Origin of the sequence: Anabaena sp. UHCC 0187 (assembly GCF_009712035.1) — a bacterium.
In the GTDB taxonomy this organism is placed as follows: Bacteria; Cyanobacteriota; Cyanobacteriia; order Cyanobacteriales; family Nostocaceae; genus Dolichospermum.
Genome location: NZ_VILB01000034.1, coordinates 1 through 45,627 on the forward strand (window position 1 = coordinate 1; position 45,627 = coordinate 45,627).

The following is a 45,627-nucleotide window of genomic DNA, read 5'->3' on the forward strand; positions in this document are numbered from 1 at the left end:
GGTTCTAAAGATGTAAATTCTGCCTGTGTAGAATTACTAGCTTTTGCTGCTACTGTAATTAAATCATTATCAACCTTAAAAAACTCAACAAAACTTTGCAGCGAGTCCGACAACTTTTGTAAATTGGCAGGTACAGGTGGTTCTAGTACATCTGACTCATCTTCAGATAGCTCATAATCATCGCATACTCTAGTTTTCGCTTTTAACCAAGCCAAATATAAAACCCGGCAATCACCTTGTAGTAATTCATCTCTCAGTGATGCTAAATTAGACAGCCAACCCTCACCTTCTATCCAATCTTGATATTCTTCATCATTGATATTGATATCAAGAATTAGATAATTTGAAGTATTAGAAACAGAAATACAATCATCTACACAATATTGCTTAATCAAAGTAGCATCTACCAGTTTTTTCGGCAACCGAAATAAAAGCTGTCGAGTTCCCCAGTTAGCCATGTACAACATGACATCAAAACACTTTTCTAACAAATCTTGGGGATTGCCCCGAAAGTCACCGTAACTATAAGTGAAAGCTGCTTTTGTTGGTGATAATTCCACTCGACTAGAAAGACTTTCAATGTAACTTTGTTCAGTTTTTGTTAATATTCTATCTAAAGCTTGAAATTCATAATACTGGTATTCACTCATAATTATCCTCTTTTATTAAGTGGGCATGGGGCATTGGGCATTGGGCATTGGGCATTGGGCATTGGGTATATCTTAATTGTTCATGTCCTATTCTCGATATTAACAAATAATCTATTCATAAATAAATCCAAAAATTAAATCGAATTGCTATATAGGGCTTGCTGAAAAAGTCTCTCCGTTAGGGCTAGGAGTCAGGAGTCAGGAGTCAGGAGGAAGAATTAGAAGAAGAGAAGAATAGTCTTGAATCAGATCCAGTGATAGGTTTTTGGTTGTTTCAACGCTTATTCCTTGCACCTGATTCACCTCTTTAACCTTCCAACTCTTGATATATCTAAGTTTTAGCTTTATTCAGCAAGCCCTATATAGCCATCCTAGAAAAAAGTGAACAAAAATCATTCCATAAAACCCATAGTTAGCCTTCATGAATTATTTTATAAATCAAATCAGAACGCTATATGTTAACTTTAATTTTATATTAACTTTGATTTTAGAGAAAATTGTCCCTTGGGATTTGACATATAAATCATTTCTTCCAAACAGTCGAGGAGATAATTTTAGCATCTGCATCATCTAAATAAAAATCATAAACAGGTTCACCAGAAACTTCACAACGCAATGGTTCAATAATTTTAGTAAAAGGATTCCAAACTGCTGTGACAATCCGTTTCGCTTTCTTTCTTTGTAAAGAGAATTGAATATGTACCGTAGGTAAATGGATAATCATGGAACTGTGTAACCAAGCCTCTACACTCATTGTATAACGCTCCTTTACATCCAATAATTTTCTCTCTAACTCTTTATTTGTTGCTTCAATTCTTGCTAATTCCTTATCTTTATCGGCATCTATCAAACCTTTAGATTCTATCTTTCTAAGAATTTCGGCACTGATTGTGTTGTAATAATCCTTGAGTCGCTCTTCATCCCTAGTTCTTGCTCTAATTAATTTAGCTTGCCAATTTTCCAAGGTTTGACTAACTAGTATTTCGCTGCGGGTTTCAATTAAATTTAACAAATCAGCAATTGGTAGTGATAATTCTAAATCTTGTTCATCTACTGCAATTCTATCATCTTCCCAGAATAAAGCATTACCAATTTCTACTGGTGTTACTCCCGTTAATTCATTGATAATAAAGGAAACTAAACCAATTCTTTTCTCTTCGGCATTCGCTGTGTAAGCTACATTACATAAAATATAACGGGTGATTTCTGGTTTAGCATCAACAAATTTAATTAAGCCATTTTGGGCCACAAATCTTTCCGTAAGCAGCTTATCAAAATTCGTATTTTTGAGGTATCCATCATATTTAATACCTAATGCACTAACTTGTCCTGTAGTAGATAATAAATCAGATAATTTATTTAATACTTCGGAATGATAAGTAACAAAAACACTTTGAGATACATCAGCTTTTGTTGTAAACGTAACATCTTCTGGTAGGGATAGCAGTGACGCTAAATTTTCAGTTAGCAAAACATTCAAAGTGTGTTCACTAGCTGGTTCTGCGATACCATCATGTAACGCAATAATTTTTTCTAACGTGGAAATAATTGGATCTGATAACATCTGGGGATTGGGGATTGGGGATTTGAGAATAACTTAGTATAAAAGTGGTGGTAAAATACTAATTTCTAATCTTTAGTTACTGGTTCTCGAATATATTGTTTTCCATACTCTTCTCCACCTTGTTTTTGAGAACGAATAAAGCGACAGTACCCATTAAGACCTTTTTCAATCTGTGCTTCAATTTGATTTACCCAAGCTAATTGTTCTGTTGTGCAGAATCCAATCTTTTCAGCGATGATGAAAGCACTTTTAGTTTCTGCTAAAGATCCACGAGCAATATACATAAAACGTAAGCGGTCTAGATAGTGATAACGCCCATAGCCTTCAGCTATATTCAGTAATACACTACAGGATGCTCGGCGCAATTGATCAAATCTGAAAGACGATGTTCTAATTTTAAAGCTTCGTTTTTCCGGTTTTTAATTTCGGGAACATAATCATTATTCCTATATTTTTTGATTTTTCCCACAGAGAAAATAAGTTGTTATCTTCCCAACACCTTTGACAGTAATTTCCCCTCGTTCCTCAAATACAAACTCATCCTGTAAAAGTTCATAACTTGTCTTTGTCACCTGGATTTTACCTGGTATACCATGTGATTCCATTCTACTAGCAATATTCACACTATCACCCCAAATATCATAGACAAACTTTTTCGTACCTACAGCACTTCCCTCTGTTATGAGGTACAGTAACAGCAATTAGTAAACCAGTTTTTTAAATTGCGGCTTCCCTCGCTGCTTAGGTTGTAAATTCCCATCAGTTTCTTGTTGCAAAACCCAGTTTTTGGACTAGACTTTTACTAACAGAAAATATGGTTGCTACTTTCCGAATTGATATTTTCTGCTGAATATGTGCTGCAACTATTTTTTCTCGAAGATCGATTGAATATGCTTTCATAAGAAAATTATCTTTTTATTATTACTAACTGTACCTCATAACAGAGGAAAGTGCTGTATAATTTACATTCCCTTAAAGCCAACTTCCATGTCTTTTTCAATTATAATTTCTTCCGAAGTTATACTTTTTGGCAGTTGATTATAAATACCTATTTGATTGAGGATAATACCAAAAATAATGACACTACCTCCTATATACTGTGCTGTTGTGGGGACTGCTCCCAAAATCCAATAAGCAGATAAAATACCTGCAATTGGACTAAAAGAACTAGCTAAAGAAACATCAGAAGCAGTAGTCTTTTTCAGACCTTGAAACCATAATAGCTGACCACCGACAATAATAACTGCCCCATAAAATAACATCCATTGCCAAATAAAGGGGGATAAAACATCCATAAAGTGACTTATACCATATAATTTCATCACCACTATAAAGAAAATTAATGTACCTGCAAATGTACGAAAAATTGTAAATATTCCTAATGGAATTTGACGCAATTTAACTTTACTAATAATTGTAGAAATTGCCAAAGAAATTGCTCCTGCTGCTACCATAATTTCACCTTGTCCAATCATTAAGTTGGCACTCATATTAATTGTATTCGGTTGTGGAGGTTGAAGAATAATTGTCAAGATGACACCAATAAAAGAGATAACAGAGCCAGCCATAACCCAACTATTAACTTTTTCTTTGAGGAATATAATTGATAAAGCCAAAGCTAAAGGTGGTTCTATTCTTCCCACCAAGACAACATTATTAACAGTAGTTTTTTCCAATGCCATGAAAATTAGAGAAGGTGCTAATGCGCCTGAAAGAATTGCTACTCCTAGTAAACCTAGCCAGTCAGTAGCAGATAATTTATTGATAGTCCTAAAATTCCACTGCCGACCATAAATAACTATTAAAGTTAGTAAAGCACAAAGATTACCAACAAACAAAACGTTACAAAAAGAAATGGGATTTCTACCATCAATTAAATTCTGTGCGCCAATTTCTGTAAGTTTGCGTGTAATGGAGTTAGCAGCAGCAAAAATTAGGATAGCCAGAAGTAAATAGGTTCGTCCAGGATTGAATAACCTAGTGATATTGTTCACAAATTTTGACATTCTGGTTTTGGGTATAACAAAGGTAACATATCAGATAAAAGAATTTGCGAATCAGGAAACTCTAAAGGTGAAACCATTCGTAACCTTAACAATATTCGTTTTATAGATGTTATTCATAAGCACAATTTTTCTCAAGCAGATAAATAATGTTGCAGAACACTAACAGCAGCAGGTACACCATTTTCTGTCCTAACTTTCTCCCCTAATAATGCTGCTTGGGTTTGCATTTTTTCACTTTGTACTTCTACAAACGCACCTGTCAAACTTTCCACAGTTAGTTTTTGGTGAGGTAGAGGTTTTGTTCCCACTCTCAATTTCATCACAATATCAGCCCAAGAAGGTTGATCTCCAGCAAAAGGAATGGGAATATGGGGAATACCAGCACGAATCACAGCCGCAGTTGTTCCTGCACCGCAATGATGCACCGCAGCAGCTACGCGAGATAATAACCAAGCATGGGGAATGGAATTAATTTTAAAGATTGTATCTGGTAAATTACTATTACTAATCCCACTCCATCCTGTAACTAAAATCCCTCTTTCTCCTGTTCTTTGTAGTGCCTCTAAAACAATCTCTAGAGTTTTCGCTGCTGTTTCTCCTCCCATACTACCAAAACCAACATAAATAGGCGGTTTCCCCTTGGCTAAAAAATCAACTAAATCAGCAGGAGGAACAAAATTTGTCGGTGCATCTAAAAACCAATAACCTGTAGAATGAATTTCTGAAGGTAGATTTTTTGGTGTGGGAACAATAGCAGAACTAAAACCTCTTAACCAGGGAGTTTTCTGTTTTCTCATCCTTTGGAAATAAGACTTCCAAAAGGGTACAGGTTTAAAATTTAATACTTTTACTCGCCAATTATTGATAGGTTGACGGTAAATCTGCCAAAATAAAAACCAGATCAAATGATAACTGAAACGATTATACCAGCCACCCAAACGCTCTAAAACTGGCATTATTTTCAGCATCGGATATAAATTGGTGGGATAAGAGGGAAAAAGTTCTCCCCAAAAAAATGGCACGCCTAATTTTTGGGAAATATCTAAACCCCAATAAGCAATAGGTGAACCAATAATAGCATCCGCATCTTGACAAGCTACCCAGGCATCTCGTAAATTTGCATCCATGCAGGGATTAAATAATTCAGAGACGGTTTTGTATATTTTAAATAAGTTCTTCCCTGTATTTAATGCTGCTTGACCTGCTTCACTTTCTAACATTTCTTGTGGGTTCATACTCAATAGGGCAAACTCAAAGCCTAATTCTTTTACCCACGCTTCAAAATTGGCATGAGTGGCAATTTTGACTGTATATCCTACTTTTTTTAGTCCCAAACCCAAAGCTAGAAAAGGTTGGACATCACCACGAGAACCAAAGGCTAAAATTGTAATTCGCATTGTTGCTAAATCTGGCAATCGTAAAAAATTTTACATAACGCCATTGATTATATCTTTTTTGGTGAACTCAAGGCACAATAGTTACCCCAAGTCCCCAGTCCCCAATCCCTAAGCCTCAAAATCTTCACCGAAAATCTGTTCATCTAGTTCCTGAACTTGCTGATACTGGTCTTTAGCTTTCAACAAATTATCTGCCAATTGGTCAAAAGCTGTATCTAATTCAGGTTTTTTCTGATTTTTCAACCAAATCTCCATAACAATTTCACTAAAATCAAATTCATCATCTACATTCCCTAGAATTGTCTCAATCTCACCTACCACCAATTCAAACATATTGATTTTGTCATGTAATATTCGCAGAATATATTCTTCAATGCTGCCTTTTAAACAAAAGTTAAAAATAAATACATCCTGGGTTTGGCCAATGCGGTGAATACGACCAATGCGCTGTTCTATTTTCATAGGATTCCAAGGCAGATCATAATTTACGATCGCATTCGCAAACTGAATATTCCGCCCTTCTCCACCTGTTTCCGACGCTAACAGTACAGAAACAGTATCCCGAAAAGCTGCGATCGCTTCATCTTTGGCTTTTAAGGACATCCCTCCTTGAAATTCTGCAAAGGGAATATTGGCTGCTGACAGAGTTTTAGCTAAATATTCACTGGTGGCTTTGTGAGTAGTGAAAACCAATGTTTTCTGACTAGATTTGGACAGCATTTCTACCAATACTCGCGCTTTCTCCACCTGCTTCATCTGTGCTGCACGTTTAGCTAAAGACTTCAATTCTTCATCATCAGGTATGCGTTTAGTCAATTGTTTGAGAGAGTCAGCCAAAGCACCAGGGGAAGAACCAGCCCGCATTAACAAATTAGTTCGAGAAAGTCTGTCTAACTTATCTTCAGAAGAACGCAGATAATCACTCAAATCTTGGTAAAGTTTCTGTTCACCCGCCGCAGGTGCCACCGTAATTGTAGTAGCAAATCGTTTTGGTAACTTCACATCTACCAAAGCGCGGGTATTGCGTACCATCACTTCCCGCATCAAGGAACGCAGTTTTTCTGGATTTTTGGGAATACGTCCATTTCTGGAATCAACGTATTCTTTTTTAAACGCAGCTTCTGTTTGCAATAAACCTGGTTTCAGTAGAGTCAGGAGATTGAATAGTTCAATCAGCGAATTCTGGACTGGGGTTGCAGTCAGCATGAGGATAAACCGCTTGTTAAGGGCGTTTACCAACTTCCAGTTAAGAGTCGTGCGATTTTTGAGGTGGTGTGCTTCATCAACAACTACCAAGTCCCAGGTGCGACCGGTGACATGAGAAAAATGCTTGGCAGATTTAGCCGTGTTGAGTGAAGCAATAATGCGGGGATTTTGCGTCCAAAAATCTTCTAGGGGTTGTTGGGGGTCACGGTTATCTGTGGTAATAGTGGCAATGTTAAATTTTTCACTTAATTCTAATTGCCACTGAGAAACCAGGGATGCGGGAGTGAGTACGAGTAGGGACTGTACCATGCCTCTAGCTAAATACTCAGCACAGATAATTCCGGCTTCAACGGTTTTGCCCAAACCCACTTCATCTGCTAATAATGCCCGTCCACCCAGTTGTCTCAGAACCTTGCGGGCTGTTTCAATTTGATACCAATATTTGTCAATAGCAGTGAGGGTGGGAAGGCACACTAACTGGTCATAGTCTGCCATGACCGATAGTTTAAATAGGTCTAGACGTGCTTCGTAAAAGTCCAGGCGATCGTATTTACCTGCTTTGAGTGCTTCTAAGGCTGTGGAGGAGTTAAATTTAAATGTATAATTTTGATTCATGATGCACCCAGTGTGAATACTTTTGATCGGAAGAGACAGGGCGGAAGGGAGCTTTTTAGTAGGGGGAACAAACCCTTTCCCCCAACGCGCTTTTCGGTGCGGAACATGGGTACAAGCCCCGTTCTTCTAAGACACTTATACGGTGCGGAGTCCAAACCTGTCCCGGTCTTCCCCCTGCCCCTTTTCCTTTTAGCTTAAACAGTAGAAGCCTCTCACCTACCCGATGGGGAGGTGATGAGATGAATATGCGTGAGTGACGAATTGACCAACTGTTATAATCGATTTTCAATCAATCACCATAAAAACAACGCAAGAGCCAATATTTTTAAATCTAGAAGTATCCTGGAATTATAACTCATTCTATCTTATCGCGAGGTCTTATGACTCTAACTAAAACCCGACTCACCTTTGATCAATTCCTCAACTACGACTTCCCCGAAGAAGGTCGCTATGAACTTGTAAATGGAGAAATCATGCGGATACAAGCAACCAGAAAACATGATAATTTAGCAGATTTTCTCACTAGAAAATTAGACCAGGAAGTTGAACGTCTGAATCTCAATTACAGAGTCTCTGGAAGAATTTCCATTAGAACTGTAACAACCAGCGGTAAAGAACAAGGTCGTGTTCCTGATGTTAGCGTAGTAGATAAAAACCTCTGGGATGCTAACTTATCCGCTTATACTGCCTTTATTGAACCATTACAATTAGCGGTAGAAATAGTTTCCACAAATTGGGAAGATGACTATATAGATAAACTAGAAGAATATCAACGTTTAGGGATTTCTGAATATTGGATAGTTGATTATTTAGCTATTGGTAGTCGTAATTATTTAGGTAATCCTAAAGAACCAACAATTTTTGTATATATTCTCAATGAACAAGGTATTTATCAACCAAACGCTTATCGAGATACAGATATAATTATATCTCCAACTTTTCCAGAATTAAATATTACAGTTGATCAAGTTTTTGCAGCATAGATACAATTTCACGACTGAACTAACATTAGAACCAATTCGCGCTGATTCTGTGAGTTTTTTTTGCGGACAGATAACCTAATTCTGCATATAGAATTTCAGACTTTACCAAAGTCTAGAACACCTTTAGATTTCCGAATGCTAGATTATTCTGTCAGGTTAAAACGTTAATATAAATGTCCTGTCATTCAGGTATTAATATTTTTACAACAAACTGATAACGAAGTAGCTTTTACAGAGAAATTTAGAGATGAAACAACCAGACATCGCTATCGTGTAATCAGGATGTGGGAGCAAGATTGGTGCATTATTTCTAAATAGGGCTTGCTGAATAAGTCTAGAAATTGAATCTGGGTGTCACAGGGATTGAAAAATTAAGAGTTGGGGAATTAGTTTTCAAATGTACGCGGTTATTTTTGGTGAAAATGCAAGGGTTTTCAATATCTTTGCTCAATAATCTTGCACTTGTTTGGTCAGAAAAAACTGTAACCCTTTATCTGGCAACGCTTTTACATTCTTTCAGCAAGCCCTAAATAATCCGGCATTATTACCACTTGCATCACTGACACGCACCAATTTACCATTTATATTATTAGGGCAAGTTGCTGAAAAAATTGCTAAAATTCCTAATAGGGAAGAAAGACAAAATATAGCAGGGTGTACAGAGATTTTAGCGGGATTGAAATTTGAAAAAGATGTTATTCGCCAATTTTTACGCGAGGATATTATGCAAGAGTCAGTAATTTATCAGGACATTTTACAAAAGGGTAAAAAAAAAGAAGCTGTCAAATGGATTACCAGTTTTCTCAATTATCGCTTTGGTGACGTTAATTCATCACTAATAGCCGAAATTCAGGTATTATCTTTACCAAAATTAGAAGCCATGAGAAACGTTTTATTTAATTTTGCAACATTAGCAGATTTGGAAGTTTGGTTAAAACAACAATAATCGTCAGTTTTAAATCTTGCTAACAATTCCTCGCGGGATTGAAGTAATCGCGGCAGTCCCTACCCTCAATGTACTCATAGGGTAGGGGTTAGATCGGGTTATTGCAGCAAAAGACATGAAAAAATTAATGTTGTTTATCAAAAAATTGCTTAACGCCATATGTGAAGTATTGTATCCCCTACAGTTACCAAAACTGTAACGCTGATCAAATTTCCCCCTGCTCAGGACTATTCTAGGTAAGTACAACAGGGCAAACATCTGTGAGGATTTAGTAATGTCTTACCCGATTCCGTCCAAAACGTGGCAGCGAGTCAGTATTTTAACACTCCTATTATTAATACCAACAGTAGGAATTGCCGTTTTAAATCAGTCTCTGACAAAAGCAATTCCCACCAATTCAACCATCTCAGCCAACTCCATTTTACCCAATCACCCTAACTACCAAGCACTTCAGGCATTAGTTAATAATTATAGTTGTGTCGCTTCCGTCCCCAACTTTGGCACTCTTCCCCTCACCCGCACAGAATTTGCTACAGTCTTGAATACTTGTTCACAGCGCATCAATGAACTCATAGCAAATAACCCCACCACAGTTGCCCAAACAGATATACAAACCCTACAACGCTTACAAAAAGAATTTGCCCCAGAATTAGCAATTCTCAACAATCCCCAAGATGCAGATAAATTAGAAGCTCGTAGTAATATCGCTCCCATTCAACCTAGCAGAGAACGCATTCAAGACCAATCTATCCGTAAGACTAAACCATCCGGCGTAGTTATTGCACCTCCTCTGAATTTCCCAGCGAGTTCACCTGTTATTAATCAGTCCCTTGATCGTCGCAGTAGCCCTAAACTCACAGTTGGGGGTGGTGTTCGTGGTATGGTTGCCCCCGAACCCCAAACAGGTGGCAAATTCAACACCGAAAACTATAACCGCATTGACGATAATCCCTTTCATCGTGTTGGTAACGAACCTCTTTCTACCTTTTCCATAGATGTAGATACAGCAGCTTACAGTAATATGCGCCGGTTTATTACTCAAGGACAATTACCACCCAAAGATGCCGTGCGGATAGAGGAATTAATCAACTACTTCCCCTATAATTATCCTCAACCTACAGGAAATAGACCCTTTTCCGTCACCACTGAAGTTACTGCTGCTCCCTGGAATCCCCAACACAAATTAGTACAGGTAGGTTTGCAAGGTAAACGCTTAGAGAGTGAAACCTTACCACCTAGCAACTTGGTATTTCTGATTGATGTCTCCGGTTCTATGGGTGAACCCGATAAATTACCCTTGGTGCAACAGTCTTTAAAATTGCTAGTCAATAAACTACGTCCTGAAGACAGGGTAAGTTTAGTAGTTTATGCAGGAAATGCGGGTGTCGTCTTACCTGCTACCCCTGGAAATCAAAAAACGAAAATTCTAGCAGCCATTGACCGCTTACAGGCTGGAGGCTCTACTGCTGGTGGTCAGGGGATTGAATTAGCTTACAAAATCGCCAAACAAAACTTCCTCAAATCTGGTAATAACAGAGTAATTTTAGCTACCGATGGAGATTTTAATGTCGGGGTTTCTAGTGATGCTGAATTGACTAGATTAATTGAACAGAAGCGAGACCAGGGAATTTTCCTGACAGTGCTGGGATTTGGTACTGGCAACTATAAAGATGGCAAAATGGAACAACTAGCTGATAAGGGTAATGGTAACTACGCCTATATTGATACCTTATTGGAAGCTAAAAAAGTCCTAGTTAATGACATTCGGGGAACTCTATTTACCATTGCCAAGGATGTGAAAATTCAGGTGGAATTTAATCCGGCTAAAGTCCAAGCATACCGCTTAATTGGCTATGAAAATCGCCTGTTGCAAAACCAAGATTTCAATGATGATAAAAAAGATGCAGGGGAAATTGGCGCTGGTCATTCGGTGACTGCACTGTATGAAATTATTCCTACTGGTACGAAGAGTGATGTGAAATTACCAGAGGTAGATCCTTTGCGGTATCAGCGTTCTGGTATAACTGCGACCAATACTGCCGATAATGAGATGATGTTAGTGAAACTCCGTTATAAATCACCCCAAGATAGTACCAGTCAATTGATTACTCAGACTATCAAAGATAGTGAATTCAACCCTAATCAAACACCATCGACTAATTTGAGATTTGCTGCGGCGATCGCCACTTTTGGCATGATCCTCCGTGATTCTGAGTACAAGGGGAATGCTAACTATGATTTGGTGATCAAATTGGCAACTCAAGGTCAGGGGGAAGATCAGGAAGGTTATCGGGGTGAGTTTATTCGCTTAGTGGAGCAATCTAGGGAGTTGATGACCAGGAAGTGATGCAATACTGCTCGGTTAAGGAAATAAAGGAGGCTGAATCCCTTAGAATATCGTTGTCTATAAAGCCCTAACCGAATAGTAAGTAGTGGTGCCAAATAAATTGTATATTTTGAACAATTCTCTCTCAAATATCAATTTAAAGTATTCGCTCAATAAATGGGGGCGGACTACCTATTCAGGAACGATTTTATGCCATTTTAGGCTTGTCATTAAACAATTTACCCCGGATTATTGAGCGGTTACAATTTAAAAATATGCTGAGAAACCTAACTATTCATAACTTTAAATCTTGGCAAAATACTGGACAAATGCCATTAGCATCCTTAACAGGATTATTTGGGAATAATAGTTCAGGAAAAACTGGAATTATTCAACTATTATTAATGCTGAAACAAACTGTTGAATCAGCGGACTGTCAACGAGTATTGCATACAGGAGATGAGCAAACTTATATTGATTTAGGGACAATTTATGATGTCATATATCAGCATCAAATCCCCGGAGAACTAGCTTTTTCCTTAACTTGGGACTTACCAGAATATCTGAATATTATTAATCCCGAAGGAGAATTAGATGATATTATATTTTCCATTCCATCTTTATCATTTAATGCCAACATTGCAGTTACAGCAGAAAATCTGGCTGTAAAAAGCATGACTTATAGTTTTGATTATGAAAATAAAAATTATCTGTTTGGAATCGAGCAACAAGATAATCAGAATCAAAGTGAATATAAATTATTATCTCAAGGTTACACTGTAAAGCACATTAAAGGTAAAGCATGGCCACTACCAAAACCCATTAAAAGTTATGGGTTTCCAAATCAGATAAATTCCTATTATCAAAATACCGCTTTTTTGGCAGATTTTGTATTAGCCTTTGAAGGACTTTTTCAAAATATTTATTATCTTGGACCCTTGCGAGATTATCCACGTCGTAGCTACGCATGGGCTGGATATCAACCACAGGATGTAGGCAAAAAAGGAGAACAAGTTATTGCGGCTTTATTAGCTTCCAGAACCAGAGATAAAGAGGAAAAAATAGAACAGTGTGTAGCAGAATGGTTACGTCAATTAGGATTAATTTATGATTTTCAATTAAAACCAATTGCCGAAAATCGTCAAGAATATGAATTACGTGTGCGTCGCACTCCTACTTCTTCTGAAGTGTTAATTACAGATGTAGGTTTTGGTGTTTTTCAAATCTTACCAGTTTTAGTGCTTTGCTATTATGCCCCCAAAGGTTCAACATTGATTTTTGAACAGCCAGAAATTCATTTACATCCATCAGTACAAGTCGGTTTGGCAGACGTATTTATTGATATCATTAAAACTAGAAATATGCAAATAATTATCGAAACTCATAGTGAACATTTACTGCGGAGGTTACAAAGACGTATGGCTGAAGCTGAACTCCAAGAAAAAGACGCTGCATTGTACTTTTGTCAATTAAATGAACAAGGAAACTCCCAATTAATTCCTTTAGAATTAGATGCTTATGGCAATATTAATAATTGGCCTATAGGATTTTTTGGTGATGAAATGGGTGAATTACTAGCAATGACAGAAGCAGCTATCAAACGCCAAAAGGGGAGTCAGTCACAATAATCTAGTTAACAGGTAACACAAAAATCACTTGTGTAATAAATTTTGTCGCATTACTTATTGCATCAAGTTATTCATAGCAATTTATCAGCATATTTTCCTAACCACACCTGCAAAGCATTTTCGTCAATTTCTCCAGATGCTAAACCCTCCATCACTAATACTATCTCCGGCTCTGGTGCGTTAAAACCATGACCATTCAACCCCAAAAAAACATACATTGCCATAAAAGCTGTTCGCTTATTCCCATCCATAAAGGGATGATTTTTACACAAAGCAAAACCATAAGCCGCCGCCAATCGAGAGAGCGAAACCTCCGACTGATAAGAAAACTTATGCCGGGGACGGGCTAAACTCGCTGCTAATAACGGGCTATCTCTCACCCCAGATAACCCACCATACTGAGAAATCAAATCTTCATGGATAGCAAGCACCATCTGTTCCGTTAGCCAAGTTGGTTCATTCACTTGGCCAGTTCCTTCAATGCCTGACGAAACTTCTGGCTACCTTGCCGATAGATGGCCATTGCTTTCTCAAACTCAGGATCATAAGGACTAAGTTGGAGTCCATGTTCAGTTTCCGTCACAAATACGGTATCTCCTTCCGAAAGATTGAGTTTTTCTAACAACTCCTTAGAAAAAGTCACCCCTACTGAATTACCAATTTTGCGTAACTTTAAGGTTTGGATCATTAAACTTTCGCCAATGTAATTACGAGTGTAACTACTATCTTAGCCTTAAATTCCCAATTCTGCAACTCCCTATGGCTTAGTCCACGCTCCGTAGGAATCGCTATTCCTGTGAGTCCTAATTTTTAGGTGATCGCACTTAACCTACAAGATCAGCGATCGCAGAAATTTTATCAAATAAAATATTGAGTTTCTTTCGGTAAACTAATCTACAACAGCGGTGATCACCCTTACGAGATCAGTGAACTGCTTGCAGCAGCGCTAGTTCCCTCCGGGACGCTTCGCGAACGCTATCGCACTAACCACTAACTTTTTTAGCTTCTTGATTTTTTTTATACATTTCAAGAAAAAGGTATTTCCAAAAAGAATCTTCTAAATTTTGTATTTCAAAGTATCGTAATGGAGTATTTTTAAGATATTCTAAAGTTTCGTGATGTCTAGCAGCAACACGGCAACCATTATAACCTCCACCATTAATGAATTGTAGTTCATTAAGAAACCTAGAATCCAGTGGAGATAAACTACTGTCAATAGAATGAAATCTTAAGCAATTAGTTGGACTTATAGGAAAATAGAATTCAGGTTCCCAAGTATTATATAAAACTGGGGAACCACTAATAACATATTCGTATTCTTTATCTAATGATTTTGGACTAACACTACTTAATGTTAAATTATTAAGTTTTCGGATTAAAAATTGAATACCTGTAAACAGATTAGCATGAATATGTTTAATAGAATCCTCTCCTAACATTTTATCTAAATATTTAAAATACGACCAACACGGGTCATTTTTGAGGTCATGTAAAGAGATTTTTTTTTGCTTATCAAAATCATGGATTTCTTGTTTAAATTCTAAATACTCTTTTTTGTAAGCTTCAAAGATTTCAGAATACGAAATTGATTGATTTCTGATTCCGATACATCTAAGCCACTGAAATGCCATGAATTCATTAATTTTTTCTCGTTCCTGAAAGTTCAAGTTTTCTACACCATTTTTAATAATTGAGGCTATTATAAATGGAGATTGGTCATCGATCTTTTTAAACCATGAATCATAATTTTCTTCATTAGTTGTGAAATATTTATTTTGTTCAAATGTTCTATTTATGGGATTTGATTTTATTGTAAGTTGATTATTGATGTGAAGAATGACAAATATTTTATTTTTCTTTTTTGATGAAGAAAAGTTTCTGAGTAATGCCTGGGTTACAAAATGTTGATGATCTGTCATACATTAAAACACGATGTTTAGTTCAATTAAATTATAACTTAAAAAAAATTGGTGGTGAGTGCGATTGCTGATCTTGTAGGGTGCATTAATGAAATGTAATGCACCTTTTGATTATTTGTAAGAGAATTAAATTTTGTTCGCTACGCTACACTAACATACGCTAAGTAATACCAGATAATCCCATTAAAGATGCTTCCATAAATTTATATGAAGAAGATGTCAGGCTAGATTTGGAATCATAAAATATGTCATAGTTTTTGTAGAGTTAATTGTGACATTTGTAAAACACGGTCATTCCAATTACCAAGTTCTTGATTTACCTGATTTCTAGCTTCTTTATCGTTCCAGATTTGCTCCCATTTAAACAACCAACGGGTCAAAAACCGTCCTAAATTCGCTAATTCAAAAGCATAATCAAATTCTACATCTGGGGCTATCCATTCAATAAAATACATTGTCTCTCTAATCAAATTTTTGACGACATCATTATTACCGTCTTGTAATAACCCCTGAATTTGTTTTAAGTGGTTGGTTAAATTGTTTAACCTGAGACAAACATCATCTTTAATAAAGGTTTCTTGTTTATAAATTAAGTTAATCATGCTAAAAACTTCATAATAATTGCAGCAACTTGTTCTCTAATTTTAGCGTCCAGAATATTCCTATGTCTGGCTGAACGCGATTCCTAGGTCGCGCTAGTTCCCTCCGGGACGCAATGCGTTCGCTATCGCCTCCATTCCCAAACGTTTTAATACCTGTAATACACTATAAAGCTCATTATCAGGATTTACCAAAGAAAACAGCCGTGAATTAGCATATTTATGTTCCAATACCTTTAAAAATAAAAACTCATTACCATTGGTAATCATGCCAAAGGTTGGTAGCACAGTTTCCTCATTACTCAACATATAAGCCAAAGCTTGAGGAATTGCGCGTGTCACCGCAAAATCACTCCGTTTTGATTCAATTACCAACAACCAAAGCCGATTTTTTAACACCAAAACATCAATCCGCCCCCGAATAATCGTTCCTTCATCCTCCATTTCTAAAGCCACACCCGTTTCTGTTTCAATCCTAAACGGTTTATGATAAAAACCAGCTAAATCTAACAAGGGCGCAAGTATCACCATCTTCACCGTATTTTCTAGCATTGGAGGATCATCCATCAATTCTAAAAAATTAGCCTTCACCCGCTCTAATAAATGTTGCTCTTCTTTGTTCAAAGCCTCAAGCCCATCCAACCACTCAGGAAAAAAAGTAGCATCTTGAACGATTTGAATGCCAAAATTTTGCTTTAATTCCCGTAGCGTCACATCCTGGTCTGCAATAGACTGAACCATCTTGATATTTCTCCTGACGAAATTTTAAGCTCAAGTGTACAGAAAAAGCTATTAAGCCTGAAACCTTTACTTCCGTATTTCTCACGAATAATGTAATCGTAATTTGTATAACCCGGATAGAGAATCGGTTTCAGGCATTTTTTACGGGGTTGACTTTTGATATAGTGTGAAACTCCAGAATCCAGATTTTATAAGGGTTTGAGAATTTTGGTGAGAAATCCGGGTAGTCTAACTAAATTTTAGTTTAAACTAGTATCGCCGCGCATCAACAACCTACAAAACTAATTAGTAAATCATAGTATAAATCAAATCAACTGTTTTCAGTTAAGATTATAGATAGGGTAAATTGGGAAGTTTGATATGACAGTACATCAAAAGTTTAGTCAACTTACTAAAGATTTACCCCTTAGACAGAACAGCAAAGTTTGCCAATCAATTGCTAATCAAATAGCTAAAAGAAAAGAAGAAATGAACTAGCTGAATTACGTCAAGCTTTTAAAATATCTCAATCTCAATTAATGGATTTATAGGAGAAAAAATGTCTAATCATTCTGGTAGTTATATGCTAAATGAAATCTTGGAGTTAATGGAACAAGAACAGATTTTTGGTTGGTTAGGCAAAGAGAAAACCCAATCTCTTGTTAGAAATATTACTAACACTGCGTGTCGAAAATATGACTGTAATAGTGGAGAAATTTTAGAGAATTTTACAGATCGCTTTGAGTTATGCTATGGCTGTCTTGCAGATAGCAAAGACCTTGAAAACGGACTTTGTGAAGTGTGTCGAAATGATATGGGATAGATTTAAAAAGAGGCAAGGGAGCCGGCGGATGTTCAGACGGGTATGTCAACAATAAAGCTCATGTGTTGACATTGTGTATACGATTATCTATAATAGGCGTAATGGTAGGGTGTTGATTTTGATGAAATTTCCCCGTTTTTAGTTCATGCAAATTTTGTGTCCATGTGAACGCAAAGTCCATTTAACATAGGCTTTTGCTCCAATAGATACCAGAGATTTTGCATGAATTTTTACCCCCTCAAACAGAATCAACACCCTAGCGTAATGGAGTAATTAAAATTCAGAAAACTAAAATGGTAGCTTTCTTTGAAATGGATAATCCTGGACGAAATCAGGTTATAAATATTAGAGTTCAAGAAAAACAGCGTAATTTAATTGATTATGCTGCATCAATTCTTGGTAAAACTCGTTCTGATTTCATGCTAGATGTCGCTTGTAGAGAAGCAGAAAAAGTAATTTGCGCTCAAACTTTTTTTGCTTTAGATGAAAAAAAATATCAAGAATTTCTTGATATTTTAGACGCACCACCTAAAGTAGATGAGGAACTACGTAACTTTTTAGCTGCTAAATCACCTTGGGATAAAGAATGGCAGAAATAAAAATTATAGAAGCTCCTCAGCCAATTAATTCTAGCCATGATATATCACAATTCAAATCAAGGTCAGAAACTTTAAATAATTGGTTGAAGGAAAAAGCTTTTAAAAATGAGGGGGATACTGCCAGAACTTATGTAGTAACTTGTGAAAACAAAGTAATCGGTTATTACTGTTTGGCGAGTTCTGGTGTATATCACTCAGTGGCTATTAGAAAAGTCAAGCAAAATGCGCCAGATCCAGTGCCTTGTATGCTTGTTGGTAGGTTAGCGGTTGATGAACTATGGCTTGGGAAAGGTATAGGATCTGGTTTATTAAGAGATGCAATTTTTCGGATTTTACAAGCATCCAAAATTGTTGGAATACGATGTATTTTAGTTCACGCTAAAGATGAAGAAGCTAAACAATTTTATTTAAAACATAAATTTAAACCCTCACCAATAGAACCTTTAACATTAATGTTGCCTTTACAAGATATTGTTGCAAACCTTTAATAACAGAATATATTTTTAGTTGTCGGAGTTTTTTGCTAGTTATACCCAAGAGCGAATGATTTCTCTTCATAAAAAAAGAATTAACAAAGCCATGCCCAAAGAAATATTTCCATCAACCTATGAGTGCGACTGTGGGTATCTGTGTTATTTCTTTGAAAATACAATCAACGAAATGAAGCTGATGAGTGAAAAGAAAAAGACTTTTCTTCGAGACTCTGGAGAGCCAGCACATACTATTGTATTTGATAAAGGACAAATGGTGAATATTGTTTGCCCCAAACGAAATCACAAGGGAACTAAGGGAAGTTCAGTTGACACATCACCCAAATGTGACCCATGGCGCACAAAATCAACAAGTAGGTTTTTGTTGACTGTAATTAAACCCACTAAATGTGATCCATGGATCACATTTTTCCTCAAAACCTGGGCAACACAGTCCCCGTTCCCGCATCCTTTTTAGAACGAACATAGGTCTTAGTCGTATCACTCTTACTATGCCCCAACTGGTCTTGCACCTCAAACAGTGATTTACTATCCACCGCCCGCGACGCGTGAGAATGGCGTAACCAGTGGCAAGAAAACTTCACCTTGGCCACCTCAGATATATCCTGAATCAACTTTTTAATCGCCCGGTCACTCAATGGCAACCCCCGCTTTTTCGGGTCAGGTGACAGATTCGGAAACACTGGCATCTTCTCACCTGCCATCCCCCGGTACTTCTTAAAGATTAGCGAAGTCTGGTGGTCTAAACCAATCTCCCGGTACTTCCCCCCCTTCCCCCGAAACTTAATTGTGTAATAACCCCTGGACCTATCTGACGGTATTGGGTCGGGTTGCCATTTAAAATTGTGCCAATATAAACCCGGATAATCTTCCTTAGGCTGACCCGGTTTATCACCAGGAACCGTCACCCGACCAACCTCACCCACCCGCATCCCACTATAAAAAAGCAAAGAAAAAACCAGCCAGTACTGCTCCCCCAACCGCTGGGCAACATCAGCCAACTGCGCCATCTCCCAATCTTCTAAATAACGCTCTGCCTTCGGTAAGTCACTGAAATTATCGTAATTTATGGTACTGGCAATATTCCGTAAAAAATAGCCAACATTCTCCCCATGACCATAACTCCAAAGAGATCGCAACATCAAAACCTGGTTAGATTTAGTATAAGGGGAAACCTCACCCCAACTAGCAATAAATTCCAGTAACTTTGGTGGCTGAACCAGCCGTAAATCCCGTATATCTTGATTTTCCAACCAAGCGAGTAATTTTTGACCAAAGCGATAGTATTTTCGCTTAGTTTGTTCCCGGTTCTGTGACCCTGCCCAAGCCAAAATCAACTCCTCATCATTTGCTACAGCAGGTGTGCGGTAATAATATTGGCGAATCACCTCCTCTACTAATTCGGCAGTCACAGGTTGAGCCGGATCACGAGATACAACTTTACTAGGGGAGGAAGGGAGAATTTCTACGGGGCTAACCTCAACATTAGTGATATCCATCTGGGAAATAACCATCACATGACAACTAACATCTAGCTTCCTGGAAGTGGCGTTTCAGGAAGCTTTTATTTTATTCTATCTTTATGTGAATGTGCAGATATTGTGCTGATGGGAAAAAATCCCTGATCGTGGTTTGCTCTTGTGTCTGGATAACTTTGTTAATTTTCTACTTGTAAGATGAATTTAGGCTATAGGGTGATACTCAGTTTCCCAATTACCAAGAGGAGAAGAAAGATGAGTAAGTACATTATTTTTAAAGCTGAAGATGCCAACTCTGACCAGTGGGAACAAATGCTATTAGCTCACACAGGCGCTTGTACTGACATTTTGGCTGAACATTACGATGCCTCTAAAAAACCAATTCCCCAACCAGGGTACAGACTGAGAGATTTTCACAAAGTTGAAAAATTTATTGATCCTCAGTTTCCAGGTGCGAGTACCCATAGCAGGGTAGGAGATTGGGAAGTGACAAGGGTTGAGGAATATGTACCCAACTTACCTGTGGGTGGTTTTGAATCGGTAGTTATCTGTTACTGTCACTATTCGCCTGTGATGACTCCATTAGAACCATTACCTAGATTTCAGTTTGTACAGGAACTACAGCAAGTTTAGATTAGCGAGCGATGCCTGCCGTGAGGAAGCAAGCAACGGATACAGGGTAGCCTTTGTCAAGGTATCTCACTTTTTAGCATCGCTCCCACTGTCATAGATAGTTATGGTGCAACGAATCCCGCAGAATTTTTTGCTGTAGCGCAGTAAAATTAATTTATTAATCTATGCTCCAGAGCAGGAGGTAATTATCCAATGGATAACTCACTAAATTATGCAGAAATAATCAAAAAAACAGTGAATGCTGCCACTATTGATCAACCTAGTATTCAAGCAATTAAACTCTATCCAGTTTGTGACGTTGAATCTGGTAATTTTGTTGTTCTTGCTACAGGCTTTGATAAACAACAATGGATGGATAATGTAATATTTCATGCCAGACTCATCGAAAAAGATAACTGTGATCCCCAAATCATCATCGAAGAAGATAACTTTGAGGAAGGATTAGTTGATACACTCATCGAGGCAGGAATCAAAAAAGAAGATATCGTTATCAGTTAACAACAAGCGCGGAAAGCAAGAGGTAATTGTACAATGGATACCATAGAGTCTTATCGGCATATAATTCAGTCGTTGTTGACAGATTACGCTGCTATCCCCATCGCTAATGGGTCGATAGATTGCTACACTGTTTTTGATCCGAAACAAGACCATTATCAGGTCATGAATGTGGGATGGGATGGCCATCGGCGGGTATATGGTTGTGTTTTACATTTGGATATTAAGCAGGGAAAGATTTGGATTGAGCAAAATATGACGGAAATGAGAGTAGCCCAAGAACTTGTGGATCTGGGGGTGGCAAAGGAAGATATTGTGTTAGGGTTTCAAGGTCCGGAAATGCGGCAATATACGGATTATGCAGTTATATAATTTAAGAGAAGGGATAGCGATAAATTTCAGTATGGAAGGTAACAGTATTGTGATTACACCACAAAACGGAAATAACCACGATCCAATAAAATCTTTTCTTCCACAATAGCGATTTTAATAATGCGGCTAGTAGCTAAGTTTATTTTTACTGTATTAATATAATCTTGTATTTCCATTGTTTAACTAGCTATTAAATTCGTATTTATCTGAATAGTATTTTGAGCATTAGTCCACATTTCATAAAATACGCTCCATTCAAAAAAATCTATTTCATCTCCTAATTTACCTGCTTGAAATTCTTGATAGAAGTCACCAGAAGACATTTGATATTTTGTCTCAAAATTCTTTAATTTTTGTTCTAAATCTGAAATATCTTGTTGTGTTGAATTTGCTAACGGTGAAGATAATTTGACATTATTAATTTTGCTTTCTAAAAGCTGCCTTTCTTCTGGGGATAAAGAGAGGATGATTTGAGTGATAGATTCAACTAATTGGGTATTCATAAAACCTCGTGGGAAGTGGGAAACTCAGTCCTTCGACAAGCTCAGGAACCATCCCTTTAGGGCTGAGAGGGAAGCGACTCAAGGGATTTTAATCCCCGTCAATCCTAAAATGCGTAATCATAGCCATCTTTGCGGTGAATGATTTTGCAATATTTATAACTAATACCCTGAACTAATTTTGATGCGGAAATATTGAAAGAACCTGTTGCTCTAACTGCAACACGACCAATATATTTACCGATTTTCTTCCCAGTAGTAACAATTGCTTTCACAATATCACCGGTCTGAAAACCTTTAACAAATTTAATTCTCGGCACATATCGAGATGGAAAACCAAACTTGTCAGTCCGACACATTTGACGAGTTCCATGCCCTGTTGCTTTGATTAGCAAAGGCTTGTTCGTTAAAACTGCCAATTCTCCAATTTGCCCAACACAAGCGGCATCTAGCCAATGAGTTTTAGGAAAGTTTAATCTAGTTCGGTTGAACTTAGTTTGACCACCAGAACCAGTGGAAAGGGGTAAGCCAGTTTCTTTGAGTCGGCTAAACAATGCCCAACGGGTAGAGTTCACAGCCGCCGCATCTTTTAAAGGTCGTTTTGCTTGTGCCAGAATACATTTGAGAAGATCCGGTTTCTTAGCCAGGAAGTCTTTAATATCCTGAGTGCCTTTTTTGATATTGCACTTCTCACAAGCAAGACAAAGATTAGAAATTCGATTAGTGCCACCTCTGGCTTTAGGATGAATATGCTCAACTTGCAAGGGAACATTCTTAATCCCACAGTAAGCACATTTTCTCTGCCATTTTTCTAGTAGATACTCACGGACTTCGTACCCGGACAAAGTGCCTTGCTGATATTCAATACCTGATATTTCTGGATTGTCTATTTGTTGCAGGTCAAATCTGACAAGCTCTTGAGATATGCTTGTGATGGGAGCAAACTTAATAAGTTTGTTGACCCAAGTTAAGGTAGTCTCAACACGATGCTGCAAACTTGGAGCTAACCAATTTTTTGTCCGGGTTCTATTCAAAAATCTGGCTTGACGATAGCGAGTATGGCGGTTTCGTCTCCCCCTGCGGAGTGAGCGACGGGATTCTAGGGAAGCTTTAATTGCATTTCCTCGATGAGAAAGTTCTCCACCAAAAATGATTTTTTTTCCCTGAATCAATGCTATGCCCGTAGTTTTTGAACCGGGATCTATTTTGAGTTCTATTGCTTGGTTAACAATATCTGAGCATGACTTGTTTAAGATGATAGTAAAGGGATACCTCCTAAATACAGCAGCTTTTTCAGAATCCAATAATTTCCTTGCTACCGAGGGATGACAAGGGCTTAAAGGTTGTTTGTTTGTGTCGAGAACTAATGCGTAATTTGACATTTCTGCCTCTCTGATTTCTCAGGTGATGTTCGCTTTGACCTTGTTATCTGAGCTTGTTAGGCTTGCAACACTGTTTCAGTGACTTTAAAACTGTTTAATTACAAACGACAGAGCGGAAAACTAGCGTCGCATTCTCCGGTGTCTTGACTCAAATAACGGCTACCCTAACCTTCGGTATGCTACGCAAACGACTACGCTCAGGGTGGTCTGGTCAGTATAGCTTGCTTGATTACTCTTACAAGCTCAGTGGCTTTAGCCCTGAGTTACTGACTTCCGAACTAATTAAAAACCCCCATCAGGAGTGATATTTTCAAAAATTCAAGATGTCGGAGAAGACCAAATTTGTACAAGTGTTATTATAGCTTGTGAATCAAGATTTGGAGCTAGAAAAAAGAACTTCCAAAAGCTCATATAAAAACTGCGAATTATCTTGGATAGCATAGAAATACTACCCCTGATTCATCAATAAAGAACAATTTTTAACGCTCACTTACTTATATTGGTGGATTAAAGATTCCCAACTTTTATGATAAAATGATTAACCGAGGTAGATTGACCTTAACGGATGGTCGAAACTCCCAACAGTAGAACATCTAGTTAAAAGACGGCTATTTTCGCTATTTTTAATCATTTTGTGCTGCAACACACCCTACCACCAAGTAATACTTAGATTTTGAAAAGGTAAAAAATGGCTTTCAGTAATTTTAAAACTATCGGAGAAGTCCTCACAATATTTCAAGTTACCTACACCGAAGACAATTTTATCAGTGACGTTCCCTTTAATATCACCGACTACTTCCGCGAAGATTTAGAATTAATGATGCGGGATGCTGTTGTTGATAACTCAGAATTTGCTATCTGTGAAAACTTAATTTATCCCGTTCTTAAAGAAGTTTGGAAAACATACCGCCAACATTTTATTTTATGGAGTCATCAATCCTTAAACTACGATGAAAAATTATCAAGATTTCCTGAATATATTTTAGCTAAACGTTCCCCATTAGGAAAAGTTGTTTTTGACAAACCATACTTTATCTTAGTAGAAGCCAAACAAGACAACTTTGAGGCAGGTTGGGCGCAATGTTTAGCAGAAATGATTGCTGCTCAAAGATTAAATGGAGAGTATCAAATCATTATTTGGGGGATTGTTTCTAATGGCGCAACATGGCAATTTGGTAAACTAGAAGATAATAAGTTTACCAAAAATATGACTCCTTTTACAATTTATGAACTAGATAAATTATTCGCGGCTGTTAATTTTATATTTAAACAATCTGAATTACAGCTAAATAATTTAGTTTTATCTGCTGCTTAACTGTAGGGATTTCCAAAAATAAAACATTCTCTAGAATATCTACTTCAAACTTATTAATCTTTTTTATGTCTATCCAAATCTACGGAATACCGAACTGCGGAACTTGCAGAAAAGCTTTCAAGTGGCTTCAAGAAAATGGTATTGACTATGAGTTCATTAACACCAAAGAAACTCCCCCAACTCGTGAGATGGTTCAAAATTGGGTAACGTCTTTGGGTTCTGCGGGTATGCGAAATACTTCTGGTCAATCCTACCGGGCTTTAGGTGATGACAAGAAGAATTGGATAGATGAGCAATGGATTGAGGCATTTAGCAAAGATGTAATGCTGCTCAAACGCCCCCTTTTCCTCAAAGATGGAACGGCTGTGCTGATAGGCTTTAAAGATAAAAATGAAGTAGTAAGGCAAAAGTTGGGACTTTAATTTTGCTGGTTTTTACTTTACTTAATCCTGAAAACCTGACCTTTAGGAATAAAAGGTAATCGGCAACCTACAGGAATTAAAAAAGCGTGTTCTCGACGAATATGTAAATTATCGCAATAGCCATCAGTAATAATTAGCAATGGTCCATTTTTCGGGAAATCCTCCGCTGTTGCCAACAAATCAATACCTGGTTGTAAAACAGTACCACCTCTACCCTTGACTTGAACTCTATCGGCTAGAGATTCTGGTGTTAAATAACCTTGATCATAAGCAAAAGCATCACAGAAAACAACCCGCACCAAAGAAACATCATGGGAAATACTATAACTGGCGATAGCGAAGCGCTCCGTAGGAATCGCTCCTAATGCCTTTGCCAATAACTCCCTATCCATTGAACCAGAAGTATCTAAAACTACCCCAAATGTGCGACCTTCTTCATTATCACTATCCGGTACATAACGAGGACGAGGAATATCAGGAGTCGCAGATTGACGGCGACTGAGACGAGCGTAAGACCTGACTTTAATTAAAGGAGAAAAATGATCATCAAACCACTTAGCCAATTCCACATCCCAAGGGATTGGCGGATAACTCAAAGCCCGAATTTCTTCAATTAAACCTGCTGGGAGAAAACCCCGATTTTGTTCATGGTGATATACAAGTCCCTGACTCAGACAACGGCGATAAAACTCATCCAATCCCACACCATCGCCATAAGTCCACCAATCGGCTTTTCCTGGTTCTAAAATGTCACATTGTCCGATTCCCCGCAAGGTAGATAGTTTGCGATAGAGGCGTAAATCTTTAACTATTTGGTCATAAATTGACTCCGCTGATAAATTCTTTAAATCAGGGTCGTGTAACACCCCAATGTGAGGTAATTCACCTATTCCCATTTCTAACAACCAAGAATTAATCACATAATCACAAGCAACATTCCACAAATAAGGATCTCTTCCCTGACAGCGAGTATCATGTCTAAGTCCGGCGTGTAACAATTCATGAGCCATCACAAATCGGCATTCTTCACCATTTAATCCAGCAGCAGGATTGATAAAAATTTGTTTATTTTGGACATCAATTGCAGCTACAGAAATATCCAGACGTTGACAAATTAAGGGATCTTCAATAATCTCAAAATTAGTTGCTAAAGCTCCCAGTAGAGGATAGCTATTGATAAACCAAGCCTTAGCTCTTTGTCCAGGAGTATCATTTTTGTTCTGCACACCCAACAAAGGTTCGCGTCCGGCGGCTACATTTACCGCATTGGTAACGGCTCTTGTTAATCCTGCTCCAAAAACAGTTTGCCAGTCAAAACCCCGACCAAAATAGTTACTTTGGACAGGTTCTATAATCATATCCACAAAGTTATCACCAGGAAGACCACGCTCACAAAATTCCTGATACAAACTTTCTTCATTTCGGTTAGAAACATTGAGAGAAAAAAGGTATTCTTCTGGGATATATCCTAACTTTAAATCGGCAAGAAACTTAGCAATAAAATAATTACAAGCGGCGTTCCATTCACGAGGATGTGTGCGTTTTTGGAAATGACCAAAACCCAGATGCAAGAGACAATGAGCTAATACATAAACCCATTCTTCTGGAGAACCCCGTCGCGTCGGATGTACGTGAATAGCGCCATTACTGGTGACTACAGCCCAACCCTGTGGTGGACAATGGTTGCCCGACTGACGATTAATGTTAGCGTGGCAGAGTAACGGTGCAAAAATGGGATGCTCTCTGAGGATGTCACATCCCTGCCCAAATTGTAATGTGGCAATATCTGTTTGCTTCTTTTTACGTGCCATTTTCTTTTTTGACTAAACGTGGCAAGTCTCTCACTATTTCTACCATCAACCAACTAGGTAAAGCATCTCCTTTTTCAGGTTCCGAAACAACCATTTGGGCAATTTCAAAGCTGATAGCCGCTAAATCTTTGAGTAGTCCTTTGGCGCGATGAGCTAAGTCTTTATGACTACCTGTAATTGCTTGACGTTCTTGGGGTAATTCTTTGATGAGTTGAGCGCGGAATGATTGAGCTAAAAAATAGAGGACATCTCTAGTGTGTTAATTTTGACAGGTAAACCAGGGATTTCCTTCATGCAGAAAGTGTGATAAAAAAAAGAATGCCTAAAAGCCCATAAAAAGGTTTTACGGAAACCAAACAAGCAGAATGAAGGTAATAGGGGAATGGAAGGATTTAAAAGTTCAGAAAGCCGATTAGTCCGGCTATTTCAAAAAGGTCGGGAACAGTGGAGAAAAAGAGCCGCAGAAAAACAGAAAAAAATGCGAGGAATGGAAATCAAGATCAGAGACTTAAGTGCAAGTCGAGACCTTTGGAAATCGAAAGCACTATCAGCACAACAGCAAAAAGAGCAGTTGGAACAAGAATTAGAAAATTTAAAAAAAAACTGAATTTGACAAATTAAAAAAACAAAATAATCATGTAACCGAATTAAGAAATCAAGAGCTAGAAGAGTTAAGACCCAAAGGGCATAGTTATTTAGTTTGTGTCATAGAAACAGCAATTAAATTCTTAATAACGGGCTTAAATAGCCTGAGAGGGATTGAAAAAAATTTTCAAATATTAACAGAACATTGGATATTTTCAACACCTAATTTTAATACGATACGACAATGGTCATTACGATTGGGATTGTATGAGTTTAATCGTAAAAAAGAATATCGGGAGGATTGGATATTTATTTTAGATATGACCATAGAGTTAGGAGCAGCCAAATGTTTAGTTGTTTTAGGTATATCTCAAGAAAAATTTACCCGAATTGTTAAGGAAGAGGTGAGAAGTTTACAACATGAAGATGTCGAAGTCCTCAGTTTAGAAATCATGGATAAATCACCTGGTACGGTGATATTAGAAAAGTTAAAAAAATTAGCAGAATGTGTAGGAACACCTGTACAAATAATATCAGACTGGGGCAGTGATATCAAGAAAGGAATAAATTTATATAAAGAAGAGAATCCGGGAGTTATTCTTACTTATGATATTACCCATAAAATGGCTAATCTCCTTAAAAAAGAGCTATTACCAGATGAGAACTTTAAAACCTTTCTGCGACAATGCAGCTTGACTCGTCAAAAAGTTCAGCAGACAAAATTATATTTTCTTATCCCTCCTAAACAAAGAACTAAGGCTCGTTATCATAACGTTGATGTTTTGATAGAATGGGCAATAAAAGTCATAGAATATGAAAAACACCAAGATTTTTCTCAAATTAGCACTACCTATAATTTAGACGATAAAGCACTATTTTTACTAAGCTTTACTTTGGATGTAGATATTTTAAATATTCTCAAAAATCTCACACCATTCGTTTATAAAAACCGTCAGGAATTTACTGAAGCTCTTATGAAACATTTAGGAAAAGAATTGTGCGTTGTTCATGGAGAAATTATTTGTCAACATTCTGATTTAGGACGGAGAAGTTTTTATCATAAATTTGGTTGGCTCTTTAATTATGAACAAGATCTTGATACGTATACCGAAATATTTACTCAAATTCATTCTGTGCAAAAACAACTAAAAACTCAAGGTTTACATTCTGAATCTCTAAAAGAATGGTTAAAAACTATCTCCATTGATTCTCTGACACCAAAAGGACAAAAATTTCATGAAAAAATGATTGCATATTTAACATTTGAAACTAATCAAATTCCGGTAGGTCAAATTCTACTTGGTACTAGTGATATTGTTGAATCCCTCTTCGGTAAATATAAATTCTTTGCAGCTAGACGACCTCTTAAAGATATTGGTGCTAGTATTTTATTGATTCCTCTCTTTACGCTCAAAATTACCACAAGTTCCGTAAAACAGGCAATGGAATCTATTCGTTTTATAGATGTTATTTCTTGGACTGAATCTATTTTTGGTTCTTCCATGCTCTCCCAAAGACGAAACCTTAAATTCGCGAATATTTCTGACACAGAACCTGCATGAAGTCTTATGGGTAAAGGATTCACAGAATTAACACACTAGGACATCTCTATCTTCTGGGAGATGTGGCCAGGTAATTTCACCTTTAAGAATTGCTGTGAGTTGGTATTTGCTTTTAATTTGTTTGATAAAACCTTTGAATTGGGTGCCATGATGGGGAGAAAGACACCCCATAGCGAGAACTTCTAGCCAATGATCTGTGAGGCGATAGCGAAGCGCTCCGCAGGAATCGCCATATTCATGAAGGGTATCACTTAACATATGCCAAGAGCGAGGAGTGGAAAAAGGTTCTTCATGTTTAGGAGGTTGACTCCATAGATGATCTGGACAAGTTTGAATATATTCAATTACCCAAGGATGAATATCATGATTTTTTGCCCAATCTAACCAGTCTCGATGGGAAACTTTTAAATGAACATGAACCATACGATTTAGCAAAGGTGAAGACATGGGTTTCACAATTGCACTATCTTGAGCGCGATTACCCGCACCAATGACAATTGAATCTTTGGGGAGATGATATTCACCAATTCTGCGTTCATGAATCAGGCTATAAAATGCTTTCTGTACTTCATGAGAACAAGCGTTAAGTTCATCCAAAAACAGACAATAGGGTTCTTCTCGGGCAATCATTCTGGGTGGGCAGAAGCGACTTGTTCCATCTATAATCTGCGGCACACCAATTAAGTCTTCTGGTGCTAGTTGACTACCCAGGAGTGAAACGCAAGGTATTCCCACTTCCGCCGCAAATGCTTCTACTAACGATGATTTACCGATTCCTGGCGCTCCCCAAATAAATACGGGTCGCACTACTGCTACATTCAGCAGAAATTCTGAGAGTTGTTTTTGGGTGACTGTAATTGCTGGGTTCATTCTTAACTCACGAAAACTGCTGTTAATTAACCCCAATTTGGGGATTATTTTAAATTCGCTTTATTATTGATCTAACTCTAACAATACCTTTAGCAAAATCCTGAAATCCTATTGATATCGTAACAGTTTTATTGGTTTTGAGACCTATATTTAGCAAGTTTGCGAAGGTATTGCTCTAAAAATAAAAATTCTAACCTGCTTTTTTCACAAGTCCGTGATTACACTTCTTATAATCTTTACCAAAAAAAGGGAACTCTTAACTCTTCAGTGGAAACAGAAAGTATCCTGTTCTGTGTTCTCTAAAACACTCATTTGCACCAGTTTAAAGTTCAGTCAAAAGAAAGATGTTTTTGAGATGCGTAGCCCTAAAAAAACGGCAGTGCTGATAGCCTGCGTGGCGTATCCCTGCGGGAGCCGGAGGCATCAGCCATATTGAGGTATGAAATTCGCAAATTGAACCTTTAAAACTCTTATACCTTTGCGTCTTTGCGCCTTTGCGTGAAACTAAAATTCATACCCTTAATCAGCAACGCCAAAAAACAGTGTCAATATTTCAAACTCATGTTTAAAAACATGAGTTTTTCCTGTTTCCCGTTCCCTCTCAACCAGAATATGGTTTGGGAATTTTTAACAGGTTATTTTTTGATGCTGTGTGAAAAACTGGAATCTAAACTTTATCAGGCTTTTAAAATTGTGGGGAGAAATCCGAGAGTTCACCTCGCACCCTTACCTCTTGTTGAAAATCCCATTTCTTCGTTCAGTATTTCACTACCTTGAGACGCAAATGCACATCCGCTTTTCTCAATGCTACGCTGATCAGTAAACCAAAAAGTTTTTCCCAAAGAGCGGTTTTTACGGAGTGCTGACGCTATTGATACAGACGCAGCAAGCATTACCAACAAAAGACGATAGACATTTATGTGCTATATAACACCAGATATATAATAAATAGTTATAGTAATTTGCACTGGGTCAAAATATGAAATGATGAACGTAGTGTGTAGCATATTGGGTGAAAAAATTGACTGTTTCATCTCTAACAAAAGCCAAGCAGGGGGAGTCTACAGAAGAACTCGTTTTAACCGACTCAGAAACCCTTGATCAAGTTATTCAGTGTTTAGTAGAGAATTTTTCCATTACAACTCAAGGAGCCTGTGACCAAAAAACTTTATTCGAGATTATGGTCAAAGCAGCCAGCACTGGAGATAGTATTGAAAACACAGCTAAATTGTTAAAAAATATTCCGACAGCTAATGATATTAGATATCATCTCAATAAAATTAATAATTTTGAGGAATTAGAAGCGCAAATAAATCAAGCATTAAAAAGTCGAATTCCTTTAGGATTAAAAAAGGGGTGTTTGAAAATAGCGATTGATTTAAATTTAATTTGTTATTATGGTAAACCAACATCATCAGAATTTGTGACTTGCACCATAAAATAAGCTTTTAGCTCGCTTTATGCTTCAGGAAGTAGGTATTCATTTTATGCTTCTCTCCTCATTAAAGTAGAGAACTAATTTTTCCCATGTATTACAGGGGTACAGCCGGGATATCTGCAAAATGGGACATGATGTAAAGTTTTGTAAATTTAATTTTTCAAAACTCCTGATTTACGGTTGTTTCAGCCTCCTCCTAAACTTGCTTATTCAAATGAAAACATCCCCAAAAAGAGTCATTTATGGGCAAGTTTGAGAGGCTGAACCGCGTAAAAAGTTGATTTTAGTGTGCAAAAGTTGAATGTTTCTTTACCATTTTCGGGCAAGTTAGTAAATCACTAAATTTGTTTCTGCAACATTTATTTACAACGTGTCCCATTTTACCCTTATCCCAGCTAGACCCCTAAATCGCACGCGAACCACTTCTCCTTTTCCACATCCCGTGAAAAGTCAGAATTGGCTTTTACCTGTATATCTTTAACCCGAACTCAGATTAAAGAACATTTGAAAAAAAGCGGATTCCTGGAGTAAACATATACTCGCCCCCCGTTGCTACTACCCAACCACCCGGAATTGGCAAGTCAAACCTATTAGTGCCATTTACCAAAGAAATTTTAGTATTACGTGCAGTACTGATGATTGGATCTACACCTCCATCAGCATGGGGCTTATTTGCTTCGTTTACCCAGTCATTCATTAAAAACTCGAACTGGTTAACGATTGATGTTTGGAATGCAACGAACAAAAGACCTCTCTCAGCTTGAGGTTGATCTATTTCTGGGCCAAAGGTAATACCGCGTCGAAGGAGTAACTTCTGAAAAGTTCGTTCCTTTGAACCAATATCTGTGGCATCATCCCTGGGGTTGACCTTGCGAATGTGTGCTGCGAAAGGACAAATTAGTCCGTTTGGATCGGGTAAGTTGAGCGGATATGGATCGTTCGGTAACGATACGGTCGTTGCTTCAGTAAAAGTGAAATAGTTCTCACCTAAGTTTTGTTCTCCACGATCAACATTGGGATCGCGCATTACTGGCCATCCAGATGCCCATCGACCGACAAGCAACGCACCAAGCCGCTCTGGAGTGAGTCCTGGATCAAAACCATTTTGACGTAGAGTTTCAGATGCTTCAGCAAGGAATGTACGAAACGCTTGCACGTCTTGGGATAATCTCCGATAGACTAAGAACGAGCCATTCACTGCCCAAGCAGGTCCAGGAGGCTCAGAGTTTGGACGACTCGACTCTGGCTCATCACGGTTTTGTCTCAAGTAGCCAAACAAGAAATGACCTGGCCATACTAGAGGACGACCAGGTGCAGCAAATCTACTGCGGTAGATATCGAATGCTGAATCTTCTGGCCATGTGCGTGGCTCGATAAAATCATCTGGTGCGGTGGATCTGCGCCCTCTAATTGCTGGATGCGAAATGCCATCCTTAAAACCGAAGTGCTCATGCCCAGACAGTTTGCCGGGTCGAACTCGACCTCGATCAACGTGAATTAGCTGTAGTCCCTGTTGCTGTGCTGAGGTGATAAGTTCCTCTTCATATCTCACCGCCCAATCAAAATCATCAGTTGCGAGAATGAGAAGTACATCTGGACGACGAAAACCAGCCCCAAATATCCAATTTTCTGGCGCGCCTGGTTCACCACTGCCCCGAGGAGGGTCGCCAATGGAGGCGGCTCTCTCCTCAAGCCCTAGTTTGAAAGCTGGATCGTCGAACTTCTCAATACCTGGTACCCCAAGTTTCACTAGTCCTTGTGCTGAAATTGCACAGTTGAGAAACAAGAAGTCAAGATTGTTAGGTTCGTGTCCCAATTTTAAACGCATCGCCTTCCACATACTGTGAGCAGCAAGAACCTCTCTGGCTGTCCACAGCCGTGGAGCGAGTGACTTGAGCCACAGTCGTGCTGGCTCTGGATTAACAATTTGAAAGAACAGGAAGTGCTGGCTATCCTTCTTGAAGCCTGGCAGGACATTGCCTTGGATATCGTCAAAATCTAAGACTGGCTCTTCAAGCATTACATCTCTCCACGTGTTCTGTTTGTGTTCATGCGGCTAGGCATACCACTAAACGCAGTTACTGCACTTGAAGGAGTTACAGCCACCAGAGTTGGTAATGGAAATGGAGATGTACCCGTGCAACCAATCGCTCGCGGCAAGGGAATTTGTTGTGGCTCACTTACTAAAACTCCGACACGCACATTGATACGACCTGCAATCTGGGCACCAAAATCAATTTGCTCACCGCCAATTTTTATATCCGAAACTGTGTAGTTCTTGCTTTCAGGTACTGAGTACACAGCGCGAACAATATAGGATTTATTTGGATCGGCATCCTGTGAGCCTCGTAATACGGTCCAGAATGTATCGGCTAAAGTTCCATCAGGAGTTTCCCAGCCATTCCAATCAACATCACTCATATACAATCCAACTGGATTTTCAATAGTAATGAAGCGATTTTCCCTCGAAAACTTGTTGATGGCATCTCCAATACGCGGATCACTCTGACGTGCTTCATCACCATACCGGCCACAGCGAATTAGTCCTTGTGCATCTGTAATTGGGTTACCAAGACCATTAATTCGCAAGATACAAGACCGGGACACAATGTTCACCTGTGCACCAAGCGTGTTGTTTGGTTGTTGCATATGTACGGCAAATTCGTTGTTATAACGGTTGTACCAGTCATATTCACCACGGCTGTCAACTAAATCATCAATTGTAATTGATTGAATCCCAGTGATCTTGCGATAGACATCTACTAATAGATCGCGTGACTCCTGTGAAGTATAAAACATGAAATTATAATATTCTGGAGGCTCACTTGTGAAGATAACTTCTATAATCTTGTTGTCAGCGTTACGTTTGACAATCCACTCGCAGTATTCATCTTGAATTCGGGTGATAGTAGATGGGTCTCCAGGAAATTCTTGCCGTTCATCCAGATAGGAATATTTTTCTTTTGTATTGTTGAATTGCTCATCAAAACTTGTTGGAAGTGCTGACCAAATAACATTCTTAATTTCTGAAGGGGACAAAATAGGCATTGATGCTGGATTGTATACGCGCAAATCACTGTCAGATCTTCCCCATGTTTGCAGTTCTTCCAAAGCTGAACGTACTCTATCATTTGGTTTTCCATAAAGATGGGTTTCATACAAATCATTAATGAATAAACCCCATGAGTCCTTTAAACCAGGAACACTTTCAAAATCAGTCAATTTTGCGGTTGGCTCGAATACCCACATTTTCAATGCTCCTTTAGATCTGTTGAACAAGACGAATTACAATGCTAAGAAAATTAATTAAATAAAATTGTCACATCTTTTAATGTTTACTCAGTTAATAACAATCTCATCTTTAAGGTAAGAGGTACATTTTTGCAGCATAAACAAGACTTAAACCCATACAGGACAAAGAAATACACCGAAGACTCAAAAATGCTTTAAATCCAAATCGATCGTAAGAACAGCATTTAATTGCATATTAGCAGCATTACTAAATTTACACTAGTAGTCAAGCCTAAGAAAATCTAAAATTTATAGGGGAGCAACGCGATTTTGTGAAGTCATGGTTTAATTCTCAATTACCACGGGTTATTCTCAATAAATAGGTCTTGATTTTCCCATTTTCATCTCTTTTAGGTAGCGATTCCTACGGAGCGCTTCGCTATCGCTAATTATCGAGGTGAGATATATCACCAATTTTCAGCACCTCACCAAATCGCGTTGCTCCCAATTTATAGTGTACAACTTGGCATAAATAGAGGTTATTTTAGGGGTCTAGCCGGGATAAGGGTAAAATGGGACACGTTGTAAATAAATGTTGCAGAAACAAATTTAGTAATTTACTAACTTGCCCGAAAATGGTAAAGAAACATTCAACTTTTGCACACTAAAATCAACTTTTTACGCGGTTCAGCCTCTCAAACTTGCCCATAAATGACTCTTTTTGGGGATGTTTTCATTTGAATAAGCAAGTTTAGGAGGAGGCTGAAACAACCGTAAATCAGGAGTTTTGAAAAATTAAATTTACAAAACTTTACATCATGTCCCATTTTGCAGATATCCCGGCTGTACCCCTTACATGGGAAAAACGTCAAATTGACGGTGTATTACATGGGAATGTTGTTGTGCCGAATCATCCCTCAATATGGGTTATAGAAACACCATTGTTTTTTGAGAGCAGTTCATTGCAATAAAAGATGATAAGCGTGTCTTTTCCTTTATTTAGCAACAGTTTTGGATTGCTACTACATAAGACGAGATTGATGATTACTAATGTTTCTGAAGCATAACATGGTTACTTTGAACCATATCTTGGTATTAAAGTTTATAATTGTGCTGTTTCTTGAGGGTTATTTACTTCTACCTTTGTTCGACAGAGTTCTTAAAACTCAGGCTTATCTTATGGTGCAAAAAATCTACTCTGGCTCATTATTTGATGCAAAGTTTTATATTGCTATTAGTTGAAAAGCTTAATTTGGCATTACTTATGGCTCATGTTATGGTTCACAATTTGGCTCAAATTATAGTTAAAGTCACAAATATCAAGTTGTTGAAAGCATTTATATTCCATCTGGTTAGCGTCAAGAAATTATTACCCAGATAGTCATAAGTAATTATTATCTATATGATATCTACTGGTCAGAACACCGAGATTTAAAGAGCATCTTAGGCTACAAAATACTTGGCATATAGCCTCAGTGTTTTATAGGAATCGCTCTTTGGGAAAAACTTTTTGGTTTACTGTCTATCTCAGAAGTAGGTCATTTTATCACATCTCTGAGACGTTCATTTAAGGATAGTGGCCAAATTTTAGTAACTTCTCATAATCCTGAAGCAATTAGAAAATTCTCCAATGAAAACACCTTTGTTCTGGATAGAAAAAGTCACTTAGAACCAACTTTAATTAGATTGCTTAGTGATATACCTGTTACTGGGGATTTGATTAATTCTTTGATTTGTGGTGATATAGAATTATGAGTATAAATAAGAATAAACCACATCTGTTAATTTTACCTGAAGATGATGCTAATCGTCAGATTGTTAATGGATTTATTCAAAATTTGAATGTGAATAATCGGCTTGAATCACAAATTGATAAAATTTGGGATAGGGGGGTTGAGTTTTGTAATGTATCTCAGTCAAATCCTTTGTCAACAACCTTAAGATATCATCAGCTTCACCTAAGAGTTCCTGATCTCCAGGTAAATTTCCTAACCATTGCTGGATTTGTTCTTGGAACCAGACAATTCCCAAGTTTTGATTTTAATTTGATTCATAATGATAACGAGCTTGTAAAAAATAAACTTTATTTTGTGTGACTTTATAAACCAAACGATGTTCTAAATCAATGCGTCGTGACCAAGTATCAGGATCAATATATTTAAGAGGTTCAGGTTTACCTAAGCCTGTAAACGGTTGACCGTCAAGAATATCCGCTACTAAATCTAATATCTTATCCCCTTTTTTTCTATCATGATTATACCACCAAGCCAAATCTGCTTTAAAATCAGGACTGAAAGCAGGAAAATAACCAGATAATTCTTTTTCTTCATTATGAGTATCTGGCTTTTTTTTCTTACTACTCAATTCCTAACTCCTCTTTTAATTCAGCCAATGTTTGAGGAGTTTCCATTGCTGTTTGGGTCCATTCTAAAGCCCGAAATAAACGTTTAGCATTTTCAGGTGATCTTAATAAATAAACACACTCTAATAAACTGGAAAGTTCATCTTCTGCAATTAACGCCACATTTTTCTCATTACGACGTTTAATTACTACAATTTCCCGTTGATCACACACCTGATCTAAGATAGTTGCTAAATTCAACCTTGCTTGAGAGTAAGTGGTTTCTTTGTTTAACATTCTCTTTTTTAAGAAGTTGTACAAGTATATTGTACAATATAACCCATAGTATCACCGCCGGAAGTAATTTAGTTTGACTCAAATCAGTAAACGGGAAGGGTGCTAAAATCACAGACCCCAAGTACAATCCTGGGAATGTATCGCTTGCTGATTCTTTCTTTAACTGCTTATCTTATAGCTCACTGGAGTTATTTGCTCCCCTCAGTTCCCATTACCACCGGATTGGGGTAAGGCTGCACAAACTGCTCTTGAATCACTTTTTCCCAAAATAGTTGTGTCTCTTATTTTACTGGATATTCAACGATTAATTCCTCTCGCACGTAGTTTTGGTTTTGACATCTCTATTTCCAGGTGCAAGATGTGAGTATAGAGACATTCCATGGAATGTCTCTACACCCAATAACTAATCGTATCCACCAAACATAAACAGGGAAATCTGCTCGTCGGTACTGTTCATCAAAGCATGAAGATTACCACCTTTGAGCATGGCCATGTGTCCACTTTTGAGGGTACGGATTTCAAAACAGCGTTCTCTTTCTGGCATTTTACACCAGTCACCCACCACCATGAAACCTTGACCTTCCATCATGAAAAACACTTCTTGGTTATCACGATGGCGGTGTAAGCCAATACCACAATTAGAATTGAGTAAGTGTAAATCCATATAATCAACGGCAAAGAAGGGTTCAAAATCGTTACCGTGATTTTTGTTTCTAAAGGCGCTAAAGTTCCAAGAATTTAACTGGCGGCCTAATTCGTTTTTGCCAGTGTATTGTCCATAGTTAGACATTAAGTTGCGATATTCTAAGAAACCAATACCACCATGAGGGTTAGGACTGATGCCAGTTCCCAAGAAATTATCCCAACCCCGCATGATCATATTGAACTCGTAGTGATAATTAGCACCATTTTGGGAATCCCAAAATTTTTCCGTAAAGTCTGCCCAGGCTAGTTCCACATGAAGGGGTAAGATAGGGTGCATGGTGTTGGTGGGCGCAACTTGTGTCATCAGACGGTCATTTAAACCTTCTCGATTGAAATCAGAGATGTTGCCATGTACTAAGTCCGTGCGTACCTGAAGTTCACCACGATCTATAGAATTGCGGCCTTTGTCATCGAGTTGACTTCTCAAGTCATTACCAGGATAACCCCAAAACTCAACTTCATAGCGATCGCTTCGTTCATTGTAGGGGACAGTAATTAGCATTGGTGTAGCTACATCCCCAACCTTAACCCAGAGCTTGATTTTTTCTCCCAATTTGTTACCAGCAGCAACAGAAAGCTGAGAATCTGGGCCACCTCGATAGGAAATCCGCAAAAATGGCCCTGTCCAATCACCTACAGTTACCAAACCCCGGACAAGAAAGGTATCCGTACTGTAAAAGTCCTTGACATTTTGCTTTTGGAAATCTGTTTTATTATCCTGCTGGGTGGGGTCGAGAATATTAGCATCAGCACCTTGTGGCCCATAAAATACTAGAGATTGATAGGGAAAAAGATACTGTAATTGGTCAGTCAGGTAAAATTCTCTTTCTGCTGCTAATTGCGCTCTTTCGAGAAAGTTCAACAACTTCAGCAAGGGATTACCCCGATTATATTCTGGTGGGGTATTGGGGTCTACTTTGAAAATACTATCAGAATGAACAATAAACATGACAAGTTGGTGAGAATTAGGTGGACAAGTCTAGTTGGTGTGATACAAGAAAGCAACGAATTTGAGGGGTTTTGTCCCAGGGTTACGAATGCCGTGCATTCCCCCACTCTTGGTAAAAATCACACTCCCTGGTTTCACTGGTAGTTCCTTAAATTCCTTTTTTCCTAAGCCCATCACTTGACGTTCGACGGTCGGGTACTTCTCTGTGGCGGGGTCATCACCAACTCGCATATAAGCAATCCCTTCGCCCTCGGTAATGTAATACAGTTCCTCTGTCCCAATATGTTGGTGAGTACCTTCAACTATCCCAGGAGGAACGGTCACTTCATGGAAGAACACCATTGAACCGCCAAGTTCTCGTTGCACAATCCAACGCATATCAATGATGTTGGTATCTGACTTATCTGGATTGTCACTATCCATCATGGCGTTGCGATATCGCACTGGGGCAATATCTGGTGTTTGTAAGAACCAACCGCGTTGGAAATTAATCAGATAGTTGAGGTCAGAAATAGTATTTTGGGGTGAACTGGGATCTTGAGTGCGAGGTTCTTGATGCGATCGCGAATAGTCATTATCCCAAACAGCATCATTACTGCTAATTTGATAGCCAGAGGGTAAATTGCGATCGTTTTCCCGAAACGCCAACTCTATCTTTGTCAAAGACTTAATATCTGCCAACGCTGGACTAAACGCCTTAACTCGCGTAATTGCCCCATTGCGTCCCATTTGATCCAAAACCTGAAAATCGTGGTAGCTACCAGCAGGAGGTTCTAGGGTTTCCCAAATCTCCACTTCGTAAGCATCAATCCAAGAGCAATAGGACAGTTTTACCGTTGCTTCTGCCTTCTTACTCTCATCCTCTGGCAACACCCTCACCCAAGCAATCAACTGATCCTTGAGCAAGCGTTTTTTCTCCCTTGTCTGTTCCACCAAGCGACTAGAACGATATTCTAAGCGGAGAAAATTGCTAAGAAACTTACCATCTAGATATACTTCACCCTTGAGAGCATTGATACCCAAATAGCTACGAACTTCGCGCACATTATAACGGTAACGAGGGCTGCGGGTAGCGTTGAGATATTCGGCATGGTAAATCCGGTCAGGATAGAAGACAACCTTAAAAATGTCATTCCACGGACTCGTAAAAATATCGTTAAATGCTGGGTCCATAATACTAAAGCCTCTTGAGTAATTCGTCAGCGACACGGAAAGAATTGGCTTGAATCGTCAATGTCGGATTAGCACCCCCTGATGTGGGCATAAAAGAGCCATCGGTTACGTAGAGATTATCAAAATCCCAAGTTCGACAATTCACATCTAATACTGAGTCTTGGCGATCAGTGCCGAATCTTGCACCACCGAGAATATGATTAGCAATCCGTGCTAGGGCGTTTTCTGCCATGTACACACCCCCAGATCCCAAGAATTCATAAGGGAATTTGCGATCGCCTGACGCATTTTGTCCGTTATCTAAAACCTGTTTGCACATATCCGCCAGGGTATTCATCAGATACCTATCATGGCTGTGCCATTCTTTAATAATGTAAGCAACCGAACGACCCCATTTATCCTTAATTGTCGGATGTAGTTCGATGCGATTTGTTTTCAGGGGTAATTGATTGGCCATAAAGCTGACAGATAGACCTCTACCCATGTATTGATCCAGGAAATCTGCCAAACCTTGACCTGCCAATCCAGTGTTATTAATAAAGCCTTTCCAGAGAGTATCTAAATCTTGACTACCCTGAGTACGTCCTAGAGATATGGGCAAAGCTTGGTCAGAGGTGTTGTTGTAGATTGCACCACCAGCCCACAGTCCCCGGCTTTTGAGAAAATCATCCGTAGCGCAAGCATCCGTAGCCCAATCAGCATCTAAAGCCTGTGATTTATCGCTGCGAGTGGGCATTAGGGCGCTCGCACCACCAAAACAGTGAGTTAGAAAATACTTTCCTAAGAGGTCATTTTGATTGATCCGGCGATCGAATTCCGAACTCATCTGTGCAGACAATTTCAGTAACCGAATTGATTCAATTGCTGAACAAGCCACAACAACAATTTTTCCCTGCACAAACCGAGTTTTCCCACTAGGGTCACGGTAAACCACTCGGCTAACTTTCGACCCTTCGCTTTCCAAATGAGTAACTACGCAGTTAGTGCGAATCTCAAAATTTGGTTGGTTAGCAATGGGACTGAGTAAAGATACCCAAGTATTTGATTTCAAACCTAGAGGACAACCAAAACGATTCACATAACTGGTTTTAATCGTTTCTGGATCTTGGGGAGCTTTGCGTCCACTGGGTTCGTGGTCACGGGTAATCACCGCTAAAGGTGTCCGATATGGCTTGATAGGTTTGTTACTGTTGAGTTGTTTACCAATCTGCTCCATACCCACCTTCGCATAGATACTAATAGGATTAGGCTCTAAAGGTGGTTGATACTTATCTCCACTAAATGGTTTCAGTTGGTTCTCGACAGTGCCGTTAAAGCCAACTAAATATTCAGCTTTCAAATAGTATGGCTCTAATTGTTGATAACTAATCGGCCAATCACGGGCTTCCCTTTGAATATCGCCGTTGGGGTCTTCTTTGAGGTCATTACGTCCAGCATTAAAGCTTTGTAGGCGTAAATCGGTAGGTGTAAATCGCAGGGAAACACCACCATAAAGTTGAGTACCGCCACCGACAACTTGGGCTGTATAACCTTCAATTGTGGCTCGATCTTTACCATCAAAACCACGATAAATATGTGGCTCGTCGTTAATATCTGGTTCAACGTGGCTAGAATAGAAAGCTTCGTTTTCGTTGGCTACTCCAGGAATACGAATCCGCTTTTCTGGTCCATCAGCAAATAGTTCATCTCTTTTAAAATCACTTAACCCATTGGGGTTTTGATATTGGGGTTTAAACAAGGGGCCTTTTTCTAAAATCAATACTGATTTTCCGGCTTTGACTAAGGTGTGAGCAATAGGCGCACCACCACCACCACTACCAATAATTACGACATCAAATTGAGTTTCCATTTATCTTCTCCTAGGGATATTGATGAAAGGATAATCATGATTAATAATCTGCAAATTAATCTTAGGACTTATGCAGAAGTTAGTGAAAAACTAACCACTCCAGGCACAGATTTCACGGAGAAATGAGGGTTTGAGAGATATTTTGCATAAATCCTGAATCTGTTAATCCTGTGATCTGAAAATCCTGAATCCTTACAATTGTTATTAGCCGCGATAATCGCTATTAATGCCGAGGGGTTGTTCTATAGCTTTGCGCCAATTAAACAAAGTTTCCCCTTTGTCATCTGTATATCTTTCAGCCAAATAAGCCCAACCTGTACCGCCAACATTACCGCCATATTTAGGATGGGAAAAAGCACCTGTGTAGGTGTGGCGACGTAATAATTGCAGAAAATAACGAGGTTCTTGATATTGTTGATAGTTCCACCCATTAACTTGGTTATTTGCCATTTCGTTATACAGATCAATGTATAACTCTTTGGAAACATCTTGAGGATTAATGTAGGGATTTCTCTGGCGCAAAATTCTGTCCATTTGACCAAGACAAATTTTGTAATCAGTTAAGTGGTGATTTTCTTCCCTAGCTAAAATGTTGTCAATGTAATTGACTGCCCCTACGGATTGATCTAGGCGATAAGCAAAGGCATATTGTACTTCTTTATCTTGTTTACCAAGATAATTGTATTGGCGGTTCAAGAAGTTCTCACCTTCAGCCGTGCGGAACGGTAAAATGTGATCTACTAAGCGAGTTAAAATTTCAAATTCCCAATCTTCAAAACTCAGAGGTTCTGTGCAGAGTTGGGTGAAAAATCTTGACCAGAATTGACCATTATCAAGTTGGGCGCGTTGAGGGTTAATGGGGTCAAGAATTGGTTGTCCATCCACAATAAATTTATAGGTATGAAATTGGGCTTTGGGAACAACAATTGATAAGGCGTAGTATCCTGTTTCTTCGCCTAAAAATTTCACTGGTTTGAGGGGAATTGGTTCAAAGAGATGGGCAAATGTGCCAATAATACTAACATCTTTGGGAGGTGTGTTGCCTTGTTGTTGATAAACGAAAGTTACTAAGTTTGAGGAGTAGCTTTTAACAAAGTCTTTACCATCACTGTAACTATCAATAATGGGAAATCGCCAAGCTTCAGCAATGCGTGAGCGAGGGTCATCGTCGGTTAATTGTCCAAAGTTATGGCGAGGATCTGTGTTAGACCTAGCTAAAAATTTTGTGCATTGGTTTAACACATACTGATCATCGGTTGGGAAGATTTCTACAGCCATTCATTTATCTCCTGCTAGATTTAAGCAGCGTTTTCTTTTTTGGTTTAAACCGGGTTAATCCAGTTTCAGAAAACTTGTTTTTATTGAATACAATTGCTTGAAATTGTTTTCCAGAAATTTATGTATAAAAATCTGAAATTATTTCTAGTTTGAGAAATCTTACTTTAGATAGATGCAAAGATGATTTTGCCTTTCTATAGCAGAAGGCAAGAGGTAAGAGGCAAGAGTGAAATACTTGTTATCACTCAGTTTCGGACATTTATTATGTCCTAACTGTCTTGGCTACAGCTATAATTAATACCTCTATGAAGGTTGGCAAAATTGGCAAGCAATCTTAACGGTTAAAGCTGTTAAGCACCTAAATTTTATTATCACAAAATGCCTAAATCTTGTGGTGTAGGCATCTTGCTCGTTAGGATTATACAAATTAAATGCACAACTTAAATGCACAACAGCTTAATCAGGATATGAAAAACCTTTTTGTGAGTAATAGTGAAGAAAATTACCAGAGGAAGATGTGGCCACAGTTCAGGAATCTAGTAATCATCAAGAAACTGATGTTTTGGAGAATTTTACAACACGAGTTTATCAAACACCGGGATTGCAAGGGTAGAAAGCTGGTGGATTTTACGAAGCTATAGGACTTTTACGAAATTACAGGATACTTTGTCTATTTTATTAACTTTAAGCAACACCATATTTGGTATAAGGACGTTTATATGGGGGATGTAAGCCTAAAACAATATCTGAAGCTGGAACTCCTCTTTCCACTAACTCTTGACCGATATCAGCTTCCGTCATATTTTGCTGAATCCAGATTTTGTTGTCTTTAATGTCTAAATGGATATAACAAGCATAAATGCGATTTAACTCTTGCCAACCAATATCTAAAATTTGATAGTGGTCGTGTTCTGTATCAAAAATGAGTTGACATTCAATATTTGGATCATTTGGAGTGGCATGGGCGATTAATAATTCGCGCACAATTTGGCGATATTTAGCTAGTTTTTCCATACGATTATCTCCTCTGTATTCGGTTCATATGCTATGATCTTTATGGCATATTGTAAGATTGCCGCTTGGGTAAAACGCTCCTGAAAAAAAGTATTAAAAATATCAATAGGGACGGCTAAATAGAGGATACGCTTAGGCTCAGTCATTTCTAAAGCAAGGCGATAATTAAGAAATTGACCTAATGCATTATGAAAGTCGCTAATGGCGGAAGGATTGATAAAGCTCTTAACTTCTACAGCGATTTTCTGCTCATCTTTTTCAGCAGCAAATACTTTTTCAGCAGCAAGATCAATTTCTAGTTTAACGCGCTCAATGCGAATGATTAATGGATCGCTGGTGATTGTCCATCCATTTTTGATTAAGGCTTGCTTGACGGCTTGGTGGAATAGGTCTTTAGCCATAGTGGAATATTACAGGGGTTTCCAAATAGATGAGGTACACCTATACCTTATCCCCTTAAGATGGAGTCAGGAGTAAAATCCTGTTGTAGTCAGAGTTTTAAGTTTATTTCTCGATAAGCATAAGTTATGTTTAAGTATTAATGTTTTAAGAATATAATTATATTATTAATTGTTCCAGAAACAACCGTCATTGTTTATTGCTTCTTATTGAGAATACATCTGAATCAACTTTCCTATCTAAAATTTGTTTTTTTATAGATAAATGTATTTTTTTACTCTTTATTCATAAATTCACTTCCGTAATAACCGCTTGTGACACTTAAGGGTGCGGAATGTGGGTTCAAAGTAAAGCGATTCCTACGGAGCGCTTCGCTATCGCCTATTTCCGTCAATGCTGAAAATTATTAAAGCAATGCCTTCAGCGATCAAGAGAAAAGTTACAATTATTTTCTAATTACCCATTTGATCTGTCAAAAACTGAATCAGCAGTTTGTTAATTTCAATGGAGCGTTCTTGTTGAATCCAGTGACCAGCCCCCGGTAGCAATACCTTCTGCTTTAAATTAGGTACATTGTGTTCTAAGTTATCAAATGCTTCATGGTACATTGTAATTACTGCATCTACTTCTCCTGCAACAAACAGTGCTGGTTGGTAAATCTTTGCCCCACTGAGAAAATGTGTTAGTTCCCAATTTCTATCTATATTGCGGTACCAATTCAGTCCTCCCCGGAAACCAGTTCGTTCAAACTCAGAGGTAAAGAAATCAATATCTTGCTCTGTTAACCAAGTAGGAAGTTGATCTGGTAAAGACATATTTGTTAATTTCTCTGACTTGTTGTACAGAAAACGCCAACGTTTAGCAGGTGGTGGATCTCCTGATGCAGAGTAGAGAATTGAAAGTATATTTGTACGGATATCAGACTCTAGTTCTGCTTCTGCTTTGCCTGGTTCTTGAAAGTTTAGTTGATAAAATTCTTGCTCACCGGCCATCAGCCTCATCGCTTCTGTTGGTTTTATATTATCCCAAGTACGGGGTTGATAAGGCACACTAAGC

Annotated in this window: 45 protein-coding genes and 2 pseudogenes; 18 read left to right on the top strand and 29 right to left on the bottom strand. The window is 38.2% G+C overall.

Annotated features, from left to right (window positions below; genetic code table 11):
* From FJR11_RS22090 to FJR11_RS22120, 7 genes and pseudogenes are all read right to left on the bottom strand, one after another.
* Nucleotides 1-650: pseudogene (locus FJR11_RS22090) on the bottom strand (hypothetical protein); the annotation flags it as partial.
* 523 nt (nucleotides 651-1,173) lie between these two features.
* Nucleotides 1,174-2,214: a hypothetical protein gene (locus tag FJR11_RS22095; protein ID WP_168507647.1), complete on the bottom strand. Its 1,041-nt coding sequence runs from the start codon at nucleotides 2,212-2,214 to the stop codon at nucleotides 1,174-1,176.
* 65 nt (nucleotides 2,215-2,279) lie between these two features.
* Nucleotides 2,280-2,579: a four helix bundle protein gene (locus tag FJR11_RS22100; RefSeq protein WP_174763171.1), complete on the bottom strand. Its 300-nt coding sequence runs from the start codon at nucleotides 2,577-2,579 to the stop codon at nucleotides 2,280-2,282.
* Between the two features lie 81 nt (nucleotides 2,580-2,660).
* Nucleotides 2,661-2,915: an adenylate/guanylate cyclase domain-containing protein gene (locus FJR11_RS22105; RefSeq protein WP_168507649.1), complete on the bottom strand. Its 255-nt coding sequence runs from the start codon at nucleotides 2,913-2,915 to the stop codon at nucleotides 2,661-2,663.
* A gap of 261 nt (nucleotides 2,916-3,176) precedes the next feature.
* Nucleotides 3,177-4,208: a DMT family transporter gene (locus tag FJR11_RS22110; RefSeq protein WP_371416827.1), complete on the bottom strand. Its 1,032-nt coding sequence runs from the start codon at nucleotides 4,206-4,208 to the stop codon at nucleotides 3,177-3,179.
* Nucleotides 4,209-4,351: 143 nt separating this feature from the next.
* Nucleotides 4,352-5,617 carry a glycosyltransferase gene (locus FJR11_RS22115; RefSeq protein WP_168507651.1) on the bottom strand — a complete coding sequence of 422 codons (1,266 nt, stop codon included), beginning with the start codon at nucleotides 5,615-5,617 and terminating at the stop codon, nucleotides 4,352-4,354.
* Between the two features lie 108 nt (nucleotides 5,618-5,725).
* Nucleotides 5,726-7,438: a DEAD/DEAH box helicase gene (locus FJR11_RS22120; protein ID WP_168507653.1), complete on the bottom strand. Its 1,713-nt coding sequence runs from the start codon at nucleotides 7,436-7,438 to the stop codon at nucleotides 5,726-5,728.
* Nucleotides 7,439-7,818: 380 nt separating this feature from the next.
* On the opposite strand from FJR11_RS22120, the gene FJR11_RS22125 reads away from it, so the two are divergent.
* The 5 genes and pseudogenes from FJR11_RS22125 to FJR11_RS22140 all read left to right on the top strand — a co-directional run bounded on the left by FJR11_RS22125 (nucleotide 7,819) and on the right by FJR11_RS22140 (nucleotide 13,321).
* Nucleotides 7,819-8,421, top strand: a complete 603-nt coding sequence (locus tag FJR11_RS22125) for a Uma2 family endonuclease (protein ID WP_168507655.1) — start codon at nucleotides 7,819-7,821, stop codon at nucleotides 8,419-8,421.
* A pseudogene (locus FJR11_RS23680) lies at nucleotides 8,390-8,718 on the top strand (hypothetical protein); the annotation flags it as partial. The gene FJR11_RS22125 and the pseudogene FJR11_RS23680, both read left to right, overlap by 32 nt.
* A 169-nt stretch (nucleotides 8,719-8,887) precedes the next feature.
* On the top strand, nucleotides 8,888-9,367 hold the full coding sequence (locus tag FJR11_RS22130) for a DUF4351 domain-containing protein (protein ID WP_168507657.1): 480 nt from the start codon (nucleotides 8,888-8,890) through the stop codon (nucleotides 9,365-9,367).
* Between the two features lie 274 nt (nucleotides 9,368-9,641).
* On the top strand, nucleotides 9,642-11,714 hold the full coding sequence (locus FJR11_RS22135) for a VWA domain-containing protein (protein ID WP_168507659.1): 2,073 nt from the start codon (nucleotides 9,642-9,644) through the stop codon (nucleotides 11,712-11,714).
* 203 nt (nucleotides 11,715-11,917) lie between these two features.
* On the top strand, nucleotides 11,918-13,321 hold the full coding sequence (locus tag FJR11_RS22140; protein WP_217358261.1) for a DUF3696 domain-containing protein: 1,404 nt from the start codon (nucleotides 11,918-11,920) through the stop codon (nucleotides 13,319-13,321).
* 71 nt (nucleotides 13,322-13,392) lie between these two features.
* Here the strand turns inward: FJR11_RS22140 and FJR11_RS22145 are convergent, their stop codons facing one another.
* The 5 genes from FJR11_RS22145 to FJR11_RS22165 form a co-directional block, all read right to left on the bottom strand.
* On the bottom strand, nucleotides 13,393-13,785 hold the full coding sequence (locus FJR11_RS22145) for a type II toxin-antitoxin system death-on-curing family toxin (protein WP_168507663.1): 393 nt from the start codon (nucleotides 13,783-13,785) through the stop codon (nucleotides 13,393-13,395).
* A complete protein-coding gene (locus FJR11_RS22150) occupies nucleotides 13,782-14,009 on the bottom strand; it encodes an AbrB/MazE/SpoVT family DNA-binding domain-containing protein (RefSeq protein WP_016953657.1) in 228 nt (75 codons plus the stop codon). Before FJR11_RS22150 ends, FJR11_RS22145 begins: the two co-directional genes overlap by 4 nt.
* A 295-nt stretch (nucleotides 14,010-14,304) precedes the next feature.
* The gene (locus tag FJR11_RS22155) at nucleotides 14,305-15,240 is read right to left on the bottom strand and encodes a DUF4238 domain-containing protein (protein ID WP_168507665.1); all 936 of its coding nucleotides are present in this window, start codon (nucleotides 15,238-15,240) and stop codon (nucleotides 14,305-14,307) included.
* A gap of 248 nt (nucleotides 15,241-15,488) precedes the next feature.
* On the bottom strand, nucleotides 15,489-15,842 hold the full coding sequence (locus FJR11_RS22160) for a hypothetical protein (RefSeq protein ID WP_168507667.1): 354 nt from the start codon (nucleotides 15,840-15,842) through the stop codon (nucleotides 15,489-15,491).
* A 93-nt stretch (nucleotides 15,843-15,935) separates the two neighbouring features.
* Nucleotides 15,936-16,580, bottom strand: a complete 645-nt coding sequence (locus tag FJR11_RS22165; protein ID WP_168507669.1) for a type I restriction enzyme HsdR N-terminal domain-containing protein — start codon at nucleotides 16,578-16,580, stop codon at nucleotides 15,936-15,938.
* Nucleotides 16,581-17,118: 538 nt separating this feature from the next.
* Between FJR11_RS22165 and FJR11_RS22170 the strand changes: the two genes are divergently transcribed.
* The 3 genes from FJR11_RS22170 (at nucleotide 17,119) to FJR11_RS22180 (ending at nucleotide 18,469) form a co-directional block, all read left to right on the top strand.
* Nucleotides 17,119-17,382, top strand: a complete 264-nt coding sequence (locus tag FJR11_RS22170; protein WP_168507672.1) for a hypothetical protein — start codon at nucleotides 17,119-17,121, stop codon at nucleotides 17,380-17,382.
* 293 nt (nucleotides 17,383-17,675) lie between these two features.
* Nucleotides 17,676-17,981, top strand: a complete 306-nt coding sequence (locus tag FJR11_RS22175; RefSeq protein WP_168507674.1) for a DUF1778 domain-containing protein — start codon at nucleotides 17,676-17,678, stop codon at nucleotides 17,979-17,981.
* Nucleotides 17,969-18,469, top strand: coding sequence for a GNAT family N-acetyltransferase (locus tag FJR11_RS22180; protein ID WP_168507676.1), 501 nt, complete (start codon nucleotides 17,969-17,971; stop codon nucleotides 18,467-18,469). Before FJR11_RS22175 ends, FJR11_RS22180 begins: the two co-directional genes overlap by 13 nt.
* 416 nt (nucleotides 18,470-18,885) lie before the next feature.
* Here the strand turns inward: FJR11_RS22180 and FJR11_RS23355 are convergent, their stop codons facing one another.
* On the bottom strand, nucleotides 18,886-19,986 hold the full coding sequence (locus FJR11_RS23355; protein WP_254444824.1) for a site-specific integrase: 1,101 nt from the start codon (nucleotides 19,984-19,986) through the stop codon (nucleotides 18,886-18,888).
* A 219-nt stretch (nucleotides 19,987-20,205) separates the two neighbouring features.
* Here FJR11_RS23355 and FJR11_RS22190 point away from each other — a divergent pair, with 219 nt between their 5' ends.
* The 4 genes from FJR11_RS22190 (at nucleotide 20,206) to FJR11_RS22205 (ending at nucleotide 21,450) form a co-directional block, all read left to right on the top strand.
* Nucleotides 20,206-20,583 (top strand): hypothetical protein, encoded by a 378-nt coding sequence (locus FJR11_RS22190; RefSeq protein WP_168507678.1) that lies wholly within the window; start codon nucleotides 20,206-20,208, stop codon nucleotides 20,581-20,583.
* A 63-nt stretch (nucleotides 20,584-20,646) separates the two neighbouring features.
* The gene (locus tag FJR11_RS23955; protein WP_371417608.1) at nucleotides 20,647-20,730 is read left to right on the top strand and encodes a zinc-dependent peptidase; all 84 of its coding nucleotides are present in this window, start codon (nucleotides 20,647-20,649) and stop codon (nucleotides 20,728-20,730) included.
* A gap of 45 nt (nucleotides 20,731-20,775) precedes the next feature.
* A complete protein-coding gene (locus FJR11_RS22200; RefSeq protein ID WP_168507680.1) occupies nucleotides 20,776-21,081 on the top strand; it encodes an element excision factor XisI family protein in 306 nt (101 codons plus the stop codon).
* Nucleotides 21,082-21,114: 33 nt separating this feature from the next.
* The gene (locus tag FJR11_RS22205; protein ID WP_168507682.1) at nucleotides 21,115-21,450 is read left to right on the top strand and encodes a XisI protein; all 336 of its coding nucleotides are present in this window, start codon (nucleotides 21,115-21,117) and stop codon (nucleotides 21,448-21,450) included.
* Between the two features lie 53 nt (nucleotides 21,451-21,503).
* Here the strand turns inward: FJR11_RS22205 and FJR11_RS23805 are convergent, their stop codons facing one another.
* The 3 genes from FJR11_RS23805 to iscB form a co-directional block, all read right to left on the bottom strand.
* Nucleotides 21,504-21,626: a hypothetical protein gene (locus FJR11_RS23805; protein ID WP_256366784.1), complete on the bottom strand. Its 123-nt coding sequence runs from the start codon at nucleotides 21,624-21,626 to the stop codon at nucleotides 21,504-21,506.
* Nucleotides 21,627-21,629: 3 nt separating this feature from the next.
* On the bottom strand, nucleotides 21,630-21,953 hold the full coding sequence (locus FJR11_RS22210) for a hypothetical protein (RefSeq protein ID WP_053539606.1): 324 nt from the start codon (nucleotides 21,951-21,953) through the stop codon (nucleotides 21,630-21,632).
* Between the two features lie 104 nt (nucleotides 21,954-22,057).
* Complete coding sequence (gene iscB, locus FJR11_RS22215; RefSeq protein WP_168507684.1) at nucleotides 22,058-23,332, bottom strand: RNA-guided endonuclease IscB; 1,275 nt, start codon at nucleotides 23,330-23,332, stop codon at nucleotides 22,058-22,060.
* Between the two features lie 688 nt (nucleotides 23,333-24,020).
* On the opposite strand from iscB, the gene FJR11_RS22220 reads away from it, so the two are divergent.
* Both FJR11_RS22220 and FJR11_RS22225 read left to right on the top strand, forming a co-directional pair.
* On the top strand, nucleotides 24,021-24,647 hold the full coding sequence (locus FJR11_RS22220; RefSeq protein WP_168507686.1) for a hypothetical protein: 627 nt from the start codon (nucleotides 24,021-24,023) through the stop codon (nucleotides 24,645-24,647).
* Between the two features lie 65 nt (nucleotides 24,648-24,712).
* Entirely contained in the window at nucleotides 24,713-25,069 is a 357-nt protein-coding gene (locus FJR11_RS22225) for a Spx/MgsR family RNA polymerase-binding regulatory protein (RefSeq protein WP_168507688.1), read from the top strand.
* Nucleotides 25,070-25,086: 17 nt separating this feature from the next.
* Here FJR11_RS22225 and FJR11_RS22230 read toward each other — a convergent pair whose 3' ends face one another.
* Entirely contained in the window at nucleotides 25,087-26,880 is a 1,794-nt protein-coding gene (locus FJR11_RS22230; protein ID WP_168507690.1) for a peptidase, read from the bottom strand.
* A 382-nt stretch (nucleotides 26,881-27,262) separates the two neighbouring features.
* Here FJR11_RS22230 and FJR11_RS22240 point away from each other — a divergent pair, with 382 nt between their 5' ends.
* Nucleotides 27,263-27,487, top strand: coding sequence for a hypothetical protein (locus FJR11_RS22240; RefSeq protein WP_168507692.1), 225 nt, complete (start codon nucleotides 27,263-27,265; stop codon nucleotides 27,485-27,487).
* 298 nt (nucleotides 27,488-27,785) lie between these two features.
* Nucleotides 27,786-29,027 (top strand): hypothetical protein, encoded by a 1,242-nt coding sequence (locus FJR11_RS23365; RefSeq protein WP_174763172.1) that lies wholly within the window; start codon nucleotides 27,786-27,788, stop codon nucleotides 29,025-29,027.
* 27 nt (nucleotides 29,028-29,054) lie between these two features.
* Here the strand turns inward: FJR11_RS23365 and FJR11_RS22250 are convergent, their stop codons facing one another.
* The gene (locus FJR11_RS22250) at nucleotides 29,055-29,897 is read right to left on the bottom strand and encodes an AAA family ATPase (RefSeq protein ID WP_254444825.1); all 843 of its coding nucleotides are present in this window, start codon (nucleotides 29,895-29,897) and stop codon (nucleotides 29,055-29,057) included.
* Nucleotides 29,898-30,918: 1,021 nt separating this feature from the next.
* Here FJR11_RS22250 and FJR11_RS22255 point away from each other — a divergent pair.
* A complete protein-coding gene (locus tag FJR11_RS22255) occupies nucleotides 30,919-31,341 on the top strand; it encodes a hypothetical protein (RefSeq protein WP_254444826.1) in 423 nt (140 codons plus the stop codon).
* Between the two features lie 487 nt (nucleotides 31,342-31,828).
* Here the strand turns inward: FJR11_RS22255 and FJR11_RS22260 are convergent, their stop codons facing one another.
* Both FJR11_RS22260 and FJR11_RS22265 read right to left on the bottom strand, forming a co-directional pair.
* Nucleotides 31,829-33,355, bottom strand: a complete 1,527-nt coding sequence (locus tag FJR11_RS22260; protein WP_168507694.1) for a Dyp-type peroxidase — start codon at nucleotides 33,353-33,355, stop codon at nucleotides 31,829-31,831.
* On the bottom strand, nucleotides 33,355-34,584 hold the full coding sequence (locus FJR11_RS22265) for a hypothetical protein (protein WP_168507696.1): 1,230 nt from the start codon (nucleotides 34,582-34,584) through the stop codon (nucleotides 33,355-33,357). Before FJR11_RS22265 ends, FJR11_RS22260 begins: the two co-directional genes overlap by 1 nt.
* 800 nt (nucleotides 34,585-35,384) lie before the next feature.
* Here FJR11_RS22265 and FJR11_RS22270 point away from each other — a divergent pair.
* A complete protein-coding gene (locus FJR11_RS22270) occupies nucleotides 35,385-35,537 on the top strand; it encodes a hypothetical protein (protein ID WP_168507698.1) in 153 nt (50 codons plus the stop codon).
* A 1,069-nt stretch (nucleotides 35,538-36,606) separates the two neighbouring features.
* On the opposite strand, the gene FJR11_RS22280 is transcribed toward FJR11_RS22270, so the two are convergent.
* The 9 genes from FJR11_RS22280 to FJR11_RS22325 all read right to left on the bottom strand — a co-directional run.
* Nucleotides 36,607-36,930 carry a Txe/YoeB family addiction module toxin gene (locus tag FJR11_RS22280; RefSeq protein ID WP_168507700.1) on the bottom strand — a complete coding sequence of 108 codons (324 nt, stop codon included), beginning with the start codon at nucleotides 36,928-36,930 and terminating at the stop codon, nucleotides 36,607-36,609.
* Complete coding sequence (locus tag FJR11_RS22285; RefSeq protein ID WP_040553935.1) at nucleotides 36,923-37,204, bottom strand: type II toxin-antitoxin system Phd/YefM family antitoxin; 282 nt, start codon at nucleotides 37,202-37,204, stop codon at nucleotides 36,923-36,925. The genes FJR11_RS22280 and FJR11_RS22285 overlap by 8 nt, the downstream gene beginning before the upstream one ends.
* Nucleotides 37,205-37,607: 403 nt before the next feature.
* Nucleotides 37,608-38,858, bottom strand: coding sequence for a cupin domain-containing protein (locus FJR11_RS22295; RefSeq protein ID WP_168507702.1), 1,251 nt, complete (start codon nucleotides 38,856-38,858; stop codon nucleotides 37,608-37,610).
* A 30-nt stretch (nucleotides 38,859-38,888) separates the two neighbouring features.
* The gene (locus FJR11_RS22300; RefSeq protein WP_168507704.1) at nucleotides 38,889-40,031 is read right to left on the bottom strand and encodes a cupin domain-containing protein; all 1,143 of its coding nucleotides are present in this window, start codon (nucleotides 40,029-40,031) and stop codon (nucleotides 38,889-38,891) included.
* A gap of 4 nt (nucleotides 40,032-40,035) precedes the next feature.
* A complete protein-coding gene (locus FJR11_RS22305) occupies nucleotides 40,036-41,880 on the bottom strand; it encodes a GMC oxidoreductase (protein ID WP_168507706.1) in 1,845 nt (614 codons plus the stop codon).
* Between the two features lie 204 nt (nucleotides 41,881-42,084).
* The gene (locus FJR11_RS22310) at nucleotides 42,085-43,158 is read right to left on the bottom strand and encodes a gluconate 2-dehydrogenase subunit 3 family protein (protein ID WP_168507708.1); all 1,074 of its coding nucleotides are present in this window, start codon (nucleotides 43,156-43,158) and stop codon (nucleotides 42,085-42,087) included.
* A 684-nt stretch (nucleotides 43,159-43,842) separates the two neighbouring features.
* Nucleotides 43,843-44,172: a XisI protein gene (locus FJR11_RS22315; protein WP_168507710.1), complete on the bottom strand. Its 330-nt coding sequence runs from the start codon at nucleotides 44,170-44,172 to the stop codon at nucleotides 43,843-43,845.
* Entirely contained in the window at nucleotides 44,160-44,573 is a 414-nt protein-coding gene (locus FJR11_RS22320; RefSeq protein WP_168507712.1) for a XisH family protein, read from the bottom strand. Before FJR11_RS22320 ends, FJR11_RS22315 begins: the two co-directional genes overlap by 13 nt.
* A gap of 450 nt (nucleotides 44,574-45,023) precedes the next feature.
* A partial coding sequence (locus tag FJR11_RS22325; RefSeq protein WP_168507714.1) for an alpha/beta fold hydrolase occupies nucleotides 45,024-45,627 on the bottom strand: 604 nt, incomplete at its 5' end.

What these genes read in the sequence shown, in the direction of transcription:
- FJR11_RS22095 (WP_168507647.1), bottom strand. Translation starts at nt 2,214, where the DNA reads ATGTTATCAGATCCAATTATTTCCACGTTAGAAAAAATTATTGCGTTA.
- FJR11_RS22115 (WP_168507651.1), bottom strand. Translation starts at nt 5,617, where the DNA reads ATGCGAATTACAATTTTAGCCTTTGGTTCTCGTGGTGATGTCCAACCT.
- FJR11_RS22120 (WP_168507653.1), bottom strand. Translation starts at nt 7,438, where the DNA reads ATGAATCAAAATTATACATTTAAATTTAACTCCTCCACAGCCTTAGAA.
- FJR11_RS22125 (WP_168507655.1), top strand. Translation starts at nt 7,819, where the DNA reads ATGACTCTAACTAAAACCCGACTCACCTTTGATCAATTCCTCAACTAC.
- FJR11_RS22135 (WP_168507659.1), top strand. Translation starts at nt 9,642, where the DNA reads ATGTCTTACCCGATTCCGTCCAAAACGTGGCAGCGAGTCAGTATTTTA.
- FJR11_RS22150 (WP_016953657.1), bottom strand. Translation starts at nt 14,009, where the DNA reads ATGATCCAAACCTTAAAGTTACGCAAAATTGGTAATTCAGTAGGGGTG.
- FJR11_RS22155 (WP_168507665.1), bottom strand. Translation starts at nt 15,240, where the DNA reads ATGACAGATCATCAACATTTTGTAACCCAGGCATTACTCAGAAACTTT.
- FJR11_RS22160 (WP_168507667.1), bottom strand. Translation starts at nt 15,842, where the DNA reads ATGATTAACTTAATTTATAAACAAGAAACCTTTATTAAAGATGATGTT.
- FJR11_RS22165 (WP_168507669.1), bottom strand. Translation starts at nt 16,580, where the DNA reads ATGGTTCAGTCTATTGCAGACCAGGATGTGACGCTACGGGAATTAAAG.
- FJR11_RS22170 (WP_168507672.1), top strand. Translation starts at nt 17,119, where the DNA reads ATGTCTAATCATTCTGGTAGTTATATGCTAAATGAAATCTTGGAGTTA.
- FJR11_RS22175 (WP_168507674.1), top strand. Translation starts at nt 17,676, where the DNA reads ATGGTAGCTTTCTTTGAAATGGATAATCCTGGACGAAATCAGGTTATA.
- FJR11_RS22180 (WP_168507676.1), top strand. Translation starts at nt 17,969, where the DNA reads ATGGCAGAAATAAAAATTATAGAAGCTCCTCAGCCAATTAATTCTAGC.
- FJR11_RS23355 (WP_254444824.1), bottom strand. Translation starts at nt 19,986, where the DNA reads ATGGTTATTTCCCAGATGGATATCACTAATGTTGAGGTTAGCCCCGTA.
- FJR11_RS22190 (WP_168507678.1), top strand. Translation starts at nt 20,206, where the DNA reads ATGAGTAAGTACATTATTTTTAAAGCTGAAGATGCCAACTCTGACCAG.
- FJR11_RS22200 (WP_168507680.1), top strand. Translation starts at nt 20,776, where the DNA reads ATGGATAACTCACTAAATTATGCAGAAATAATCAAAAAAACAGTGAAT.
- FJR11_RS22205 (WP_168507682.1), top strand. Translation starts at nt 21,115, where the DNA reads ATGGATACCATAGAGTCTTATCGGCATATAATTCAGTCGTTGTTGACA.
- FJR11_RS23805 (WP_256366784.1), bottom strand. Translation starts at nt 21,626, where the DNA reads ATGGAAATACAAGATTATATTAATACAGTAAAAATAAACTTAGCTACT.
- FJR11_RS22210 (WP_053539606.1), bottom strand. Translation starts at nt 21,953, where the DNA reads ATGAATACCCAATTAGTTGAATCTATCACTCAAATCATCCTCTCTTTA.
- iscB (WP_168507684.1), bottom strand. Translation starts at nt 23,332, where the DNA reads ATGTCAAATTACGCATTAGTTCTCGACACAAACAAACAACCTTTAAGC.
- FJR11_RS22220 (WP_168507686.1), top strand. Translation starts at nt 24,021, where the DNA reads ATGGCTTTCAGTAATTTTAAAACTATCGGAGAAGTCCTCACAATATTT.
- FJR11_RS22225 (WP_168507688.1), top strand. Translation starts at nt 24,713, where the DNA reads ATGTCTATCCAAATCTACGGAATACCGAACTGCGGAACTTGCAGAAAA.
- FJR11_RS22230 (WP_168507690.1), bottom strand. Translation starts at nt 26,880, where the DNA reads ATGGCACGTAAAAAGAAGCAAACAGATATTGCCACATTACAATTTGGG.
- FJR11_RS22240 (WP_168507692.1), top strand. Translation starts at nt 27,263, where the DNA reads ATGGAAGGATTTAAAAGTTCAGAAAGCCGATTAGTCCGGCTATTTCAA.
- FJR11_RS23365 (WP_174763172.1), top strand. Translation starts at nt 27,786, where the DNA reads ATGACCATAGAGTTAGGAGCAGCCAAATGTTTAGTTGTTTTAGGTATA.
- FJR11_RS22250 (WP_254444825.1), bottom strand. Translation starts at nt 29,897, where the DNA reads ATGAACCCAGCAATTACAGTCACCCAAAAACAACTCTCAGAATTTCTG.
- FJR11_RS22260 (WP_168507694.1), bottom strand. Translation starts at nt 33,355, where the DNA reads ATGCTTGAAGAGCCAGTCTTAGATTTTGACGATATCCAAGGCAATGTC.
- FJR11_RS22265 (WP_168507696.1), bottom strand. Translation starts at nt 34,584, where the DNA reads ATGTGGGTATTCGAGCCAACCGCAAAATTGACTGATTTTGAAAGTGTT.
- FJR11_RS22270 (WP_168507698.1), top strand. Translation starts at nt 35,385, where the DNA reads ATGTCCCATTTTGCAGATATCCCGGCTGTACCCCTTACATGGGAAAAA.
- FJR11_RS22285 (WP_040553935.1), bottom strand. Translation starts at nt 37,204, where the DNA reads ATGTTAAACAAAGAAACCACTTACTCTCAAGCAAGGTTGAATTTAGCA.
- FJR11_RS22295 (WP_168507702.1), bottom strand. Translation starts at nt 38,858, where the DNA reads ATGTTTATTGTTCATTCTGATAGTATTTTCAAAGTAGACCCCAATACC.
- FJR11_RS22300 (WP_168507704.1), bottom strand. Translation starts at nt 40,031, where the DNA reads ATGGACCCAGCATTTAACGATATTTTTACGAGTCCGTGGAATGACATT.
- FJR11_RS22305 (WP_168507706.1), bottom strand. Translation starts at nt 41,880, where the DNA reads ATGGAAACTCAATTTGATGTCGTAATTATTGGTAGTGGTGGTGGTGGT.
- FJR11_RS22310 (WP_168507708.1), bottom strand. Translation starts at nt 43,158, where the DNA reads ATGGCTGTAGAAATCTTCCCAACCGATGATCAGTATGTGTTAAACCAA.
- FJR11_RS22315 (WP_168507710.1), bottom strand. Translation starts at nt 44,172, where the DNA reads ATGGAAAAACTAGCTAAATATCGCCAAATTGTGCGCGAATTATTAATC.
- FJR11_RS22320 (WP_168507712.1), bottom strand. Translation starts at nt 44,573, where the DNA reads ATGGCTAAAGACCTATTCCACCAAGCCGTCAAGCAAGCCTTAATCAAA.